At 60.8% G+C, this 40869-nt stretch carries 37 protein-coding genes and 1 other RNA gene; 26 read left to right on the top strand and 12 right to left on the bottom strand.

The genetic code is table 11. The features are described 5' to 3' along the window. Nucleotides 1–918, top strand: a 918-nt coding sequence (locus J5M72_RS28060; RefSeq protein ID WP_207868183.1) for an acyl-CoA dehydrogenase family protein, incomplete at its 5' end; no start/stop codon positions are given. A gap of 104 nt (nt 919–1022) precedes the next feature. On the opposite strand, the gene J5M72_RS28055 is transcribed toward J5M72_RS28060, so the two are convergent. Next, nucleotides 1023–2063 carry an NADP(H)-dependent aldo-keto reductase gene (locus J5M72_RS28055; RefSeq protein ID WP_207868181.1) on the bottom strand — a complete coding sequence of 347 codons (1041 nt, stop codon included), beginning with the start codon at nt 2061–2063 and terminating at the stop codon, nt 1023–1025. A gap of 244 nt (nt 2064–2307) precedes the next feature. Here J5M72_RS28055 and rplM point away from each other — a divergent pair, with 244 nt between their 5' ends. The 7 genes from rplM (at nt 2308) to J5M72_RS28020 (ending at nt 7193) form a co-directional block, all read left to right on the top strand. Continuing rightward, nucleotides 2308–2736, top strand: a complete 429-nt coding sequence (rplM, locus tag J5M72_RS28050; RefSeq protein ID WP_003228062.1) for a 50S ribosomal protein L13 — start codon at nt 2308–2310, stop codon at nt 2734–2736. Nucleotides 2737–2750: 14 nt separating this feature from the next. Then, on the top strand, nt 2751–3143 hold the full coding sequence (rpsI, locus tag J5M72_RS28045) for a 30S ribosomal protein S9 (protein WP_007961615.1): 393 nt from the start codon (nt 2751–2753) through the stop codon (nt 3141–3143). Nucleotides 3144–3412: 269 nt separating this feature from the next. Further along, nucleotides 3413–4006, top strand: coding sequence for a ubiquinol-cytochrome c reductase iron-sulfur subunit (gene petA, locus J5M72_RS28040; RefSeq protein WP_003228055.1), 594 nt, complete (start codon nt 3413–3415; stop codon nt 4004–4006). After that, nucleotides 4006–5217 (top strand): cytochrome bc complex cytochrome b subunit, encoded by a 1212-nt coding sequence (locus tag J5M72_RS28035; RefSeq protein WP_065261493.1) that lies wholly within the window; start codon nt 4006–4008, stop codon nt 5215–5217. The genes petA and J5M72_RS28035 overlap by 1 nt, the downstream gene beginning before the upstream one ends. Then, entirely contained in the window at nt 5217–5999 is a 783-nt protein-coding gene (locus J5M72_RS28030) for a cytochrome c1 (RefSeq protein WP_169431865.1), read from the top strand. Before J5M72_RS28035 ends, J5M72_RS28030 begins: the two co-directional genes overlap by 1 nt. 146 nt (nt 6000–6145) lie before the next feature. Further along, a complete protein-coding gene (locus J5M72_RS28025; RefSeq protein WP_011335872.1) occupies nt 6146–6763 on the top strand; it encodes a glutathione S-transferase N-terminal domain-containing protein in 618 nt (205 codons plus the stop codon). Nucleotides 6764–6779: 16 nt separating this feature from the next. Further along, entirely contained in the window at nt 6780–7193 is a 414-nt protein-coding gene (locus J5M72_RS28020) for a ClpXP protease specificity-enhancing factor (protein WP_007956787.1), read from the top strand. A gap of 52 nt (nt 7194–7245) precedes the next feature. Here J5M72_RS28020 and J5M72_RS28015 read toward each other — a convergent pair whose 3' ends face one another. The 4 genes from J5M72_RS28015 to J5M72_RS28000 all read right to left on the bottom strand — a co-directional run bounded on the left by J5M72_RS28015 (nt 7246) and on the right by J5M72_RS28000 (nt 10690). Continuing rightward, a complete protein-coding gene (locus tag J5M72_RS28015) occupies nt 7246–7824 on the bottom strand; it encodes a BON domain-containing protein (RefSeq protein ID WP_169431864.1) in 579 nt (192 codons plus the stop codon). Next, nucleotides 7821–8414 carry a phosphoheptose isomerase gene (locus J5M72_RS28010; RefSeq protein ID WP_207868178.1) on the bottom strand — a complete coding sequence of 198 codons (594 nt, stop codon included), beginning with the start codon at nt 8412–8414 and terminating at the stop codon, nt 7821–7823. Before J5M72_RS28010 ends, J5M72_RS28015 begins: the two co-directional genes overlap by 4 nt. Before the next feature lie 102 nt (nt 8415–8516). Continuing rightward, a complete protein-coding gene (locus J5M72_RS28005) occupies nt 8517–8879 on the bottom strand; it encodes a YraN family protein (protein WP_011335870.1) in 363 nt (120 codons plus the stop codon). Beyond that, nucleotides 8879–10690 (bottom strand): penicillin-binding protein activator, encoded by a 1812-nt coding sequence (locus J5M72_RS28000; RefSeq protein ID WP_169431862.1) that lies wholly within the window; start codon nt 10688–10690, stop codon nt 8879–8881. The genes J5M72_RS28005 and J5M72_RS28000 overlap by 1 nt, the downstream gene beginning before the upstream one ends. A gap of 177 nt (nt 10691–10867) precedes the next feature. Between J5M72_RS28000 and rsmI the strand changes: the two genes are divergently transcribed. The 18 genes from rsmI to lpxC all read left to right on the top strand — a co-directional run bounded on the left by rsmI (nt 10868) and on the right by lpxC (nt 30421). Continuing rightward, the gene (gene rsmI / locus J5M72_RS27995) at nt 10868–11773 is read left to right on the top strand and encodes a 16S rRNA (cytidine(1402)-2'-O)-methyltransferase (RefSeq protein WP_169431861.1); all 906 of its coding nucleotides are present in this window, start codon (nt 10868–10870) and stop codon (nt 11771–11773) included. 73 nt (nt 11774–11846) lie between these two features. Continuing rightward, nucleotides 11847–12200, top strand: an RNA gene (gene rnpB / locus J5M72_RS27990) — RNase P RNA component class A. A 403-nt stretch (nt 12201–12603) separates the two neighbouring features. Continuing rightward, a complete protein-coding gene (gene mraZ / locus J5M72_RS27985; protein WP_003205355.1) occupies nt 12604–13059 on the top strand; it encodes a division/cell wall cluster transcriptional repressor MraZ in 456 nt (151 codons plus the stop codon). Nucleotides 13060–13061: 2 nt separating this feature from the next. Further along, a complete protein-coding gene (gene rsmH / locus J5M72_RS27980; RefSeq protein WP_207868185.1) occupies nt 13062–14003 on the top strand; it encodes a 16S rRNA (cytosine(1402)-N(4))-methyltransferase RsmH in 942 nt (313 codons plus the stop codon). Continuing rightward, nucleotides 14000–14293 (top strand): cell division protein FtsL, encoded by a 294-nt coding sequence (gene ftsL, locus J5M72_RS27975; RefSeq protein ID WP_007956777.1) that lies wholly within the window; start codon nt 14000–14002, stop codon nt 14291–14293. The genes rsmH and ftsL overlap by 4 nt, the downstream gene beginning before the upstream one ends. Next, nucleotides 14293–16032 carry a penicillin-binding protein 2 gene (locus tag J5M72_RS27970; RefSeq protein ID WP_169432701.1) on the top strand — a complete coding sequence of 580 codons (1740 nt, stop codon included), beginning with the start codon at nt 14293–14295 and terminating at the stop codon, nt 16030–16032. The genes ftsL and J5M72_RS27970 overlap by 1 nt, the downstream gene beginning before the upstream one ends. After that, a complete protein-coding gene (locus J5M72_RS27965) occupies nt 16032–17495 on the top strand; it encodes a UDP-N-acetylmuramoyl-L-alanyl-D-glutamate--2,6-diaminopimelate ligase (RefSeq protein WP_207868176.1) in 1464 nt (487 codons plus the stop codon). Before J5M72_RS27970 ends, J5M72_RS27965 begins: the two co-directional genes overlap by 1 nt. Next, nucleotides 17488–18855: a UDP-N-acetylmuramoyl-tripeptide--D-alanyl-D-alanine ligase gene (gene murF / locus J5M72_RS27960; RefSeq protein ID WP_207868174.1), complete on the top strand. Its 1368-nt coding sequence runs from the start codon at nt 17488–17490 to the stop codon at nt 18853–18855. The genes J5M72_RS27965 and murF overlap by 8 nt, the downstream gene beginning before the upstream one ends. Continuing rightward, complete coding sequence (gene mraY, locus J5M72_RS27955; RefSeq protein WP_015096766.1) at nt 18855–19937, top strand: phospho-N-acetylmuramoyl-pentapeptide-transferase; 1083 nt, start codon at nt 18855–18857, stop codon at nt 19935–19937. Before murF ends, mraY begins: the two co-directional genes overlap by 1 nt. Nucleotides 19938–19942: 5 nt before the next feature. After that, a complete protein-coding gene (murD, locus tag J5M72_RS27950; protein WP_207868172.1) occupies nt 19943–21289 on the top strand; it encodes a UDP-N-acetylmuramoyl-L-alanine--D-glutamate ligase in 1347 nt (448 codons plus the stop codon). A gap of 2 nt (nt 21290–21291) precedes the next feature. After that, complete coding sequence (ftsW, locus tag J5M72_RS27945; RefSeq protein ID WP_169432700.1) at nt 21292–22503, top strand: putative lipid II flippase FtsW; 1212 nt, start codon at nt 21292–21294, stop codon at nt 22501–22503. Continuing rightward, nucleotides 22493–23563: an undecaprenyldiphospho-muramoylpentapeptide beta-N-acetylglucosaminyltransferase gene (murG, locus tag J5M72_RS27940; RefSeq protein ID WP_207868170.1), complete on the top strand. Its 1071-nt coding sequence runs from the start codon at nt 22493–22495 to the stop codon at nt 23561–23563. The genes ftsW and murG overlap by 11 nt, the downstream gene beginning before the upstream one ends. Further along, complete coding sequence (gene murC, locus J5M72_RS27935; protein ID WP_169431856.1) at nt 23556–25016, top strand: UDP-N-acetylmuramate--L-alanine ligase; 1461 nt, start codon at nt 23556–23558, stop codon at nt 25014–25016. The genes murG and murC overlap by 8 nt, the downstream gene beginning before the upstream one ends. Then, nucleotides 25013–25987, top strand: a complete 975-nt coding sequence (locus J5M72_RS27930) for a D-alanine--D-alanine ligase (protein ID WP_169431855.1) — start codon at nt 25013–25015, stop codon at nt 25985–25987. The genes murC and J5M72_RS27930 overlap by 4 nt, the downstream gene beginning before the upstream one ends. 4 nt (nt 25988–25991) lie before the next feature. Continuing rightward, nucleotides 25992–26858: a cell division protein FtsQ/DivIB gene (locus tag J5M72_RS27925; protein WP_169431854.1), complete on the top strand. Its 867-nt coding sequence runs from the start codon at nt 25992–25994 to the stop codon at nt 26856–26858. A 15-nt stretch (nt 26859–26873) separates the two neighbouring features. Then, nucleotides 26874–28133 carry a cell division protein FtsA gene (gene ftsA, locus J5M72_RS27920; protein WP_169431853.1) on the top strand — a complete coding sequence of 420 codons (1260 nt, stop codon included), beginning with the start codon at nt 26874–26876 and terminating at the stop codon, nt 28131–28133. A gap of 67 nt (nt 28134–28200) precedes the next feature. Further along, nucleotides 28201–29397: a cell division protein FtsZ gene (ftsZ, locus tag J5M72_RS27915; RefSeq protein WP_085709356.1), complete on the top strand. Its 1197-nt coding sequence runs from the start codon at nt 28201–28203 to the stop codon at nt 29395–29397. Nucleotides 29398–29509: 112 nt separating this feature from the next. Then, a complete protein-coding gene (gene lpxC / locus J5M72_RS27910) occupies nt 29510–30421 on the top strand; it encodes a UDP-3-O-acyl-N-acetylglucosamine deacetylase (protein ID WP_169431852.1) in 912 nt (303 codons plus the stop codon). Between the two features lie 61 nt (nt 30422–30482). Here the strand turns inward: lpxC and J5M72_RS27905 are convergent, their stop codons facing one another. The 7 genes from J5M72_RS27905 to J5M72_RS27875 form a co-directional block, all read right to left on the bottom strand. Then, the gene (locus J5M72_RS27905) at nt 30483–31991 is read right to left on the bottom strand and encodes a sensor domain-containing diguanylate cyclase (RefSeq protein WP_169431851.1); all 1509 of its coding nucleotides are present in this window, start codon (nt 31989–31991) and stop codon (nt 30483–30485) included. 112 nt (nt 31992–32103) lie between these two features. Beyond that, the gene (locus J5M72_RS27900; RefSeq protein WP_207868168.1) at nt 32104–33420 is read right to left on the bottom strand and encodes an OprD family porin; all 1317 of its coding nucleotides are present in this window, start codon (nt 33418–33420) and stop codon (nt 32104–32106) included. A gap of 196 nt (nt 33421–33616) precedes the next feature. Next, entirely contained in the window at nt 33617–33838 is a 222-nt protein-coding gene (locus J5M72_RS27895; RefSeq protein ID WP_207868166.1) for a hypothetical protein, read from the bottom strand. Between the two features lie 310 nt (nt 33839–34148). Then, entirely contained in the window at nt 34149–35513 is a 1365-nt protein-coding gene (locus tag J5M72_RS27890) for a heavy metal sensor histidine kinase (protein ID WP_207868164.1), read from the bottom strand. Continuing rightward, on the bottom strand, nt 35503–36180 hold the full coding sequence (locus J5M72_RS27885; RefSeq protein ID WP_003228008.1) for a heavy metal response regulator transcription factor: 678 nt from the start codon (nt 36178–36180) through the stop codon (nt 35503–35505). The genes J5M72_RS27890 and J5M72_RS27885 overlap by 11 nt, the downstream gene beginning before the upstream one ends. An 8-nt stretch (nt 36181–36188) precedes the next feature. After that, nucleotides 36189–39290 carry a multidrug efflux RND transporter permease subunit gene (locus tag J5M72_RS27880; protein ID WP_207868162.1) on the bottom strand — a complete coding sequence of 1034 codons (3102 nt, stop codon included), beginning with the start codon at nt 39288–39290 and terminating at the stop codon, nt 36189–36191. After that, the gene (locus tag J5M72_RS27875; RefSeq protein WP_169431846.1) at nt 39287–40447 is read right to left on the bottom strand and encodes an efflux RND transporter periplasmic adaptor subunit; all 1161 of its coding nucleotides are present in this window, start codon (nt 40445–40447) and stop codon (nt 39287–39289) included. Before J5M72_RS27875 ends, J5M72_RS27880 begins: the two co-directional genes overlap by 4 nt. Nucleotides 40448–40869: the final 422 nt, after the last annotated feature.

The raw sequence follows: 40869 nt of genomic DNA, 5'->3' as shown, positions 1-40869 counted from the left end.
GTCATCGAGGAGGTGGGGCGACTGGGCCTGACCGGCATCGGCTTCTCGCTGCACTCGGACATCGTTGCGCCGTACATCCTGCATTACGGCAGCGAGGCGCTGAAGCACAAATACCTGCCGAAACTGGTGTCCGGCGAGATGGTCAGTGCCATCGCCATGACCGAGCCGGGTGCCGGTTCCGATTTGCAGGGGGTCAAGACTACCGCTGTGCTGGACGGTGACGAGTATGTGATCAACGGCTCGAAAACCTTCATCACCAATGGCTTTCTGGCTGATCTGGTGATTGTCGTGGCCAAGACCGATCCCAAGGCCGGGGCAAAGGGCACCAGCCTGTTTCTGGTGGAGGCGAACACGCCGGGCTTCGACAAGGGCAAGCGCCTGGAGAAGGTCGGAATGAAGGCTCAGGACACCTCGGAACTGTTCTTTCAGGACGTGCGAGTGCCGAAGGAAAACCTGTTGGGTCAGGCCGGGGCCGGGTTTGCCTATCTGATGCAGGAATTGCCGCAGGAGCGTCTGACAGTAGCCATTGGCGGGTTGGCTTCGGCCGAGGCGGCGCTGCAGTGGACGCTGGATTACACCCGTGATCGCAAGGCGTTCGGCAAGGCAATTGCCGACTTCCAGAACACGCGCTTCAAACTGGCGGAAATGGCCACCGAGATACAGATCGGCCGGGTGTTCGTCGATCGCTGTCTGGAGCTGCATCTTCAGGGCAAGCTGGATGTGCCGACGGCGGCGATGGCCAAGTATTGGGGCACCGACCTGCAATGCAAGGTGCTCGATGAGTGCGTGCAGTTGCATGGCGGCTACGGTTTCATGTGGGAGTACCCGGTGGCCCGGGCGTGGGCGGATGCGCGGGTGCAGCGAATCTATGCCGGCACCAATGAAATCATGAAGGAGATCATTGCGCGGTCGCTTTGAATTTCGCAGTGAATTGACTGGCCCCTTCGCGAGCAGGCTCGCTTCCACAAGGATCACGCTGTACCTGTGGGAGCGAGCCTGCTCGCGAAGCTTTTAGCGGCTGATCACGGTGCCGGGTTCGGATGATCCTTGTGAATCGCTTCGATCCCTTCCAGCACTTCCTTCGACAGTTTCAGCTCGTAACTGGCGATATTGCTGTCCAGTTGCTCCAGCGTCGTCGCACCAATGATGTTGCTGGTGACGAACGGTTGCTGATTGACGAAGGCCAGCGCCATTTGCGCCGGATCCAGGCCATGTTTCCGGGCGAGCGCCACGTAACGGCTGCACGCCGCTTCCGATTGCGGGTTGAAGTAGCGGCTGAAGCGGCTGTAGAGGCTCAGGCGACCTTTTGGCGGACGGGCGCCACCTTCGTACTTGCCCGACAGGAAACCGAATGCCAGCGGCGAATAGGCGAGCAGGCCGCACTGTTCGCGAATGGCGATCTCCGCCAGACCGACTTCGAAGCTGCGGTTGAGCAGGTTGTACGGGTTCTGGATCGATACCGCGCGCGGCCAGCCACGGGCTTCGGCCAGGGCGAGGAAACGCATGGTGCCCCACGGGGTTTCGTTGGACAGGCCGATGTGGCGGATCTTGCCGGCCTTCACTTGCTCGTCGAGTGCTTCGAGGGTGTCTTCGAGCGGGGTGAGGTTGGCTTCGATCTTGTGCTTGTAGCCCAGCTGTCCGAAAAAGTTGGTGCTGCGCTCCGGCCAGTGCAGTTGGTACAGGTCGATGTAATCGGTCTGCAGACGCTTGAGGCTGGCGTCCACTGCTTCGGTAATGTGCTGGCGGTTATGGCGCAGGTTTTTGTCGCGGATGTAGTCGATGGTGTTGCCGGGGCCGGCGATCTTGCTGGCGAGGATCCAGTCGGCGCGGTCGCCCCGGCTCTTGAAGTAATTGCCGATGTAACGCTCGGTGGCGGCGTAGGTTTCGGCTTTCGGCGGCACCGGATACATCTCGGCGGTGTCGATGAAGTTGATCCCGGCGCCCTTGGCCCGTTCAATCTGGGCGAAGGCTTCAGCTTCAGTGTTTTGCTCGCCCCAGGTCATGGTGCCAAGGCAGATTGCGCTCACGTTCAGGTCGGTACGGCCTAGCTGGCGATAGTCCATCGGGTGCTCCTTGGGCAAAACAAGCATAAAAGCAGGTTGAAATTTTTTTCGCAATCTGCATAATTGCCGACCTCTTTCTGCAGTGGAAGTGATGCCCCGCCGCCGAAGAATCTTGCCGTTGAACGGACGCGCCGACCCGAGCCCCCGAAAGCGTCTGTATCCGGCTGCCTTTGACTTGTCAAAGTACGCACTATTCAGTAAGATCCGCCGTCTTATTTACAGGCGGCCCCTGAGGCTATAAAGAATGAAAACTTTTACTGCTAAACCGGAAACAGTAAAGCGCGACTGGTTTGTCGTCGACGCTGCTGGTCAGACCCTGGGTCGTCTGGCCACCGAAATCGCGAGCCGTCTGCGTGGCAAGCACAAGCCTGAGTACACTCCTCACGTTGACACCGGCGACTACATCGTCGTAATCAACGCTGAGCAGATCCGTGTTACCGGTGCTAAAACCACTGACAAAATGTACTACTCCCACTCCGGTTTCCCGGGCGGCATCAAGTCGATCAACTTTGAAAAGCTGATCGCCAAGGCCCCTGAGCGCGTGATCGAGACCGCGGTTAAAGGCATGCTGCCTAAGAACCCACTGGGTCGCGACATGTACCGTAAGCTGAAAGTCTATGCGGGCGCTGCACACCCTCATACTGCTCAGCAGCCCCAAGAACTGAAGATTTAACGGAATAGTTCATTATGTCGGCGACTCAAAATTACGGCACTGGCCGTCGCAAGACCGCAACCGCACGCGTTTTCCTGCGTCCGGGTACTGGTAACATCTCCATCAACAACCGTTCGCTGGATTCGTTCTTCGGCCGCGAAACTGCCCGCATGGTAGTTCGTCAGCCGCTGGAACTGACCGAGACTGTCGAGAAGTTCGACATCTACGTCACCGTGATCGGCGGTGGTGTAAGTGGTCAGGCTGGCGCAATCCGCCACGGTATCACTCGCGCTCTGATGGACTACGACGAAACCCTGCGTAGCGCTCTGCGCAAAGCTGGCTTCGTTACCCGCGACGCCCGTGAAGTTGAACGTAAGAAAGTTGGTCTGCGTAAAGCGCGTAAGCGTCCGCAGTACTCGAAGCGTTAATTCCGCTTCCACGTTCAAAAAGAACGCCCGATTCCTCACGGAACCGGGCGTTTTTTTATGCGTGCGATTTCTTGAATAATTGCGCTGTGACAACTTGCCACATTCGTAGACCCCCTATACTACAAGGCTTGAGGGCCAGCCCTCCGGGTAATTACCTTGTCAGAATTGGGGGTTTTCATTACCATTCGGCAAAATTTTTATAAGTACATTGTTTCATATTTAGTAGATGCCTGATTTAACAGGCCACAAAGCTGATGGGAGAGGACTGAATGAGCAATGACGGCGTGAATGCAGGCCGGCGTCGCTTCTTGGTAGCGGCCACATCCGTGGTGGGTGCTGCAGGAGCGGTGGGGGCTGCGGTCCCGTTCGTGGGGTCATGGTTTCCCAGTGCCAAGGCGAAGGCTGCCGGCGCACCGGTGAAAGTGAATGTCAGCAAAATCGAGCCCGGACAGCAGATGATTGCTGAATGGCGCGGCCAGCCGGTATTCATTGTTCGCCGTACTGCGGAAATCCTGGGGAATCTCAAGAAGATCGAGGGCCAGCTCTCCGATCCGACCTCCAAAAACTCCACGCAACCCACCTATGTCGACCCTGAGGTGCGTTCGATCAAGCCGGAAATCCTGCTGCTGATCGGGATCTGCACTCACCTGGGTTGCTCACCGACCTTCCGTCCCGAAGTGGCACCCGCGGATCTGGGCAAAGACTGGGTAGGTGGCTATTTCTGCCCTTGCCACGGTTCCCACTACGATCTGGCTGGCCGCGTCTACAAGTCGCAACCTGCGCCTTTGAACCTGCCAGTACCCCCGCATTCCTATGAGACCGATGACCTGATTGTCATTGGCGTCGATACGGAGAAAGCGTGATGAGCAAGTTCATGGATTGGGTTGATGCGCGCTTCCCCGCCACCAAAATGTGGGAAGACCATCTCAGCAAGTATTACGCGCCAAAAAACTTCAACTTCTTCTACTTCTTCGGCTCGCTGGCACTGCTCGTTCTGGTCAACCAGATCGTCACCGGTGTCTGGCTGACCATGAGCTACACCCCGTCGGCGGAAGAGGCGTTCGCCTCCGTCGAATACATCATGCGGGACGTCGAGTACGGCTCGATCCTGCGTTTGCTGCACTCCACCGGCGCTTCGGCGTTCTTCATCGTGGTCTATCTGCACATGTTCCGTGGCCTGCTTTACGGTTCGTATCAGAAACCGCGCGAACTGGTGTGGGTCTTCGGCATGCTGATCTATCTGGCGCTGATGGCTGAGGCCTTCATGGGTTATCTGTTGCCATGGGGGCAGATGTCCTACTGGGGCGCCCAGGTGATCATCTCGCTGTTCGGTGCGATTCCGGTCATCGGCAACGACCTGACTCAGTGGATTCGTGGTGACTACCTGATTTCCGGAATTACCCTGAACCGCTTCTTCGCCCTGCACGTGGTTGCTCTGCCGATCGTGATCCTCGGTCTGGTGGTGCTGCACATTCTGGCACTGCACGAAGTGGGTTCGAACAACCCGGATGGCGTGGACATCAAGAAACACAAAGACGAAAACGGTGTGCCGCTGGACGGCATCGCTTTCCACCCGTACTACACCGTGAAAGACATCGTCGGTGTGGTGGTGTTCCTGTTCATCTTCTGCTTCATCGTGTTCTTCTTCCCGGAAATGGGCGGCTACTTCCTCGAAAAACCAAACTTCGAGCAGGCCAACCCGTTCAAGACGCCAGAGCATATTGCGCCGGTCTGGTACTTCACGCCGTTCTACGCGATCTTGCGTGCGGTTCCTGACAAGCTCATGGGCGTTATCGCCATGGGGGCGGCCATTGCGGTGCTTTTCGTCCTGCCATGGCTCGACCGCAGTCCGGTCAAGTCAATGCGCTATAAAGGCTGGATGAGCAAAATCTGGCTGGTGGTGTTCTGCATTTCCTTCGTGATCCTCGGCATTCTGGGGGTTCTGGCCCCGACGCCGGAGCGCACGCTGGTGTCGCAGATCTGCACCTTCCTGTATTTCGCCTACTTCATTCTGATGCCTTTCTACACCAGGCTCGAGAAGACCAAACCGGTTCCGGAAAGGGTGACTGGCTGATGAAAAAGTTATTTTTTGCTCTGATTTTTGCTGCTCTGCCAGTGCTGTCCTTTGCTGCGGAACACGGTGGCCCGGAACTGGAAAAAGTCGACATCGACGTTTCCGACAAGGCTGCCCTGCAGGATGGTGCACGCACCTTTGCCAACTATTGCATGGGTTGCCACAGTGCCAAGTTCCAGCGTTATGAGCGTGTGGCCGACGACCTCGGCATCCCGCACGAAATGATGCTGGAGAAGCTGGTGTTCACCGGTGCCAAGATCGGCGATCACATGAACATCGGCATGCAGCCGGCCGACGCCAAGACCTGGTTCGGTGCAGCGCCTCCGGATCTGACTCTGGTGGCGCGTGTTCGTGGTACCGACTGGCTCTATGGTTATCTGCGTTCGTTCTATGAGGATCCGGCGCGTCCTTGGGGCGTGAACAACAAGGTCTTCCCGAACGTCGGCATGCCTAACGTGCTGGTCGGCCTGCAAGGTCGTCAGGTCGTGGGTTGCAAGCAGGTACAGATCGTCGAAGACGGCAAGAAGCAATATGATCCGCTGACCGGTACGCCTCTGACTCATGAGGCGTGCGATCAGTTGACCATCGTGCCGAAAACCGGAACTCTCAACGAAGAGCAGTTCGATGAGAAGGTCAAGAATCTGGTAACCTTCCTGGCTTACTCGGCTAACCCGGTTAAGCTGCAACATCAGCGCATCGGTACTTACGTCTTGCTGTACCTGGCGTTCTTCTTTGTGTTCGCCTACCTGCTCAAGCGTGAATACTGGAAAGACGTGCACTGATACGCTTCAAGCAATTGCTGTTAATCGCGCGCGCCCAAGGGCGTCTCTGAAATGCAAAGCCTGGTCAGCCATGTTTTGCGGGAGGCGCCCTCTGGGCGCGCGCGTTTTTCCGGCTTCGACTATTTCAACAAGCGAGGAGGATCGCCATGGGCGTGACCAATCGGTTGGCCTGTTACTCCGACCCCGCCGACCACTATTCCCACCGAGTGCGCATCGTGCTTGCAGAGAAGGGTGTCAGCGCCGAAATCATTTTTGTGGAGGCTGGTCGCCAGCCGCCTAAACTGATTGAAGTAAACCCTTACGGCAGTCTTCCGACGCTGGTCGATCGTGACCTGGCGTTGTGGGAGTCGACCGTGGTGATGGAATACCTGGATGAGCGTTACCCGCATCCGCCATTGATGCCTGTGTACCCGGTGGCGCGTGCCAACAGTCGTCTGCTGATTCACCGCATTCAGCGCGACTGGTGTGGTCTGGTGGATCTGATTCTGGATTCGCGCACCAAGGAAGCGGCGCGTGCCGTGGCGCGCAAGGAATTGCGCGAGAGCCTGACGGGTGTGTCGCCGCTGTTCGCCGACAAGCCGTTTTTCCTCAGTGAGGAACAAAGTCTGGTGGATTGCTGCCTATTGCCAATACTCTGGCGTTTGCCGATTCTGGGTATAGAACTGCCGCGGCCTGCCAAGCCGCTGCTTGATTATATGGAGCGTCAATTTGCGCGTGAGGCTTTCCAGGCGAGTCTGTCTGGTGTCGAACGCGACATGCGCTAAGGCTTAAGGAGCCGCTATGAACTCCAGTCGACCTTATCTGGTCCGCGCGCTCTACGAGTGGATTGTGGATAACGATTGCACCCCGCACATGCTGGTCAATTCCGAGTACCCGGCGGTACAGGTGCCACAGGGCTTTGCCAGTGACGGACAGATTGTCCTGAATATTTCGCCAAGTGCCGTGCGGCATCTGCACATGGACAACGACGTCGTGACCTTCGAAGGTCGTTTCGGTGGCGTTCCGCATAGCCTGTACGTGCCGATTGCTGCAATTCTGGGGATCTATGCCCGGGAGAACGGTCAGGGCATGGTGTTCGATCTGGAGTCGCCGATGGATGACGAAGACGAGATCGAGCAGGATGACGATGTTCCGCCACCGGACAGCGAGCCGCCGCGCCCAAGCGGTCGGCCAAGCCTGAAAGTGGTGAAGTAATAAAAAAAGGCGATCCAACCGGATCGCCTTTTTTGTGCCTGCGCTTTGTGTATCAGTCGATGTATTCGAACAGCTTCACGATTTTCTGCACGCCAGAAACACCCTGCACCAGATTGGTGGCCTGTGCGGCTTCCTGTTTGGTCAGCAGGCCAAGCAGATAGACGATGCCGTTCTCGGTCACAACCTTGATGCGTGAGCCAGGAATGCTGGCGTCGGTGAGCATCTGGGTTTTGATCTTGGTCGTCAGCCAGGAATCGTTCTGGCGGGCGAGGAAGCTCGAAGGCGCAATCACTTGCAGCTCGTTGTGTACTTTCTTCACGCGTTGCACGTTGGCGGCAGCCTGTTCGGCCTTGGCCTTCAGGTCTTCGCGCGGGGTCTGTCCAGCCAGCAGCACGACACCGTTGAAACTGGTCACGACGATGTGCGAGTCGTTGTCCAGAGCCGGGTCGGCCTTGGCCACGTTGACGCCGACCTTGGTTTCAATCAGCGAATCGTCGATCTTGCTGCCGAAGGTGCGGGTGCCGCGATCGTCTTCGATCGGTGCTTCACGGCTGGCGTTCACCACCGAGGTGCAGCCAGAAATGCCGAGGCACAGGGTCAAGGCCAAAAGGCCAAGGCGATTAGGGGTCATTCTTCACTCCCGAACAGTTGGCTGTCGATCAGATCGCAGAGGCAATGGATCGCCAGCAAGTGGACTTCCTGAATACGTGCGGTGACATTGGCCGGTACGCGAATTTCGACGTCTTCAGGCAGCAGCAGCGACGCCATGCCGCCGCCATCGCGACCGGTCAATGCTACGACAATCATTTCGCGATCATGTGCGGCCTGGATCGCTTGAATAATGTTCGCCGAGTTGCCGCTGGTCGAAATCGCCAGCAATACATCGCCTGGCTGGCCGAGTGCGCGGATCTGCTTGGAGAACACTTCGTTGTAGCTGTAATCGTTGGCGATCGAGGTGATGGTCGAGCTGTCGGTGGTCAGCGCGATGGCAGGCAGACTCGGACGCTCGCGCTCGAAACGGTTGAGCAGTTCCGAGGAGAAGTGCTGGGCATCGCCGGCCGAGCCGCCGTTGCCGCACGAGAGCATTTTCCCTTCGTTGAGCAGGGCGTTGACCATTACCTGGCTGGCTTGCTCGATGTGCGGTGCAAGTAAGTCCATCGCCTGTTGCTTGGTGTCGATACTGGCCTGAAAAAGCTGGCGAATTCGGGATTGCATGTCCATCTGTGTGACCTTAATTGGCGCGGCTGTCCGGCACGTGAATGTGCAGCCCGCAAAGCAAAGAGCAAAAGTGTTGAGTGAAAATGTCCGGGTCGGTGCAGGCGGTCAACTGTCGAACGCATTCTGCAACCAGTTCAACTGATCCTGATGGCTGTCGATGGCCACCACGTCGAAGCGGCAGGGGGAATTTGCCCAGCGCGACTCGCGCTGAAGAAAATATTGTGCGGCGAAAATCAGTTTCTGCCGTTTGCGCCCGTCGATACTGTCGAGCGCTCCACCCCATTGAGTGTTCTTTCGGTAACGTACTTCGACGAATACTACTGTATCGCCATCAAGCATGACCAGATCAAGCTCGCCGCGTTTACATAACCAGTTCTGCGCCAGGAGGCGCAGACCCTGGTGTTGCAAATGCTCGAGCGCCTGACGCTCGGCATCCTTGCCGCTTTGCAGGTGTGACCTGTCGGGCATCAGCGCGGAGTGTCCGGCAGGCGCTGGATCTGGCCGCTGACAAACTGGGCCCATGGCAACTGGCGTACCACGCGTTGGCTCTGGGTCATGCCCAGGCTGCCCGACAGGCCTTCGATGCGGCTGTCCGGCAGGGTCTTGAGCTGGCTCAGGCGCGGGGCCAGGCGGTAGGCATCGGCACCCATTGCATACAGACGACCAAGACTGCCGGAGGCTTGTGGCCATTGCGCGGCGACCTGTTTGCGCAGCGGGTCGTTGGTATCCAGCAGCCAAGGGGTTTCGCAGAAGCGCACACCGTTCATGTCGTTGTACTGGTTCACGTCGCCGCTGGCGCTGAACACGTGGGAAGTGGCGTAGACCGGAACGTCACCGGCGTACTGGAAGTTCAGGGTCGGCTTGATCTGCTGGGCCTGTTGCGGTGTCGCGGCGAGGAAGATGAATTCGATGTCCTGGCGACGCGAAGGCTGAGCGGCAACGTTGGTGCCGACGGCGTTCTGCAGGCTCTTGGCACGGGCTTCGCTCTGGCGCAGCTGGAACATGTCGGCGATTTGCTGGGCCAGTTGTACTGGCTGGTCAACGCGTTCGGTGGCGACGATGCTGCCACCATTGGCTTGCCAGTCCTGGCTGAAAGCGCGCAGGACGCGGTCGCCCCATTCGCCTTTCGGCACCATGATCGCGGCGCGGTGCAGCCCGTCGGCGCGGGCGCGGCGGGAGACTTCACGGGCCTCGTCTTCAGCGGCGAGGCCGAACTGGAACAGCTGCGCCGGGCCCTGGTCACCTTCGCTGTAGTTCAGAGCGAGGGTGGTGATCGGCAGTTGCGGGCGGGTGCTCAGCTGTTTGACCAGTGGTTTTTCCAGCGGCCCGACAACCAGTTGCACGCCGTCGGCCTGGGCCTTGCGGTAGAACTCGTCCATGTTGGTCAGGTGCGAGCTGTCATAGAACACGATGGCCGGTGGTTTCTGGCCGGCTTGCTGAGCCTGATAGTGCGCGGCCATGAAGCCGTCACGCAGCGCCTTGCCGACAGAGGCCAGTTGGCCGTCCTGTGGCAGCAGCAGGGCGATCTTGCTCAGGGGCTGGCTGGCCAGCTCCTTGAGTTTGGTCAGTGGCAGCGGCAGGTTGATGGCGGCCGGGTGTTTCGGGTGCTGAGAGCGCCAGTCGTCGATGGCTGCCTGTTGCTGTTCCAGGGTGCCGGCGGTTTTCACGGCCAGGGCCAGGCTCATCCAGCCGGCGAGGTCGTCGGTCCCGTTGGGTTGCAGTTGATCGGTCGGCAGCGAGGCGATCAGGGTCCAGATGGCTTCGTGGTTCTTGCTCGCGGCTTCGCCTTCGAGCATCGGCGCAATGAAAATGCGCTCGCGTGCCGCAGCCAGGGTCTGACCGTCGGCCTCAAGGGCACGGGCGTGAACGGTGCCGGCGCGAACCTGCAACGGCACCGACATTTCGCTCAGGCGTTGCAGGCTTGGATGGTTCAAGGCTGCCAGTGCGGCTTTGGGCTGATTGCGGGTCATCGCCAGTTCAGCAGACAAAGTGCTGGCGAATGCCTGCTGGCCTGGCTGGAGTTGCTCCATCGGCACTTGTTGCAGGATTTGCGCGGACTGTCCGGCATTGCCCTGGCGATAAGCCATGTCCGCCGCACTCAGGCGCAGCAGCGCAGCCTTGTCCGGCGATTTGGCCTGGGCGGCCTGTTCGAGCAGTTGCTCGATGCTGGCATCCGGAGTCCGTGGAAGTTCGCCAAGGCTGGAGGAAGGGGAGCTGGCGCAGGCCGCCAGCAAGGCAGCGAGGCAGAGGGCAGTGAACAGCCGCAGGCAAGCGATCATGTAAGTGTTCCTGATACTCGATCAAATTAGCGTCGAATTGTACCCAAGCGCTGGCCGGGGCGCGATGTTACTGGTGTGAAACCGTCAATTTAGATGATGTAAATGTTGCGCGACCGCACAATGGTGCGACAAACCGTGTCTGCCGCGGCCGCATCGTCAGTTGCGCGACGCGCTACAATGGCGGTTTTTACCGATCATGAGGTGTGCGCTTTGACTGCTCCAGGTGCTTTGAATTCCGCTGCAGGCTCGCTTTATGTGGTGGCGACGCCCATCGGCAACCTGGATGACATCAGCGCCCGGGCGTTGAAGATCCTGCGCGAGGTGGCGCTGATCGCCGCCGAAGACACGCGCCATTCCCAGCGTCTGATGCAGCACTTTGGCATCTCCACGCCGCTGGCGGCCTGTCACGAGCACAACGAACGTGATGAAGGCAGTCGCTTCATCACTCGTCTGCTGGCAGGCGACAATGTCGCACTGATTTCCGATGCCGGTACCCCGCTGATTTCCGATCCGGGTTATCACCTGGTGCGTCAGGCCCGTGCAGCCGGCATCAATGTGGTGCCGGTGCCGGGGGCTTGTGCGCTGATCGCTGCCTTGTCCGCGGCCGGTCTGCCATCCGACCGTTTTATCTTCGAAGGCTTTCTGCCGGCCAAGGCGGTTGGACGCAAGGCACGCCTTGAAGCCATCAAGGAAGAGCCGCGCACGCTGATTTTCTACGAGGCGCCGCATCGTATTCTTGAGTGTCTGCAGGATATGGAAGCCGTGTTTGGCGCTGATCGCCCGGCATTGCTTGCCCGGGAAATCACCAAGACTTTTGAAACCCTCAAGGGGCTGCCGCTGGCCGAGCTGCGGGCATTCGTCGAGGCGGACAGCAATCAGCAGCGTGGCGAATGTGTGGTGGTCGTGGCTGGCTGGACTGCGCCGGAGTCAGAAGATGCCGTGAGCAGCGAGGCGATGCGCATCCTCAATCTGCTGCTCGAAGAGATGCCGCTCAAGCGTGCCGCCGCTTTGGCAGCGCAAATCACCGGTGAGCGCAAAAACGTGCTGTATCAAGTCGCGCTGGATCAGCAAAAAGACGCGTAACCCGTCGCGCAGACCGGTTGGCGGGCTATTAGCGCTTGTTCTTCGAGCGCTCTGCCGTTAACCTGCGCGGCGGAGAGTCGATCGGACAGTCGCTGCCCTCTATGAAAATTAGGGGGGGGAGGAAAGTCCGGGCTCCATAGGGCGAAGTGCCAGGTAATGCCTGGGAGGCGTGAGCCTACGGAAAGTGCCACAGAAAATAACCGCCTAAGCGCTTCGGCGCCGGTAAGGGTGAAAAGGTGCGGTAAGAGCGCACCGCACGTCTGGCAACAGTTCGTGGCTAGGTAAACCCCACTTGGAGCAAGACCAAATAGGGTCCCAAGGCGTGGCCCGCGCTGGGACCGGGTAGGTTGCTAAAGATGTCCAGTGATGGCCATCGTAGACGAATGACTGTTCAAGACAGAACCCGGCTTACAGATCGACTCTCCACCTTTTTCTTTTCCCTGCTTGAATTAAAGGCGACAGGGCTGTTTATTATCAGCAGGCCTGCTCTGGAATTCCGGCGGCGGCAATCGCAGTAATAGCCATTTCCCACCTTGCTTCAATCAACAGCAGAAGCGCTTTTGTAATACCGAAAAAATCTTACTCTTAACAAATTACTTTAACTTTCGAGCGCAGCTGTCAGTGCTGTCTCAAGTTATTGGATAAAAGCATCCGCCGGATTCTCGTTGCTCCTCCTTTTATGCTCCTAAATCTCCGTTCTGTAAGGGTTTTCCTTTGATCCGCGCCTTGACGGTGTGGTGGGCGCATTCCTATAGTGTGCGCAAGTGGCGGAAAGTGGCATGAAGTGGGTTTTTTGAGCTCAAAACGATAAAAATTGGAGAAACGCAGACGTGTTTCGCGGAGCTAACGCTATCAGTCTCGACGCAAAGGGCCGTCTCGCCATGCCGAGCCGGTACCGTGACGAGCTCGTTTCGCGTAGTTCCGGCCAGTTGATCGTGACCATTGATGCCGTTGATCCGTGCCTGTGCGTCTACCCGCTCGATGAGTGGGAAATTATTGAAACCAAGTTGCGCGCGCTTCCTTCGCTTCGCGAAGAGAACCGTCGTCTGCAACGTTTATTGATTGGTAACGCCGTTGACCTCGAGCTCGACGGCAGTGGTCGTTTCCTGGTGCCGCCGCGCCTGCGCGAATACGCGAAGCTCGACAAGCGCGCGATGCTGGTGGGCCAACTGAACAAGTTCCAACTGTGGGACGAAGATGCCTGGAACGCGGTTTCTGCCGCTGACCTGGCTGCCATACAACAACCGGGCGCCATGCCTGACGAACTGCGTGATCTGATCCTGTGACTATTGATAGCGGCTTTAACCACATCACCGTACTGCTTGACGAAGCCGTCGAGGCTCTCGCCGTACGTCCTGATGGCTGCTATCTGGACGGCACGTTCGGGCGCGGCGGGCACAGTCGGTTGATTCTCAGCAAGCTCGGGCCTGATGGCCGGCTCATCGGATTCGACAAGGATCCTCAAGCGATTGCCACCGGGCAAACGCTAGCGGCCGAAGACGGCCGCTTTGTCGTTGTGCAGCGCAGCTTTGCCGAACTGGGTTCGGTGGTTGCCGAGCGTGGTCTGGCCGGCAAGATCAGCGGCATTCTGCTCGATCTCGGCGTGTCTTCGCCGCAGCTTGACGACGCTGAACGCGGCTTCAGTTTTCTCAACGATGGCCCGCTGGACATGCGCATGGATCCGTCCCGTGGCATCAGTGCAGCCGAGTTCGTCAACACCGCGCCGGTGGAAGAAATCGCCCGTGTTTTCAAGGAGTATGGCGAAGAGCGTTTCTCCGGTCGCATGGCCCGCGCCGTGGCCGAACGTCGTGACATTACGCCGTTCGAGCGTACTGCTGATCTGGCCGAAGTTCTGAAAGTCGCCAACCCGGCGTGGGAAAAGGGCAAGAACCCGGCCACCCGTGCATTCCAGGGCCTGCGCATTCACGTCAACAACGAACTGGGCGATCTGGAAGCAGGCCTTGAAGCCGCGCTCGAATGCCTGGAAGTGGGCGGCCGTCTGGTCGTCATCAGCTTCCATTCGCTGGAAGACCGCATCGTCAAACTGTTCATGCGCAAGCTGGTGAAAGGCGAAGCCGACAACCTGCCGCGCAACCTGCCGGTTCGCCACGTTGCGTTCGAACCGAAAATCAAAGTCCATGGCAAAGCGCAGACGGCCTCCGACGCCGAGCTCAAGGCCAACCCACGTTCCCGTAGCGCCGTCATGCGCGTCGCGGAGAAGTTGCGGTGAGCAAGCTTTTCGCCAAACCACTGCCTGGCGGCAGCTTTTTCATGCTGCTGCTGTTTATCGGCGTGCTCGTGTCGGCCATCGGCGTTTCCTACAGCGCCCACTGGAACCGGCAGTTGCTCAACACTCTGTACAACGAACTCAGCGTGCGCGACAAGGCGCAGGCCGAGTGGGGGCGTTTGATTCTGGAACAGAGCACCTGGACCGCCCACAGCCGGATCGAAGTACTGGCTACCGAACAACTGAAGATGCACATCCCTGGCGCGGCTGACGTGAAGATGGTGGCGCCATGATGAAACTTGAAGGGGCACTCTTCCCGTGGCGCTTCCGTCTGGTCGTTGGTCTGCTGGGCATGATGGTGGCCGCGATCTGCTGGCGCATCATCGACCTGCAGGTGATCGACCGTGACTTCCTCAAGGGGCAGGGCGATGCACGTAGCGTTCGTCACATTCCGATCCCGGCGCATCGTGGTCTGATCACCGACCGCAATGGCGAGCCTCTGGCCGTGAGTACGCCGGTGACCACGTTGTGGGCCAACGCCAAGGAAATGCAGCTGGCCAAAGAAAAGTGGCCGGCACTCGCCGCTGCCCTGGGTCAGGACCCGAAAGCCCTGGCCGAGCGCCTCGAAGCCCAGGCGAACAAGGAATTCATTTATCTGGTGCGCGGACTGACCCCCGAGCAGGGCCAGGCTGTGCTCGACCTGAAAGTGCCGGGCGTCTACGGCATCGAAGAGTTCCGCCGGTTCTATCCGGCCGGTGAAGTCACTGCGCACATGGTCGGGTTCACCGACATCGACGACCACGGCCGTGAAGGTGTCGAACTGGCCTACGACGAGTGGCTGGCCGGCGTACCCGGCAAGCGGCAAGTCATCAAGGATCGGCGCGGACGGCTGATCAAGGATGTCCAGGTCACCAAGAACGCCAAGGCCGGCAAGCCCTTGGCGTTGTCCATTGACCTGCGTCTGCAATACCTGGCCAACCGCGAGCTGCGCAACGCGATCATCGAGAACGGCGCCAAGGCCGGCAGTCTGGTGATCATGGACGTGAAGACCGGCGAGATCCTCGCCATGGTCAACCAGCCGACCTACAACCCGAACAACCGTCGCAACCTGCAACCGGCGATGATGCGTAACCGCGCGATGATCGACGTGTTCGAACCGGGTTCGACCATGAAGGCGATCTCGATGAGCGCCGCGATCGAAACCGGCCGCTGGAAACCGAGCGACACCGTCGAGGTGTATCCGGGTTCCCTGCAGATCGGCAAGTACACCATCAAGGACGTATCGAAGACCGAAGGTCCGGTGCTTGACCTGACCGGCATTCTGATCAATTCCAGTAACGTTGGTATGAGTAAGGTCGCGTTCGACATTGGCGGCGAAACCATTTTCCGGCTCGCACAAAAGGTCGGTCTCGGTCAGGACACCGGCCTCGGCTTCCCGGGCGAACGTGTCGGCAACCTGCCGAACTACCGCGAGTGGCGTAAAGCTGAAACCGCAACGCTGTCCTACGGCTACGGTGTTTCGGTGACGGCGATCCAGCTGGTGCACGCGTTCTCGGCATTGGCCAACAACGGTCGTCTCGCACCGCTGACTCTGATCAAAACCGACAAGGCGCCGCAGACCACCCAGGTGCTGCCGGAAGCCGTGGCGAAAACCATGCAGGGCATGCTGCAGCAAGTAATCGAAGCACCACGTGGCGTGTTCCGTGCTCAAGTCCCGGCGTATCACGTGGCCGGGAAGTCGGGTACCGCCCGCAAGACCTCGGTGGGCACCAAGGGCTATGCCGAAAATTCCTATCGCTCGCTGTTCGCCGGTTTCGGCCCGATGAGCGATCCGCGTTATGCCATCGTCGTGGTGATCGATGAACCGACCAAGGCCGGCTACTTCGGTGGTCTGGTGTCGGCGCCGGTGTTCAGCCGTGTGATGTCCGGCACTCTGCGCCTGATGAACATCACCCCGGACAACCTGCCGAATACCCAGCAAGCCAATGCCACCCCGGCTGTTCCGCTGAAAGCCAATGGAGGGCGCGGCTGATGTCTCTTAGTCTGAACAAGATATTCCCCCACGCCGGCCACGATCTGTTGATCCGTGAACTGGCGCTCGACAGCCGCAACGTACGCGCAGGCGACCTGTTCCTCGCGGTGCCGGGCGGCAAGTTCGACGGTCGTGCGCACATTGCTGACGCACTCACCCGTGGCGCGGCCGCCGTGGCTTACGAAGTGGAAGGCGCCACCGTGTTGCCGATCACTGATGTGCCGCTGATTCCGGTCAAAGGTCTGGCAGCGCAGTTGTCGGATATCGCCGGACGTTTTTACGGTGAGCCAAGCCATCACCTGAACCTGGTGGGCGTCACCGGCACCAACGGCAAGACCAGCGTGACCCAGCTTGTTGCCCAGGCGCTGGACCTGCTCGGTCAGCACTGCGGCATCGTCGGCACCCTCGGTTCCGGTTTCCATGGCTCGCTGCAAAGCGGCCTGCACACCACGCCGAATCCGATTGCCGTGCAAGCGACCCTGGGCGACCTGAAAAAGGCCGGTGCCAAAGCCGTGGCCATGGAAGTTTCGTCTCACGGCCTGGATCAGGGCCGGGTCACCGCGCTGGCGTTCGACGTGGCGGTGATGACCAACCTTTCCCGCGATCACCTCGATTACCACGGCACCATGGAGGCCTATGCCGAAGCGAAAGCCAAGCTGTTCGCCTGGAATGACTTGAAGTGCCGCGTGGTCAATCTGGACGACGATTTCGGCCGGCAACTGGCCGCTGAAAAACGTGAGTCGCGCCTGATCACTTACAGCCTGCTCGACAGCAGTGCGTATCTATATGTCCGCGAAGCACAGTTCGACGACCATGGCGTGCGCGCCACGCTGGTGACGCCGCAGGGCGAACACCATCTGCGCAGCACGCTGCTCGGTCGTTTCAACCTGAGCAACGTACTGGCCGCGGTCGGCGCCTTGCTCGGCCTGGACTACGCCCTCGACGAAATCCTCAAGGTGCTGCCGAAACTCGAAGGCCCGGCCGGACGCATGCAACGTCTCGGTGGTGGCACCCAGCCGCTGGTGGTGGTCGATTACGCCCACACGCCCGATGCGCTGGAAAAAGTTCTGACGGCGTTGCGTCCGCACGTCAAAGGCCAACTGTTGTGCCTGTTCGGCTGTGGCGGTGACCGTGATCGCGGCAAGCGCCCGTTGATGGCCGAAGTGGTCGAGCGTCTGGCCGACCGCGTGCTGGTCACCGATGACAATCCGCGTACCGAAGATCCAGCGGTGATCTTCGACGACATCCGCGCCGGCTTCACGGCTGTGGATAACGTGACGTTCGTGGCCGGTCGTGGCCAGGCCATCGCGCAACTGATTGCCGGCGCCTCGGCGGATGACGTGATTGTCCTGGCCGGCAAAGGTCATGAGGACTATCAGGAAATCAACGGCGAGCGCCACGCATTCTCCGATCTGGTCGAGGCCGATCACGCCCTGACCGCTTGGGAGGTGGCCCATGCTTAAGGCCCTGAAACTCAGCGAACTGACCAACGCACTCGACGCGCGGTTGATCGGCGCGGACGCAAGCTTCGACGGCGTGAGCATCGACAGCCGCGCCATCAAGGCTGGCCAACTGTTTGTTGCATTGACCGGTCCGCGCTTCGACGGTCATGACTATCTGAACGAGGTCGCTGCCAAAGGCGCCGTTGCTGCATTGGTCGAGCGCGAAGTCGCCGACAGCACGCTGCCACAATTGCTGGTCAAGGACACCCGTCAGGCCCTCGGTCAACTGGGCGCATTGAACCGTGCCGCGTTCACCAGACCGGTTGCGGCCGTGACCGGCTCCAGCGGCAAGACCACGGTCAAGGAAATGCTCGCGATCATCCTGCGTACGCGCGGCTCGGTACATGCGACTCGTGGCAACTTGAACAACGACCTCGGCGTACCGCTGACCCTGCTCGAACTTGCCCCGGAGCACAGCGCGGCAGTGATCGAACTGGGCGCCTCGCGTCTGGGTGAAATCGCTTACACCGTCGGGCTGACCAAGCCGCACGTAGCGATCCTCAACAACGCCGGCACCGCTCACGTTGGCGAGTTCGGCGGGCCCGAGAAAATCGTCGAAGCCAAAGGCGAAATCATCGAAGGGCTGGCCGCCGATGGCATCGCCGTGCTGAATCTCGATGACAAGGCATTCGGTATCTGGAAGCTCCGCGCCGCCGGTCGCAAAGTGCTGACTTTCGCGCTGAGCAACACGCAAGCGGATTTCCACGCCAGCGATCTGACCACTGATGCCCGTGGCTGCCCGGCGTTCAACCTGCACAGTCCTGAAGGTGTGGAACGGGTTCAACTGAACCTGCTCGGCACCCATAACGTCGCCAATGCCCTGGCCGCTGCCGCTGCTGCTTACGCCCTGGGCGTGTCGCTGTTCGGCATCGCCACCGGGCTTGGCGCGGTACAACCGGTCAAGGGTCGCACCGTCGCGCAACTGGCGAAAAACGGCATGCGCGTGATCGATGACACTTACAACGCGAACCCCACCTCCATGTGCGCGGCCGTTGATATACTCGCCGGCTTTTCCGGCCGCACCGTCCTGGTGCTCGGGGATATCGGCGAGTTGGGCGACTGGGCGGAGCAGGGGCACCGCGACGTGGGCGAATACGCCCGGGGCAAGGTTTCCGCGCTTTACGCCGTCGGGCCGAACATGGTCCACGCCGTGAACGCATTCGGCAACGAGGCGCATCACTTCGGCACACAGGCCGAACTGATCCAGGCCCTCGGCGCCGAGCAGGATAAAAACACCACCATTTTGATCAAGGGTTCGCGCAGCGCAGCGATGGAAAACATCGTTGCGGCCCTGTGCGGGTCCAGTCTGGAGAAACATTAATGCTGCTGCTGCTAGCGGAGTATCTGCAACAGTTCTACAAAGGCTTCGCGGTCTTCCAGTACCTGACCCTGCGCGGGATTCTCGGTGTGCTGACCGCGCTGGTCTTGTCGCTGTGCTACGGCCCGTGGATGATCCGCACCCTGCAGAACCGTCAGATCGGCCAATCGGTTCGTAACGACGGCCCGCAATCGCACCTGTCCAAATCCGGTACGCCGACCATGGGTGGCGCACTGATTCTGTCGTCCATCGGCGTCAGTACCCTGCTGTGGGCCGACCTGAGCAATCGATACGTGTGGGTCGTGTTGCTGGTGACCCTGCTGTTCGGTGCCATTGGCTGGGTCGATGACTACCGCAAAGTGATCGAGAAGAACTCCCGTGGTCTGCCGAGTCGCTGGAAGTATTTCTGGCAGTCGGTGTTCGGTCTCGGCGCGGCGATCTTCCTTTATATGACTGCCGCCACGCCGGTGGAAACCACCCTGATCCTGCCGATGCTCAAGGACTACAGCATTCCGCTGGGCGCCGGTTTCATCGTGCTGACCTACTTCGTGATCGTCGGTTCGAGCAACGCGGTCAACCTGACCGACGGCCTCGACGGTCTGGCGATCATGCCGACAGTGATGGTCGGCGGTGGCCTGGGCATCTTCTGCTACCTGTCGGGTAACGTGAAATTCGCTGAATACCTGTTGATCCCGTACGTGCCGGGCGCGGGCGAGCTGATCGTGTTCTGCGGCGCGCTGATCGGTGCCGGTCTGGGCTTCCTGTGGTTCAACACCTACCCGGCGCAAGTCTTCATGGGCGACGTCGGTGCACTGGCGCTGGGCGCTGCTCTGGGCACCATCGCGGTGATCGTCCGTCAGGAAATCGTCCTGTTCATCATGGGCGGCGTGTTCGTGATGGAAACCCTGTCAGTCGTCATTCAGGTGGCTTCCTTTAAGCTGACCGGTCGTCGTGTGTTCCGCATGGCTCCGATACACCACCACTTTGAACTCAAGGGCTGGCCCGAGCCGCGCGTGATCGTCCGTTTCTGGATCATCACCGTGATTCTCGTGCTGATCGGCCTTGCCACCCTGAAGCTGAGGTAGAACGAGTGTCTCTGATCGCTTCTGACCACTTCCGCATCGTTGTCGGCCTCGGCAAGAGCGGCATGTCCCTGGTTCGCTTCCTGGCGAACCGGGGTGTGGCGTTTGCCGTGGCCGACACGCGGGAAAATCCACCGGAACTGGCCACGCTCCAGCGTGACTATCCGCACGTGGAAGTGCGTTGTGGCGAGCTGGACGTCGAGTTCCTGTGCCGTGCCGACGAGCTCTACGTGAGCCCCGGCCTGGCGCTGGCGACCCCGGCCCTGCAAGCCGCCGCGGCCCGTGGCGTGAAGTTGTCCGGCGACATCGAGCTGTTCGCGCGTAACGCGAAGGCGCCGATCGTGGCCATCAGCGGTTCCAACGCGAAAAGCACTGTCACCACCCTGGTTGGTGAAATGGCGGCAGCGGCCGGCAAGCGCGTGGCGGTGGGTGGCAACCTCGGTACGCCGGCGCTGGATCTGCTCAGCGATGACGTCGAGCTGTACGTGATGGAACTGTCGAGTTTTCAGCTGGAAACCACCGATCAGCTCAACGCCGAAGTGGCGACCGTGCTCAACATCAGCGAAGACCACATGGACCGCTACAGCGGCCTGCCGGCCTATCACCTGGCCAAGCACCGGATCTTCCGTGGCGCGAAACAGTTCGTGGTCAACCGTCAGGACGCCCTGACCCGGCCACTGATGGGCGAGGGCCAGCCATGCTGGACCTTCGGCCTCACCCAGCCGGATTTCAAGGCGTTCGGTCTGCGCGAAGAGAATGGCGAGAAATACCTGGCCTTCGAATTCCAGAACCTGATGCCGGTGCGTGAACTGAAGATTCGCGGCGCCCACAACCAGTCGAACGCCCTGGCGGCGCTGGCGCTCGGGCACGCAGTCGGCCTGCCGTTCGATGCGATGCTAGCGGCCCTGCGCAACTTCGCCGGCCTCGAACATCGCTGCCAGTGGGTGCGTGACCTGGACGGCGTCGGTTACTACAACGATTCCAAAGCCACCAACGTCGGCGCCGCCCTGGCCGCCATCGAAGGCCTGGGTGCGGACATCAGCGGCAAGGTCGTGCTGATCGCCGGCGGCGACGGCAAGGGTGCCGAATTCAAGGACCTGCGCGATCCGGCGGCTGCCCATTGCCGCGCCGTGATCCTGATGGGCCGTGACTCCGACAAAATCGGCCAGGCCATCGGTGATGCCGTGCCGCTGATCCGCGCCACCACGCTGATCGACGCCGTCGAGAAATGCCGCGCCGCCGCCCAGCCGGGTGACGTGGTGCTGCTGTCGCCGGCCTGCGCCAGTTTCGACATGTTCAAGAATTACGAAGACCGTGGTCACCAGTTCGTCCGCGCCGTGGAGGAACTGGCATGAGCCTGCGAAACATCATCAAGCCGTATCCGTCGCCGATCATCACCGGACGTGGGATCGACCTCGACTTCCCCATGCTCGCCGGTTGCCTGGCGCTGCTCGGCCTGGGGCTGATCATGATCGCCTCGGCCTCGACCGAGGTGGGTGCGGTGCAATCGGGCAGCGCTCTCTACTACATGACCCGTCACCTGATCTATGTGGTGCTGGGCCTGGGCGCGTGCATCGTCACCATGATGATTCCGATCGCCACCTGGCAGCGTCTGGGCTGGCTGATGCTGATCGGCGCATTCGGTCTGTTGGTGATGGTGATCATCCCGGGGATCGGCCGTGAGGTGAACGGTTCGATGCGCTGGATCGGCTTCAGCTTCTTCAACGTTCAGCCGTCCGAAATCGCCAAGGTGTTCGTGGTGATTTACCTCGCCGGTTATCTGGTGCGTCGCCAGAAGGAAGTGCGCGAGAGCTGGATGGGCTTCTTCAAGCCGTTCATCGTCCTGCTGCCGATGGCGGGCCTGCTGCTGATGGAACCGGACTTCGGTGCCACCGTCGTGATGATGGGGGCTGCAGCGGCGATGCTGTTCCTTGGCGGGGTCGGGCTGTTCCGGTTCTCGCTGATGGTGGTGCTGGCGGTGGCGGCGGTGGTGTTGCTGATCCAGATGCAACCCTACCGGATGGCGCGTCTGACCAACTTCGCCGACCCGTGGGCGGACCAGTTCGGTGCCGGTTATCAATTGTCCCAGGCCTTGATCGCCTTCGGTCGCGGCGAGTGGCTGGGCGTTGGTCTGGGCAACAGCGTGCAGAAGCAGTTCTACCTGCCGGAAGCCCACACTGACTTCGTGTTTTCGGTACTGGCTGAAGAGCTGGGCGCGGTGGGTTCGCTGTGCACCGTGGCGCTCTTCGTGTTCGTGTGTATTCGCGGCATGTACATCGGTCTGTGGGCCGAGAAAGCCAAACAGTTTTTTGCCGCTTATGTTGCCTACGGTCTGTCGTTCCTGTGGATCGGTCAGTTCCTGATCAACATCGGCGTGAACGTCGGCCTGCTGCCGACCAAGGGCCTGACCTTGCCGTTCCTCAGTTATGGCGGCAGTTCCCTGGTGATCTGCTGTGCCTGCCTTGGCCTGTTGCTGAGGATCGAGTGGGAAAGTCGGACCCACCTGGGCAGTGAAGAGATGGAATTCCATGAGAGCGACTTCGCCGAGGAGCCGAACCATGGGCGCTAACGTATTGATCATGGCCGGCGGTACCGGTGGCCACGTGTTCCCGGCGCTGTCCTGCGCCCGTGAATTTCAGGCGCGGGGTTACACCGTGCACTGGCTCGGCACGCCACGGGGGATCGAGAACGACCTGGTGCCGGCCGCCGGCCTCGAATTGCATCGCATCAACGCCACTGGCCTGCGTGGCAAGGGCAAGCTGTCGTTGCTCAAGGCACCGTTCATGTTGCTGAAATCGGTCTGGCAGGCGCGGGCGATCATTCGCCGCCTGCGTCCGGTGTGCGTGGTTGGTTTCGGTGGTTATGTGACCGGTCCTGGTGGCATTGCCGCCAAACTGGCCGGCGTGCCGGTAATCGTTCACGAGCAGAACGCTGTGGCTGGCACCGCCAATCGGTTGCTGGTGCCGTTCGCCGCCCGGGTGTGTGAAGCGTTCCCCGACACCTTTACCCTGTCGGACAGCCGCCGTACCACCGGCAACCCGGTACGCAGCGAGCTGTTCCTCGACACACCGCGTGCGGCCCTGGCCGGACGCAAGGCGCGTTTGCTGATCCTGGGCGGAAGCCTGGGGGCAGAACCGTTGAACAAGTTGCTGCCTGAAGCCCTGTCGCAAGTCGCTGTCGACCTGCGTCCGGAGGTGTTTCATCAGGCCGGCAAAAATCACGATGAAGTGACTGCAGAGCGCTACCGCGCTGTCGGCGTGGACGCGCAGGTGCAGCCCTTCATCAAGGACATGGCTCAGGCCTATGGCTGGGCTGATCTGGTGGTGTGCCGCGCAGGCGCATTGACCGTCAGCGAGCTGGCCGCCGCCGGTCTGCCGTCGATGCTGGTGCCCTTGCCCCACGCGATCGACGATCACCAGACCCGCAACGCCGATTATCTGGCCCGCGAAGGCGCTGCCTTCCTGATGCCGCAAAGAACGACTGGTGCCGCGGACCTTGCCGCGCGCCTGACAGAGGTCTTGATGCAACCGCAACGACTTGAAGAAATGGCCCGAGCGGCCCGCCGTCTGGCGAAACCCGAAGCCACCCGCAGCGTGGTCGATACCTGTCTGGAGGTGGCCCATGGTTGAGAATCAGAAAGCCATGCCGCAACCGGAAATGCGCCGCATCCGTCGCATCCACTTCGTCGGGATCGGCGGTGTGGGCATGTGCGGTATTGCTGAAGTGCTGCTGAACCTGGGTTACGCCGTGTCCGGTTCCGACCTGAAGGCTTCGCCGGTCACCGAGCGCCTGGAATCCTTCGGTGCGCAGATCTTCATCGGCCACCGTGCCGAGAACGCCGCTGCTGCCGATGTGCTGGTAGTGTCGAGCGCCGTCAACACATCCAACCCGGAAGTGGCGACCGCACTGGAACGCCGCATCCCGGTGGTACCGCGTGCCGAAATGCTTGCCGAACTGATGCGCTACCGCCACGGCATCGCCGTCGCCGGTACCCACGGCAAGACCACCACCACCAGCCTGATCGCTTCGGTGTTTGCGGCCGGTGGCCTGGATCCGACCTTCGTCATCGGTGGCCGTCTGAACGCCGCGGGCACCAATGCCCAGCTCGGCACCAGCCGTTACCTGATCGCCGAGGCCGATGAAAGCGACGCCAGTTTCCTGCACCTGCAGCCGCTGGTGGCTGTGGTGACCAACATCGACGCCGACCACATGGCGACCTACGACGGTGACTTCAACAAACTGAAGAAAACCTTCGTCGAGTTCCTGCACAACCTGCCGTTCTACGGTCTGGCGGTGATGTGCCTGGACGATCCGGTGGTGCGTGAAATCCTGCCGCAGGTGAAACGTCCGACCATGACCTACGGCTTCAGCGAAGACGCCGACGTGCGCGCCATCAATGTGCGCCAACAAGGCATGCAGACCTTCTTCACCGTGCTGCGCCCTGATCGCGAGCCGCTGGATGTGTCCGTGAACATGCCGGGCAACCACAACGTGCTCAATTCCCTGGCGACCATCTGCATCGCTACCGACGAAGGCGTCAGCGATGAAGCCATCGTCCAGGGCCTGTCCGGGTTCCAGGGTGTCGGCCGCCGCTTCCAGGTCTACGGCGAACTGCCGGTGGACGGCGGCAACGTGATGCTGGTCGACGACTACGGTCACCACCCGACCGAAGTCGCGGCCGTCATCAAGGCTGTACGCGGTGGCTGGCCTGAGCGCCGTCTGGTGATGGTCTACCAGCCGCACCGCTACAGCCGCACCCGCGACCTGTACGACGATTTCGTCAATGTACTGGCCGACGCCAACGTGCTGCTGCTGATGGAAGTCTATCCGGCCGGCGAAGAGCCGATCCCGGGTGCCGACAGCCGCAAGCTGTGCAACAGCATCCGTCAGCGCGGTCAACTGGACCCGATCTACATCGAGCGTGGTGTCGACCTGGCGCCGCTGGTCAAGCCGCTGCTGCGTGCCGGCGACATTCTGTTGTGCCAGGGCGCCGGTGACATCGGCGGTCTTGCACCGAAACTGTTGAAAAGCGAGTTGTTCGCCGGTGCCGTGGCCGCACCGGTCGAGGGGAAGTTGAAATGACTGCTGCCTACGCCAACCTGTTCTCCACCATTGCCCCGAAAGACTTCGGCCGTGTCGCCGTGCTGTTCGGTGGCCTGAGTGCCGAGCGTGAAGTTTCGCTGAAGTCCGGCAACGCCGTGCTCTCTGCGCTGCAAAGCGCCGGTGTGGACGCATTCGGGATCGATGTCGGCGCCGATATTCTGCAGCGTCTGTTGAGTGAAAAGATCGACCGCGCCTTCATCATTCTCCACGGTCGTGGCGGTGAAGACGGCAGCATGCAGGGCCTGCTCGAAGTGGCCGGTATTCCCTACACCGGCAGCGGCATCCTGGCTTCGGCGCTGGCGATGGACAAACTGCGTACCAAGCAGGTCTGGCACACCCTCGGTATTCCGACGCCGCGTCACGCCGTGCTGCGCAGCGAGGCCGATTGTATTTCGGCAGCGACGGAACTGGGCTTCCCTTTGATCGTCAAACCGGCGCATGAAGGTTCAAGTATCGGGATGGCCAAAGTGAGTTCTGCGTCCGAGTTGATCGACGCATGGAAAGCGGCCAGTACCTACGATTCGCAAGTGTTGGTCGAGCAATGGATCCACGGTCCCGAGTTCACCATCGCCACCCTGCGTGACCAGGTGTTGCCTCCTATCGCCCTGGGTACGCCGCACACGTTCTACGACTACGACGCCAAGTACATCGCCAACGATACCCAGTATCGGATTCCGTGCGGGCTCGATGCCGACAAGGAAAAAGAACTCATGGACCTCACGGCGCAAGCCTGCGAGGCGCTGGGTATCGCCGGTTGGGGCAGGGCGGACGTGATGCAGGACGCCGACGGAAAATTCTGGTTCCTGGAAGTCAACACGGCTCCCGGCATGACCGATCACAGCCTGGTACCGATGGCGGCGAAAGCGGCCGGTCTGGATTTCCAGCAGCTGGTTCTGGCCATTCTGGCCGCCAGTGTCGATGCCGATGGCCATAAAGAGGCGCGAGGTTAAGACCATGCAAGGCGCACAGCTCAGACATCAGCCACCCGCTCCCGGCCGCAAGCCGGTGCCGCGGGGTGCCAGCCGAATGGTGGCCAAAGAGCCGATGTCCGCGCGCCTGCCGAAAGCCAATTTCGGGTTCCTCAAAGGCCTGTTCTGGCCGGTGCTGCTGGTGGCGCTCGGTTTCGGCACTTACGAAGGCGCGCAGCGTTTGCTGCCGTATGCCGACCGGCCGATCACCAAAATCGCCGTGCAGGGTGATCTGAGCTACATCAGCCAGCAGGCGGTGCAGCAGCGAATCGCCCCCTACGTGGCGTCGAGCTTCTTCACCATCGACCTGGCCAGCATGCGCTCGGAGCTGGAACAGATGCCCTGGATCGCTCACGCCGAAGTCCGTCGGGTGTGGCCGGATCAGGTGGTGATCCGCCTCGAAGAGCAACTGCCCGTGGCCCGTTGGGGTGACGAGTCGCTGCTCAACAACCAGGGCCAGGCGTTCACGCCCAAGGAACTGGCGAATTACGAACACCTGCCACAGCTGTTCGGCCCACAGCGGGCCCAGCAGCAAGTGATGCAGCAATACCAGGTGCTGAGTCAGATGCTCAGGCCGTTGGGCTTCTCGATCGCGCGCCTGGAACTGCGCGAGCGTGGCAGCTGGTTCCTGACCACCGGTGCCGGCAGTTCCGGCCCCGGCATCGAGTTGCTGCTGGGACGCGGCAACCTGGTGGAAAAGATGCGCCGCTTCATTGCCATCTACGACAAGACGCTTAAAGACCAGATTACGAACATTGCGCGCATCGATCTGCGCTATGCCAACGGCCTCGCTGTTGGCTGGCGGGAACCAGTAGCGCCGACGACAGCCCAACCCGCTGTCGCAAAGAATTAAGAAGAGGCAGGACCCATGGCAAACGTGCAAAGCGGCAAAATGATCGTCGGTCTCGATATCGGCACCTCCAAGGTGGTGGCGCTGGTCGGCGAGGTTGCGGACGACGGCTCGCTGGAAATCGTCGGGATCGGCACTCATCCGTCCCGCGGCCTGAAGAAAGGCGTGGTGGTGAACATCGAGTCCACCGTGCAATCGATCCAGCGCGCGATCGAGGAAGCCCAACTGATGGCGGGTTGCCGCATTCACTCGGCGTTCGTCGGCGTGGCGGGCAATCACATCCGCAGCCTGAACTCCCACGGCATCGTGGCGATCCGCGACCGCGAAGTCAGCTCCGCTGACCTGGAGCGCGTACTCGACGCTGCCCAGGCAGTGGCGATCCCGGCTGACCAGCGTGTGCTGCATACCTTGCCGCAGGACTACGTGATCGATAACCAGGAAGGCGTGCGCGAGCCGCTGGGCATGTCCGGCGTGCGTCTGGAAGCCAAGGTTCACGTGGTGACCTGTGCCGTCAACGCTGCGCAGAACATTGAAAAATGCGTGCGTCGCTGCGGTCTGGAAATCGACGACATCATTCTCGAGCAACTGGCTTCGGCCTACTCGGTCCTGACCGACGACGAAAAAGAACTGGGCGTGTGCCTGGTCGACATCGGCGGCGGCACTACCGACATCGCGATCTTCACCGAAGGCGCCATCCGCCACACGGCCGTGATCCCGATTGCCGGCGATCAGGTGACCAACGACATCGCCATGGCGTTGCGCACCCCGACCCAGTACGCCGAAGAGATCAAGATCCGTTACGCCTGCGCTCTGGCCAAACTGGCCGGTGCCGGCGAAACCATCAAGGTGCCGAGCGTCGGCGACCGTCCGCCGCGCGAACTGTCCCGTCAGGCCCTGGCTGAAGTGGTCGAGCCGCGTTACGACGAGCTGTTCACCCTGATCCAGGCCGAGCTGCGTCGCAGCGGCTATGAAGACCTGATCCCGGCCGGCATCGTGCTGACCGGCGGTACCTCGAAAATGGAAGGCGCCACCGAACTGGCCGAGGAAATCTTCCACATGCCGGTACGCCTCGGTGTACCGCACGGCGTGAAGGGCCTGGATGACGTGGTGCGCAACCCGATTTATTCCACTGGCGTTGGCTTGTTGATGTACGGCCTGCAGAAGCAGTCCGACGGGATCTCGTTCTCGGGCATCGGCAGCCGCGACAGCTACAGCAACGAGGAGCCGCAGGCGCCGTTGCTGGACCGTTTGAAGAAGTGGGTTCAAGGCAACTTCTAAAGCTTTACCGCAGCACCGCAACAAACAGCAGTAGGCGAAAAAACTAGAGAATGTAAGGAGAGGGAAAATGTTCGAACTCGTAGACAACATCCCCGCAAGCCCGGTAATCAAAGTTATCGGTGTTGGCGGTGGCGGCGGCAACGCTGTCAACCACATGGTCAAGAGCAACATCGAAGGCGTCGAGTTCATCTGCGCCAACACCGATGCTCAAGCGCTGAAAAACATCGGCGCGCGCACCATTCTGCAACTGGGCACCGGCGTAACCAAAGGCCTGGGTGCCGGCGCCAACCCGGAAGTCGGCCGTCAGGCTGCGCTGGAAGATCGTGAGCGCATCGCTGAAGTGCTGGCGGGCACCAACATGGTGTTCATCACCACCGGCATGGGCGGCGGTACCGGTACCGGTGCGGCGCCGATCATCGCCGAAGTGGCCAAGGAAATGGGCATCCTGACCGTTGCGGTCGTGACCCGTCCGTTCCCGTTCGAAGGCCGCAAGCGTATGCAGATCGCCGACGAAGGCATCCGCATGCTTTCGGAAAGCGTCGACTCGCTGATCACCATTCCGAACGAAAAACTGCTGACCATCCTCGGCAAAGACGCCAGCCTGCTGTCGGCTTTCGCCAAGGCTGACGATGTACTGGCCGGTGCCGTTCGCGGTATCTCCGACATCATCAAGCGTCCGGGCATGATCAACGTCGACTTCGCCGACGTACGCACCGTGATGAGCGAAATGGGCATGGCGATGATGGGCACTGGCTGCGCCAGCGGTCCGAACCGTGCACGTGAAGCCACCGAAGCGGCCATCCGCAACCCGCTGCTGGAAGACGTGAACCTGCAAGGCGCACGCGGCATCCTGGTGAACATCACTGCCGGTCCTGACCTGTCCCTGGGTGAGTACTCCGACGTGGGTTCGATCATCGAAGCCTTCGCTTCCGAGCACGCGATGGTCAAGGTCGGTACCGTTATCGATCCGGACATGCGTGACGAGTTGCACGTGACTGTGGTTGCCACGGGTCTGGGCGCGAAAATCGAGAAGCCTGTGAAGGTCATCGACAACACCGTTCACACCACCATGGCTTCCGCTCCGGTGCAACAACAGGCCCCTGCGCGTCAGGAACAACCTGCTGTGAACTACCGTGACCTGGACCGTCCGACCGTCATGCGCAACCAGGCTCAGGCCGGTGCTGCGACTGCCGCGAAGATGAATCCGCAAGATGACCTGGACTACCTGGACATCCCGGCTTTCCTGCGTCGTCAGGCTGATTGATGGAATGTATCAGGGCTATGAAGGTGATTGGTGTTCAGCAAAGGCTCGGTCTGCTATTATCGCCAGCCTTTGTTGATACCAGTTCGCAATTTGCGCTGAAGCGGCCCAAGCCATGATTAAACAACGCACACTGAAAAATATTATCCGTGCCACAGGTGTAGGCCTGCACTCCGGGGAGAAGGTCTACCTGACCCTCAAGCCTGCGCCTGTCGACACTGGCATTGTGTTTTGTCGCGCTGACCTCGACCCTGTGGTGCAGATTCCTGCCCGCGCGGAAAACGTCGGTGAAACCACTATGTCGACGACGCTGATCAATGGCGACGTCAAAGTGGACACGGTAGAGCACTTGCTCTCGGCCATGGCTGGCCTGGGCATCGATAACGCCTACGTCGAGCTCTCCGCGTCCGAAGTCCCGATCATGGACGGTAGCGCAGGACCTTTCGTATTCCTGATTCAATCGGCAGGCCTGGAAGAACAGGACGCCGCCAAGAAATTCATCCGCATCCTGCGTGAAGTGACAGTGGAAGACGGCGACAAGCGCGCCACTTTCGTCCCTTTCGACGGATTCAAGGTGAGCTTCGAGATCGATTTCGATCACCCGGTATTCCGGAACCGCACCCAAAGTGCAAGCGTGGATTTTTCCAGCACTTCGTTCGTAAAAGAAGTCAGCCGCGCCCGTACTTTCGGTTTCATGAGTGACATCGAGTACCTGCGCAAGCACAATCTCGCACTCGGCGGCAGCGTTGAAAACGCAATCGTGGTCGATGCCGATGGCGTACTGAACGAAGACGGCCTTCGCTACGAAGACGAATTCGTGAAGCACAAGATCCTCGATGCAATTGGCGACCTGTACCTGCTGGGCAACAGCCTGATTGGTGAGTTCAAGGGCTTCAAGTCCGGCCACGCACTGAACAACCAGCTTCTGCGCAAACTGATTGAGCAGAAAGACGCCTGGGAAGTCGTGACGTTCGAAGACGCCAGCACTGCACCGATCTCTTACATGCGCCCGGTTGCGGCAGTGTAAGTAAAAAACCTCTCTAGTTTTTTGAAGGCCACCTTTGGGTGGCCTTTTTTTTTGCCTGTGTTCAGGACGCCAGCACCACCCGGTTCCGGCCTCCTTCCTTGGCCTGATACAGCGCCCGGTCCGCCGCGAACAACAGTTGTTCCAGACTGATTTCACTCGCTACCGTCCAGGTGCTGATACCGATGCTCACTGTCATCGGCATTTCATCGCCCTCCATACGCGGTAATTGCTCAACGCCAGCCCGCACATGCTCGGCAATCTGTCGCGCGCCTGCGCTATCGGTCTCTGCCAGGATCACCGAGAACTCTTCACCGCCGTAGCGCGCCACCAGATCCGTCGGGCGTCGCACATTCGCGGTAATGACCTTGGCCAGTTCACGAAGGGCCTGATCCCCGGCCTGATGGCCATGCCGGTCGTTGAATGCCTTGAAGTGATCGGCGTCGATCATCAGCAGTGACAAGGATTTGCCCGAGCGCTGCGCACGAAACCATTCGTGACGCAACGACTGGTCGAGCATGCGCCGGTTGGCGACCCCCGTCAGAGCATCGGTGGCCGCCAGTTGGGCCAGCTCATGTTCGGCGCGCTGGCGCAGACGCAGTTCTCTGACCAGCAGCCAGGTCAGCCACAGCAGTCCGAGGCAGAGCACACCGGTGGCGCCACTGATCAGAATTGCCGTGCGCTTCCACGCCCCGAACACTTCCTCACTCGATAGCGCCACGATCACTGTCAGCGGCAGGTTGCCGACCTGGGAGTAGGTGTACAGCCGTTGCTGATGATCCATGCTCGAAATGCTATTGAAACTGCCATTGCCGCTGCGATCGCGCAGAATCCTCACAACATTGGGACGGGCGGCGAAGCTCTTGCCGATCGAATCACTTTGCAGATAAGGCTTCTGGGCCAGCAGGATGCCGTCGTTGTTGATGATGTTCAGGGTGCTGTCGACGCCGATGTCGAGGCTGTTGAACAACTGGTCGAAATAATCGAGCTTCATTGACGCCACCGCTACGCCGAGGAATTCGCCGGTGTCCGAAGAGATACGTCGGCTGAAACTGATACGCCACTGGTTGGCGTCGTCGCAGTCGCAACGCGGCTTGAACGGGCGGCTGATGAACATGCCGGCGTCGCGGTTGAAGGCGTGGGCGAGGAAGTAGTCGCGGTCGGCGAAGTTGCCCGGCAGCGGTTCGATCCGCGAAGAGTCGGCGATGACCTCGCCATGCTTGTCGAGAAGCAGGATGTCACCCTTGAAGCGCGCGGTAGTGGAGCGGTCGAACAGCGCCAGGTGGCGGATCTGCGGCGACACGTTTTTCAGGTCGTCGCGCTGGGCGGCGGCGATCAATCCTTGCAGGGTCAGGTCGTACAGTTCGACGGTGCGCAGCACATCGGCGTCGATCAGTTGGGCGATGGTGGTGGCGCTGCGAGTCGCCGATTCCTGGGCGTTGGCGCGCTCGCGAATCAGCAGAAAGGTGACGATGCACACAATCGCGATGACGCTCAGCAAACTGCCGAAGATCAGCAGCAGCTCCGGACGTCCGGTCTTGCCCGTAGCGGGTGGGGTGCGGCTCGCGATCATGGTTGGGTTATCGGTTGAAGAGTCTTATAAGCGTAGTTGTACAAACGTCGCTGCCGCACACGCAAGAAAAAGGCCAGCGCATAAGGCTGGCCTCTCTACTGTAGCGCCGATCTTAGAAGACGTTGATCGGGTAGTCGATGATCACTCGGTATTCATCGGTGTCAGTGTCCAGCGCGCCGTAACCGTTGCTGCCGCGGTTGGTGGCCCATTGCAGGCGCACGGCGAGGTCTTTGGCCTGGCCGCTCTGCACCACGTATTTGAGGTCGATGTCGCGTTCCCAGTGCTTGGCGTTGCGGCCTTCAGCGCTGTACCACGAGGCGTAGCCCTTGCTGTCCGGATCGACCTTGGTCAGGTCCAGCGTACCGCGCGAGTAGGACACCGCCGAAGTCAGGCCCGGCAAGCCGACACCTGCGAAGTCGTAGGCGTACTTGAGTTTCCACGAGCGCTCGTTCGGGCCGTTGAAGTCGGAGTATTGCTGGGAGTTGTCGAGGTAGATGCTGTCGCCCTGGCTGATGTAGTCGAATGGCGTGTTGCCGTTGACCCGCTGGTACGCGGCGGTGACGCTGTGGCTGCCGATGCCGACGGTGAAATGCAGGCTGTAGGTGTTGTTGTCGATGTTGCCCAGCAGCGCCTCGCCGGTGTCCTGGGTGTGATAGAAGTGCAGGCCCGGGTTGAGGGTCACCCGATCGTTCAGCGCCCAGGTGTAGTCGAGGTCGTAGTAGTACTGGTCCCAGATGTCCTTCAGCTCGGCGGCATACAGGTTGCTGGTCAGGCCTTCGACGCCGCTCCAGGACACGCCGGCCCAGTTCAGGTGCTGGCTTTTATCGCCCTCGGCGAGGGTGCCGTACGAGGTGCCGATGCGTTTGTGGCCGCTCTGGTTGTACGGCTTGGTGAAGCTCGCCTGGCCACCTTCGATCATCCAGCCGTCGAAGCTGTGGTTGGTCAGGCTGACACCGCGAAAAGTCTGCGCCAGCATGCGGCTTTCACCGCCGGCGATCACCGGGTTGGTGAGGAACAGGTCGCCGGCCTTCAGTTCGGTATCGAATGCACGCATTTTCAACGTACCGCCCGCGGTGGAGAACGAGCCCGGCGCTTTGCCGTTGCCATCGCTGACCGGCAGGATGCTGGAGTTGTCCGTACCGCCACCACCGTCGAGTTTCAGCCCGAGCATGGCGTGGGCATCGATGCCGAAGCCGACCGTGCCTTCGGTGTAACCGGACTGGAATTTGCCGAGGAAACCCTGGCCCCACTCGATGTTGTCGTCCGCTTTCTGTAGGCGGTTGCGATTCATGTAGTAGTTGCGGGCGTTGAGGTTGAGGCTCGAGCCTTCGACAAAACCTTCCTTATCGGCTTCAGCGGCGTGGGCGGCAGGAGCAATCGTTGCGGCGATTGCAATGAACAGCGGGGTAAAGCGGACTGGGTAACGCACTTGCGGTAAAGCTCCTTGGGTCAACTGGCACTTCAATGTCTTGAGGTGCGGGGTGTTTCTAATGGTAAGAGACGCACCGGACCGCTTTCACACCACAACGAAAAAAGGCCACTGAAAATCAGTGGCCTGGAAAGACGACGGTTGAACGGGAAGAGCCAAACAACCGCGTCGAGGGAAACGTTTAACGTTGCGCGACTCAGCTGTCTTTCTCGGCTGCCTGAGTCCGGGAAGTTGCGGCCTGAGGGGCTTGCGTGGCGTCTTGAGCCTTGGCCATCACTTCTGCCTGATACTGTTCGAATGCCAGGGCGCGAGCGGCATTGTGCGCTACGAACGACTGCGATTCTTCAGCCATCGCCATCGGCGACAGGATCAATGAGGACAAAACGAAAGCGCTGGCAATACCCATACTGTTCGACATCTTGAAAACCTTCTTGCTTGGCAAGTGCTGTTTGGTGCGGGCAAAGATAAGGTTGCCGGGCGTCGGGAAACAGCGTGATTTTCATAAATGACTGTTACAGCAAAAGCAAAAGTCACCCCCTCATCGGAACGCCGCCCGCCCAACCCTCTCCCCCAGGGGGGCGAGGGGGAAAGGGAGCCGATTGGGGACTTTTCAGAATCTGAGTTCGACTGGATTTTTCAGGTCGGCGTAACTCGAAAGAACAACTCGGTCAGTCCCCTCTCCCTCGGGGCGGTCCGACGTTTCGGGTGGGTTAGGCTGAGGGGGCTTTTCAGACCGGCAAATGAATCCCGAAAGTGTTCATCCCGCGATCACTGCGCACAAACACATCCCCACCATGCATCAGCGCAATCGCCTTGACGATCGCCAGCCCTAGCCCATGGTTATTACCGCTGTTACTGCGCGAAGCGTCGACCCGGTAAAAGCGCTCGAACAGGCGCGGCAAATGCTCGCTGGCAATCGGCGCACCGGGGTTGGCCACGCCGATGCTGACCTGATGTTCCTCGACCGCGATCTGCACTTCGATCACCTGTCCCGGCGCGGTGTGTTGCACCGCGTTACTCAGCAGATTGATCAACGCCCGGCGCAGATGGGCGATCTCGATCTGCACCTGTGCGTCGCCACTCACATGGACCTGAACCTGTGCATCTTCGAGGATGAAGTCGAGGTATTCGAGGGTAGTCGCCACTTCATCGGCCAGGGAGGTCGAGGTCAGCTTGGTGGCCTTGCTGCCCTGATCGGCGCTGGCCAGAAACAGCATGTCATTGATGATCGAGCGCAGGCGTTCCAGCTCTTCGAGGTTGGATTGCAGCACTTCGAAATAATGCTCGGCGGAGCGCCCGCGAGTGAGGGCGACCTGGGTCTGGCCGATCAGATTGGTCAGCGGCGAGCGCAGCTCATGGGCCACGTCGGCGTTGAAGGATTCCAGTCGTGAATAGGCCTGTTCGACCCGCTCCAGCGTCGAGTTGAACGAGTCGACGAACTGCTCCAGTTCCGGTGGCAACGGCGACAGACGCAGACGCCCGGCCCGCAACGGCGGCGCCAGACGCTGGGCTTCGTGGGACAGTTTGATCAGCGGTTTGAGGCCGATTCGTGCCACCCAGTAACCCAATGCCGAGGCCAGCAGCACGCCGATCACCGCCAGACTCACCAGCGCGATCAGCAACTGATGCTGGGTCTGGTGAACGGTCTCGGTATCGATGCCGATCATGAAGCGCAGCGGCGGGCGCTGATCCCTGGCCGGCAGTTCGGTGAGCAGCACTTTCAGCGGATAGGGATGGCCGGGCAGTTGCAGGTCGTGCATGCCGGGCGCTCCTTGGGCAAAGGTGCGGATCAAGGCATCCGGTTCGCCGAACTCGTAGCCCGGATCGCCGCTGACTACCCAGAAACGAATGCGTTTGTCTTCTTCGCCGAGCAGCTTGAGTTTGGCGTTGATCTTCACCCAATGCTCGGGGGTGCCATAGCGGTTGAGCGCCGATTCGAGCACGCTGTAACGCGCATCGAGTTCCGCTTCCGGCAGCAGACCCAGGCCTTTGTCCACTTGTTGATACAGCGCGCCGCCAATCAACAGGAACACCAGCAGCGCCACCAGCGTGAACATTCCGCTCAGGCGCAGGGCAATGGAGTTACTGGACACCACGGCTCTCCAGCACATAACCCATGCCCCGGATGGTGTGCAGCAGCTTTTCGTCGAACGGCCCGTCGAGCTTGGCGCGCAGACGTTTGATCGCGACTTCGACGACGTTGGCGTCGCTGTCGAAATTGATGTCCCAGACCATTTCCGCAATCGCGGTTTTCGAGAGGATTTCGCCCTGACGCCGGGCCAGTACGCTGAGCAGCGAAAACTCCTTGGCGGTCAGGTCCAGGCGCGTGCCGGCGCGGGTGGCCTTGCGGCTGATCAGATCGATCCACAGGTCGGCGATGCTCACCTGCACCGGCTCGTGGCCGCCGCTGCGGCGGGTCAGCGCTTGCAGGCGCGCCACCAGTTCAAGGAAGGAAAACGGTTTGCCGAGGTAATCGTCGGCGCCGTCACGCAAACCCCGGATCCGGTCTTCGACCCGCTCGCGGGCGGTGAGCATGATCACCGGCGTCTGCTTGCGCGCACGCAGCGCGCGCAGTACGCCAAAGCCGTCGAGGCCCGGCAGCATCACGTCGAGGACGATCACCGCGTAGTCGCTTTCCAGCGCCAGATGCAGGCCCTCGACGCCGTCGCGGGCCAGATCCACGGTGTAACCCTGTTCCGTCAGGCCGCGGTGCAGATAGTCCGCGGTTTTCTCTTCGTCTTCGATAATCAGAACGCGCATGACCCGCCTCAGTCTGTCGTTGCCAGCGCCGCGACGGGCGCCGGTTTGGGCTTGTGGAACAGCCGCTCAAGCCACAAGTATATGACCGGCGTGGTGAACAGCGTCAGCATCTGGCTGACCAGCAGGCCACCCACCACCGCGATCCCCAATGGCTGGCGCAGTTCGGCGCCGGTGCCGTAACCGAGCATCAGCGGCAGGGCGCCGAGCAGGGCGGCGAGGGTGGTCATGATGATCGGCCTGAACCGCGTGATACACGCTTCGAAAATCGCATCCTGCGGCGACAGCCCGCGATGGCGCTGCGCTTCCAGGGCGAAGTCGATCATCAGGATGCCGTTTTTCTTGACGATACCGATCAGCAGCACCAGCCCGATCAGCGCCATGATCGAAAAGTCCTGGCCGCAGATCCACAGCATGATCACCGCGCCCAGACCCGCTGCCGGCAAGGTCGAGATGATCGTCAGCGGATGGACGAAGCTTTCATAGAGCACACCAAGGATGATGTACACCGCTACCAGCGCCGCGAGAATCAACCACGGCTGACTTTTCAGCGAACTCTGGAACGCCTGGGCCGCACCCTGGAAGTTGCCGCTGATGGCGGTCGGCATGCCGATCTCGGCCTTGGCCTGATTGAGCAAAATCACCGCATCGCCCAACGCAACGCCGGGCGCAAGGTTGAAGGACAGGTTGGCGGCCGGGAACATGCCGTCGTGAGCAATCGACAGTGGGCCGATGGTCGGCGCGTCGAATCGGGCCAGCGCCGACAGTGGCACCATTTCTCCGCTCAGCGGTGAGCGCAGGTAGAAATAGTTGAGGCTTTCGGCCTTGCCGCGCTGTTTGGTGTCCAGTTCCAGGATCACGTTGTACTGGTTGACCTGGGTCTGGAACTCGTTGATCTGCCGCTGGCCGAAGGCGTCGTACAGCGCCTCGTCGACATCACTCGCCGTCAGGCCGAAACGCGCGGCGGCGCTGCGGTCGATGCTGATGTGGGTGATGCTGCCGCCCAGTTGCAGGTCGTTGGAAATGTCACGGAACGCCGGGATGCTGCGCAGCTTCTCGGTGAGTTTCTGGGTCCAGGTGGCGAGGGTCGGCCCGTCGTTGCTCTTGAGCACATATTGATACTGCGCACGGCTCGGGCCGGAGCTGAGGTTGATGTCCTGGCCGGCGCGCAGGTAAAGCACGATGCCGGGGACTTTCATCAGTTGCGGACGAATGCGGTCGATGAACTGGCTGGCCGAAACATCGCGGTCACCGCGTTTTTTCAGGGCGATCCAGAAGCGACCGTTGGCGATGGTCTGGTTGCTGCCGGACACGCCCACCGAGTGGGAAAACGCCTGGACAGCCGGGTCGGCGGCGACGATTTCGGCCATCGCCAGGTGTTTTTTCACCATGTCGCTGTAGGAGATATCGGCGGCGGCTTCGGTGGTGCCGAGGACGAAACCGGTGTCCTGCACCGGGAAGAAACCCTTGGGGATAAACACGTAGCCGCCAATCGCCAGCGCAACAGAGATACCGAACACGCCGATCATCAGTTTCTGGTGGGCGAGGGCGCGGCGCAGGCCGTTTTCGTACCAGCCGAGCAGCCGTTCGCTGAAGCCCGGTTTGTCATGGGCGTGATGCACCGGTTTACGCATGAACAGCGCGGCAAGCGTCGGCGCGAGGGTCAGCGACACCACCACGGAAATCATGATGGTCGAGGTGGCCGTCAGGGCGAACTCCTTGAACAGACGCCCGACCACACCGCCCATGAACAGCAGCGGAATGAACGCTGCCACCAGCGAGAAACTGATCGACACCACGGTGAAACCGATCTCGCCGGCGCCCTTGATCGCGGCGTCACGCATGCTGTCGCCGGCCTCCAGATGGCGGTGAATGTTTTCCACGACCACGATGGCATCGTCGACCACGAAGCCCACCGCCACCACGATGGCAACAAGTGTCAGGTTGTTCAGGCTGAAACCGAGCAAATACATCAGTGCGAAGCTGGCGGTCAGCGACACGCCGAGCACCGCCGAGACAATCATCGTCGCCGACAACTGGCGCAGGAACAGCGCCATCACCGCCACCACCAGCAGGATCGCGATCAGCAAAGTGATTTCCACTTCGTGCAGCGAGGCGCGGATGGTCTGGGTGCGATCGATCAGGGTTTTGACTTGCACCGAGGCCGGCAGCATGGCTTCGAGGCCGGGCAGGGCGGCTTGAATGCGGTCCACGGTCTCGACAATGTTGGCCCCCGGCTGGCGGGAGATCACCAGGTTCACTCCCGGTTGATCGCCGGCCCAGGCTTGCACGTAGGCATCTTCCGAACCGTTGACGACTTTGGCGACATCCTTGAGGTGAACCGGGGCGCCATCCTTGTAGGAAACGATGAGCTGGCTGTATTCCTCGGGGTGGAACAACTGGTCGTTGGTCGACAGCGTGGAAATGCTCGAGTCGCCGTACAACGCACCCTTGGCGAGGTTGAGGCTGGTCTGCTGGATCGCCACACGAATGTCGGCGAGGGTCAGGCCGATGGCCGCCAGTTTGTCCGCCGAAGCTTGAACACGGATTGCCGGACGTTGCTGACCGGTGATGTTGATCTGGCCTACGCCGTCGATCTGACTGATCTGACGGGCGAGCAGGGTTTCCACCAGGTCGCTGAGTTCGGTGCCGGGCATTTGCGTGGAGCTGACGCTGAGGATCAGCACCGGGCTGTCGGCCGGGTTGACCTTCTTCCAGGTCGGCAGGGTCGGCATGTCTTTCGGCAGTTTGCCGGCGGCGGTGTTGATCGCGGCCTGCACTTCCTGGGCGGCGGTGTCGATGCTCTTGTCGAGGGTGAATTGCAGGGTCAGCAGGCTGGAGCCCAGCGCACTGCTGGAGGTCATCTGGGTCATGCCGGGGATGGCGCTGAATTGCACCTCCAGCGGCGTGGCCACGGACGAAGCCATGGTGTCGGGGCTGGCGCCGGGCAGTTGGGCGGAGACCTGGATCGTCGGAAATTCCGCTTCCGGCAGCGGGGCAATCGGCAAGCGCGGGAAGGCAATCACCCCGACCAGCACCAGCGCGATGGTCAGCAGAATCGTCGCCACCGGGTGATCGATGCACCAGGTCGAAACGCCTTTGTGCTGCTTCATGGCTTGGGCTCCGCTTGCACCACCTGCGGCGGTTCGCTCATGACCTGCACGGTCGAACCGGGCTTGAGCCGCGACTGGCCATCGCTGACCAATACGTCGCCAGGCTTCACGCCCTTGATGATGTCCTGGCCGCTGCCTTGATAAACCATCTGCACCTGCACCGCTTCAACCTTGTCGCCGTTGACCCGGTACACGAAGTGTTGATCGAGGCCCCGCTGTACGACGGTGGGCGGGACCACCAGCGCATTTTTATCCAGTGCCGTCTGAATCTTTACCGTTACCAGCAGGCCCGGCCAGAGTTTCTGGTTGGGGTTGTCGAATTCGGCCTTGGCGCGGATGGTGCCGGTGTTGGCGTTGATCTGGTTGTCGATCAGGGTCAGGTGACCTTCGCCGAGCAGGTTGCCGGTTTCGCCGTCGGTGTCGGCGCCGATGTAAGCCTTGACCTGTGCGCGCTGCGGATCGCTGATCAGGCCTTGCAGGGTCGGCAGCATTTGTTGGGGCAGGGAAAACTCGACGGCGATCGGGTCGATCTGGGTCACGGTGAACAGACCCTGGGTGTCGGTCATGCGCAGGAAGTTGCCTTCGTCGACTGTGCGAATCCCGACGCGGCCGGTGACCGGGGAGCGAATCTGGGTGTAGGAAAGTTGTACCTGGGCTGCGTCAATCGAGGCCTGATTGCCCTGGGCGGTGGCCTTGAGCTGGTTGACCAGTGCCTGTTGCTGGTCGTAGGTCTGCTTGGACACGCCGTCGTCGACGCTGAGCAGTTTGTAGCGCTTGAGGTTGACCAGCGCCACTTGCAGTTGCGCCTGGCTTTCGCCCAGTTGCGCCCGGGCCTGGTCGAGGCTGGCGCGGATCGAGCGGTCGTCGATGGTGGCGAGCAGGTCGCCCTGTTTCACCAGTTGGCCCTCTTTGACGAAGAGCTTGGTGAGGATGCCGTCGATCTGCGGGCGCACCACCACGCTGTGCAGCGAGAGCACCGAGCCGATGCCGCTGGTGTAGCGGGGGACGTCTTTTTCGCTGACAGCGACGACCCGTACCGGGATGGCGCTGGGGGCCGCGAGTTTGGCCGGGGCGGGTTTGTATGCGTACCACAGACCGGCGGCTGCGAGGGCGATCAGCAGGGTGGCGAGCAGGGCCTTTTTCTTCTGGATTTGCATGCTTGTGGGGCGCCAGGGGGACGGGGTTTGGGCAGGTTTTGTCTTTATAAACTTGTTTGGGGGTCAGGAGGGTGACGGCTGGCTGACGGCGCTGTCAGTTTCGGCTTTTGACTTGGCGGCCTTTGGGCCGACCATGCTGGTTTTGGGTTGTGTGTATATCCGTTTTTTCGGGTGTTGCGGCTGGCGGTTTCGCCCTTACGGCGAGTCCCTTTTGGCAAACGCCCGGAATGCCGGCCCAGCCAAAAGGAACCAAAAGGTCTGGGCCCCTGCGTTCGGCGCCTCGCTGTGGCTCGGCGTTCCTTCGTTCCGGGATTCATCCGGGGGCATCGCCTACGGTTTGCTTCGCTGCACCTCCTCTCGATGCATGCGGCTTCGCCGCACGGTCGCTGCGCTCCCACCCCCGGATAAATCCCTCCACTCAG

This window comes from Pseudomonas sp. 58(2021) (assembly GCF_017491585.1).
Classification (GTDB): domain Bacteria; phylum Pseudomonadota; class Gammaproteobacteria; order Pseudomonadales; family Pseudomonadaceae; genus Aquipseudomonas; species Aquipseudomonas fluorescens_BT.
The sequence above is the reverse complement of the archived record's forward strand: the minus strand, read 5'-3'. Positions and strand labels throughout refer to the sequence as shown.

What these genes read in the sequence shown, in the direction of transcription:
- J5M72_RS28000 (WP_169431862.1), bottom strand. Translation starts at nt 10,690, where the DNA reads ATGATCGCTTGCCTGCGGCTGTTCACTGCCCTCTGCCTCGCTGCCTTG.
- J5M72_RS27895 (WP_207868166.1), bottom strand. Translation starts at nt 33,838, where the DNA reads ATGTCGAACAGTATGGGTATTGCCAGCGCTTTCGTTTTGTCCTCATTG.
- murF (WP_207868174.1), top strand. Translation starts at nt 17,488, where the DNA reads ATGCTTAAGGCCCTGAAACTCAGCGAACTGACCAACGCACTCGACGCG.
- rpsI (WP_007961615.1), top strand. Translation starts at nt 2,751, where the DNA reads ATGTCGGCGACTCAAAATTACGGCACTGGCCGTCGCAAGACCGCAACC.
- J5M72_RS28025 (WP_011335872.1), top strand. Translation starts at nt 6,146, where the DNA reads ATGGGCGTGACCAATCGGTTGGCCTGTTACTCCGACCCCGCCGACCAC.
- petA (WP_003228055.1), top strand. Translation starts at nt 3,413, where the DNA reads ATGAGCAATGACGGCGTGAATGCAGGCCGGCGTCGCTTCTTGGTAGCG.
- ftsA (WP_169431853.1), top strand. Translation starts at nt 26,874, where the DNA reads ATGGCAAACGTGCAAAGCGGCAAAATGATCGTCGGTCTCGATATCGGC.
- ftsZ (WP_085709356.1), top strand. Translation starts at nt 28,201, where the DNA reads ATGTTCGAACTCGTAGACAACATCCCCGCAAGCCCGGTAATCAAAGTT.
- J5M72_RS28055 (WP_207868181.1), bottom strand. Translation starts at nt 2,063, where the DNA reads ATGGACTATCGCCAGCTAGGCCGTACCGACCTGAACGTGAGCGCAATC.
- J5M72_RS27880 (WP_207868162.1), bottom strand. Translation starts at nt 39,290, where the DNA reads ATGAAGCAGCACAAAGGCGTTTCGACCTGGTGCATCGATCACCCGGTG.
- rplM (WP_003228062.1), top strand. Translation starts at nt 2,308, where the DNA reads ATGAAAACTTTTACTGCTAAACCGGAAACAGTAAAGCGCGACTGGTTT.
- J5M72_RS27885 (WP_003228008.1), bottom strand. Translation starts at nt 36,180, where the DNA reads ATGCGCGTTCTGATTATCGAAGACGAAGAGAAAACCGCGGACTATCTG.
- murG (WP_207868170.1), top strand. Translation starts at nt 22,493, where the DNA reads ATGGGCGCTAACGTATTGATCATGGCCGGCGGTACCGGTGGCCACGTG.
- J5M72_RS28015 (WP_169431864.1), bottom strand. Translation starts at nt 7,824, where the DNA reads ATGACCCCTAATCGCCTTGGCCTTTTGGCCTTGACCCTGTGCCTCGGC.
- rsmI (WP_169431861.1), top strand. Translation starts at nt 10,868, where the DNA reads ATGGCGGTTTTTACCGATCATGAGGTGTGCGCTTTGACTGCTCCAGGT.
- J5M72_RS27930 (WP_169431855.1), top strand. Translation starts at nt 25,013, where the DNA reads ATGACTGCTGCCTACGCCAACCTGTTCTCCACCATTGCCCCGAAAGAC.
- mraY (WP_015096766.1), top strand. Translation starts at nt 18,855, where the DNA reads ATGCTGCTGCTGCTAGCGGAGTATCTGCAACAGTTCTACAAAGGCTTC.
- lpxC (WP_169431852.1), top strand. Translation starts at nt 29,510, where the DNA reads ATGATTAAACAACGCACACTGAAAAATATTATCCGTGCCACAGGTGTA.
- murC (WP_169431856.1), top strand. Translation starts at nt 23,556, where the DNA reads ATGGTTGAGAATCAGAAAGCCATGCCGCAACCGGAAATGCGCCGCATC.
- J5M72_RS27875 (WP_169431846.1), bottom strand. Translation starts at nt 40,447, where the DNA reads ATGCAAATCCAGAAGAAAAAGGCCCTGCTCGCCACCCTGCTGATCGCC.
- J5M72_RS28020 (WP_007956787.1), top strand. Translation starts at nt 6,780, where the DNA reads ATGAACTCCAGTCGACCTTATCTGGTCCGCGCGCTCTACGAGTGGATT.
- J5M72_RS28010 (WP_207868178.1), bottom strand. Translation starts at nt 8,414, where the DNA reads ATGGACATGCAATCCCGAATTCGCCAGCTTTTTCAGGCCAGTATCGAC.
- J5M72_RS28035 (WP_065261493.1), top strand. Translation starts at nt 4,006, where the DNA reads ATGAGCAAGTTCATGGATTGGGTTGATGCGCGCTTCCCCGCCACCAAA.
- J5M72_RS27925 (WP_169431854.1), top strand. Translation starts at nt 25,992, where the DNA reads ATGCAAGGCGCACAGCTCAGACATCAGCCACCCGCTCCCGGCCGCAAG.
- J5M72_RS27905 (WP_169431851.1), bottom strand. Translation starts at nt 31,991, where the DNA reads ATGATCGCGAGCCGCACCCCACCCGCTACGGGCAAGACCGGACGTCCG.
- J5M72_RS27970 (WP_169432701.1), top strand. Translation starts at nt 14,293, where the DNA reads ATGAAACTTGAAGGGGCACTCTTCCCGTGGCGCTTCCGTCTGGTCGTT.
- J5M72_RS28030 (WP_169431865.1), top strand. Translation starts at nt 5,217, where the DNA reads ATGAAAAAGTTATTTTTTGCTCTGATTTTTGCTGCTCTGCCAGTGCTG.
- J5M72_RS28005 (WP_011335870.1), bottom strand. Translation starts at nt 8,879, where the DNA reads ATGCCCGACAGGTCACACCTGCAAAGCGGCAAGGATGCCGAGCGTCAG.
- J5M72_RS27965 (WP_207868176.1), top strand. Translation starts at nt 16,032, where the DNA reads ATGTCTCTTAGTCTGAACAAGATATTCCCCCACGCCGGCCACGATCTG.